Here is a 57671-nt window from a genome sequence, read left to right as displayed (position 1 = left end):
TTTGACCGGATGATCCCGGCAAATACATTCGACGCCCACCGCGTTTCCAAGTATGCAGAATATCAAGGAAAAAACCAGAAAGTTACCGAAAGATTTCTGAAAGCGGCACTTACAGAAGGTAAAAATATCGGAGACTCGGAGACAGTCTATCATCTTGCTGTAGAATCAGGACTCGCCCCGGAAGCAGTGGAACGTATATTAAGTGGAGAAGAGTACGGAGAAGAGGTGCGTGACGAAGAGAGAGAAGCTTATCAACTCGGAGTCCAGGGAGTACCTTTCTTTGTAATCAACCGCAAATACGCTATTTCCGGCGCTCAGCCGAAAGACACTTTCGAAGATGCTCTTCAGCAGGTTTGGGATGAAGAGAAAGACGATTACGCCTTCACAAGCCTGAATTCTGATAAAGGAAACACCTGTACGGAAGACGGCTGTGATTGATTGTCCTTGGCTATCCATCCACCGTTTACAAATCAACAACCGGTTTAAACAGAACCATACAGAAAAGGCGAGCGTCTCCCCCAAGACACTCGCCTGTTCTTCCCTCTTACTACAGTGTCCATATGCGCTTTCCCCTGGCACTGAGTCATTCTTTTTCCTCAACTATTTCTAAGTAAAAGCGGTAGCAATCCTTGCAAAGGATCGTACCATCGTGCACCCCATCCTGTACATAAAACATGTAATCTTCGAGTTCTTCTGTATTACAGTGATGACATGGCCTTGTAAGTGTATACCACTGTTCCTGCTCGATGAACAAGCACTCCCCCTCCTTTCACTATGTATATTACCCTGTTCCCTTTTCCCATAGCAAAACCCGATAATTACGAGGAACCTTCTCTCAGGATTCAAAAAAATAGAAAGCATGAGGGAGAAACTTCATTTATTATCGAAGAAAGATGATTGAAATTATAGAAACGAAGGTTTTCAAAAGAAAATGTATTTACGAAGAGTAAGGGAAAAGAAGATAGATTCTAATCTGGAAAGGATAATTAAAAACACGTCACTCTCTGGCGACATGGCCTCAGGAGTGGACGTGTTTTTTTCTTCAGTGATGCTGATCGATTTGTACGTTCAGGTTTTGAATCTGTGCAATCCGTTTCGTCCCGGGATTTTCCTTACCTCGATTGTTCCACCACAGGGGTAGCATACTCCTGTGTAGTTCCAAAACTGACGACGACATATACAATAAACGAAAAAACGACAGGAAGCACAACACTATGCACCCCAAGTGGCTGGGATAAGAACTGATCGATGACGATATAGGAGACGATTCCGGTCACCATGGACGCGATCGCTCCATATTTGTTCCCTTTCTGCCAATACAATCCGAGTACAACCGGCCAGATAAACGTAGCTTCGAGCCCGCCGAAGGCGAACAGATTCAGCCAGATGAGAAGGTCCGGCGGTTGCAGGGCCATCAGAAATACAAGAACACCGAGTACTCCGGTCACACCGAAACTCATCATTTTCACACGACGTTCATCGGCGTCCGGCTTCAGATAAGTGATGTAGATATCTTTCACAAATGCGGAACTTACCAGTAGCAAAAGCGAATCGACCGTCGACATGATCGCAGCCATCGGAGCAGCAAGCACCAGTCCCGCCACCCAGGCCGGCAATACTTCCAGCGCAATCAGCGGCATTACTCTGTCCCCAACTTCGATTCCAGGAAGGATCGGACGGGCGAATACACCGATCAGATGCATATTAAGCATGACGAAACCGACGACGACTGTGCCGATGATGATCGCCCGGTGCATCGATTTGGAACTTTTATAGGACATAGCCCTGAGCGTCACCTGAGGCAGACCTACGACAGCAACACCGACGAGGATCCAGAAGGAGGACACAAAAGCAGGGGTGAGCGTCAATTCCGCTCCGAACGGAGTAATGAGGTTCGGATTCTCCGCAGTCAGATCCTGCATGATCGTGTCGATACCACCTCCCGCGATGATGGTGGCGATCAGAAGGACGAGGGTACCGAGGAACATCACACTCCCCTGAACCGCATCCGTCAATGCTACCGCACGGAACCCTCCGATGACTACATAAACTAAAACGGAGACGGCGAATATGAAAAGTGCCGATGTATAAGGAATACCGGTCACCGTTTCAATAAGCCTGGCTCCTCCGACCCACTGTGCCGCCATAGCGGAAAACAGGAAAATGATGATGCTGATAGCCGCAATCAAAGCTACGGTATGACTTTCATACCTTGATCTCAAATAATCGGTCAGGGTCACAGCTTTGTATTCTCGGGCCTTGATCGCGAATTTCTTCCCGAGCACCATCAGCACGAAATAACCGGTCACCACTTGCGTCATCGCAAGCAACACCCAGCCGAGTCCTTCGGTATAGGCCACTCCCGGCCCGCCTATGAAACTGCTGGCACTTCCATATGTAGCCATCATCGTCATGGCAAGAATGAAACCGCCGAGTTGCCGTCCTCCTAAAAAATACTCCTCCATGAAATCCTTTTTAGAGAGACGGATCGACCGGTTCGCCCAGAAACCGATAAAGAAAATAAGTACGATAAATAACAATAGTGGAACTACTACCGCCCAATTCATTCGTTATCCTCATCCTTCACTTCAAGAGATACGTCGGTAAAGAAAACCTTCACTACAAAGATGACCAGTACAGACATGAGTATGAATCCTCCGACACAACTTATGAAAAACCAGGCCGGGAGTCCGAATATGTAATTGTACTCTTCCGGGGGTTTGCTTCCGAGCCCATAGGCAAAGCCGAACCACCACAAAAAGTTGATGAGCGCAAGTCCTACGCCGATCAGCGCTTCGCGGTTGGCCACTTTGAATCTTTCATCATACTTTTCCACTACTACCCCTCCCTATTTTTTTATAACAATCCCATTATGCATCATTTTTCTCTTAATGAGAAGTGAATCTAGGTTCACAGATATGCATATATAAAAAACCGCTCATTACGAGCGGCTTTCATATATGCGCCGGAACACTTCAAATTCCTCGTCGGAAAAGATAACAAACCGGACTAATTCCAACCTCTCAGATAAAGAGGAATAATTCTCAACTGTCTCCAAAGCTACCCTAATCCCCGCTTCAAGTGGATAGCCGAAGGCACCGGTCGAGATAAGAGGGAAAGCGACACTTTTCATATCGTTTTCTTCCGCCCGTTTCAATGATTCCCGGTAACAGCTGCCAAGAAGTTCTTCGGAAGGTTCGTCCACGCCGTAAACAGGCCCAAGCGTATGGATGACATATTTATTAGGCAACCCGAAGCCTTCCGTTACCACTGCTTCTCCAGGTTTCAGCGGAGCATATGGCCTTCCTGCCTCTTCAAGGTCCGACCCTGCTTTCCGGTGGATAGCTCCTGCTACCCCTCCCCCTGTACGTAGTTCTTTGTTGGCAGCATTTACGACCGCTTCGATTTCCGGCTGATTTGAAATATCTCCCTGAACAAATTCGATTCTCATGGAAAACTCCTCCCGTCAAAGTGAATTCACCTTTACAGAAATCTTCTCACATCGAGAATTACATAGCCAAATACAAGGCACCTTTCACTCCGGCTTCATCGGTCAACCCCGGGGGAACGATGTAGTCATCAATCGTTTCTTCAGTCAAAGATGGAGAACTCACGTAGCCGTTCAGCAGTTCAAGCACTTTTTTTCTGATAAGAGGAAACAACTGCTTCTGTTTCATCACGCCGCCCCCCATGACAATCCTCTCAGGAGAAACGATATAAATATAATTGACGAGTGCCTGCGCCAAATAATAGGCTTCGATTTCCCAGACTTCCTCAAGTTCCTGTAGCTCTGACGCAGCTTTCCCCCACCTTTTCTCGATGTGAGGACCAGCTGCCATCCCCTCCAGACAGTCTCCGTGATAAGGGCACCCTCCTTCGTAGTCATCCTTTTCATGACGACGAACGAGGATATGACCCATTTCGGGATGAGACAGACCTTTCAGCGTTTGTCCGCCCATGTAGGCACCTGCACCGATTCCCGTACCTACCGTAATATAAAGGCACGAATCGACATCCGAGGCATTTCCCCATTTCGCTTCGGACATAGCTGCGACATTCACATCCGTATCAAGGACGACAGGTACTCCCAACTTATCCTGGAGTTCTTTTCCTAATGGATAATCCACCCAATCCGTTTTCGGAGTTTTTTGCAGGCTTCCGTAGGTAGCACTTTCTTTGTTTATGTCAATCGGACCGAAACTCCCGACACCCAGTCTTTCTATACCTTTCCCTTCAAAGAAAGCGATCACTTTCGGCATTGTCACTTCTGGAGGGTCGGTTGGAATCACTTCCTTTTCCAGCAGTTCTCCCTGATCATTACCGACAGCCAACACAAATTTCGTCCCACCAGCTTCAATCGCTCCTAACTTCATACTTTTCCTCTCCTTTCTGTTTGCGGAGTTCCCACACCGTTACCGAAGCTTCCCCTTCTATCCGGCAATCAGTGGCGCTCGGGTCAAGAAACATACGCGAAGAAAATACCGTCTCTCCTCCATTTATGAAAATCTCAAGAGAGGATCGGTCGATGAACATCCGTATCTCTTCAAGAGGGGAATCGAGTTCAGCCGCTCTCCATTCCATCCCGGCCCCTTCAATGGAAGGCCTTCTTACTACAACTTTATCTTTCTCACATGCAATAAAAAAGTAATCATACACATTCATATTTAAAGCTTCAGATATATCACTGATTACAATTTCGACATTCCTCGAAAGGTCACCTTCCCATGAGCCACCCTTTTCTTCGATGATTTTTCGTCGGCGGAGTTCCAACAATTCTTCCGGCGGTTTCTGTACGATGATATCCCCTCGTTGTTCAAGCTCCCGTGGCAGGGTCAGCTGATGAATCCAGTGATAGTCGTGCGTAGGAAAATATTCCTCCCCACCATCAGGCATCCCCATCCAACCGATCAGGAGTCTCCGTCCTTTCTCATCCATCATCGTCTGAGGAGCGTAAAATTCAAATCCGCGGTCAAGCTCCCGGAAACGTTCCACCGGAAATCCTTCGTCAAAATCTCCAATGATATATCCGGATTGATACATGTTACGATAATCTATCTCATTTTCTTCGACGCCTTGCGGGGAAAAAAGCAGCACATCTTCCTCAAGCCGGAAAAAATCCGGACATTCCCACATATACCCCATACCTGATGCGACAATCCGTTTGAATATCCACGTTTCCAAATCCATGGACTCGTAAAGGACGATACACCCTTCATTCTCATTGGTCTGCGCACCGATTACCATGTACCATCTATTATCCATCTTCCAAACTTTCGGGTCACGGAAATGAGCTGTGAATCCTTCCGGAAGTTCAATCTGGACCCCACATTTCTCAAAGTGAACACCATCCTGAGATCTAACCTTACACTGATAAGTCTCCCGTTCTCCCTTGTCGTTTTTCACGTTCCCCGTATAAAAAAGTATAAGTTCTCCGTCCTTCTCTACAGCACTCCCTGAATAACATCCCGTTCGATCATACCACTGATCCGGAGCAAGCGCGGGACCTTCAAAATTCCAGTCTATCAGATTTTGTGACGTCAACTGTGCCCAGAATTTAGCACCGTGGCCGGTCCGAAAAGGCATCCACTGATAAAAAAGGTGATAACTACCTCGCCACTGGATAAATCCATTCGGATCGTTCAACAATCCTACCGGTGGAGCTATATGATACGAAGGATAGTATGGGTCTTTTTTTACAGTATCACCCAGTGACTCCACCTTTTGCATAGCTTTTCGCTTCAATGACAATTCGCTCATAATGGCCTCCTTGTAAGTCGGAATACTTTCTTATTATCATTTCAGAAAAAGAAGCCGGGGCGACCGGCTCCTTCTGTTACATACCCTCATCCATTTTTTCATCAAATCCGAACATGTAAGTCAGTCCGAAAGCCACACCGATCCCTACAAGGTTTACGAGGACGTACCACAGTATCTGTTCATTCAGATACAAGAGCGTTCCCGGCAGTACAGTGATAGCCATTCCTGTAGCTTTCAGATTAACGAGAGCAGCCAGGAACCCGCCGGCTCCGCCTCCTATAAGCCCCATGATGAACGGTTTCCCGTAGCGGAGATTGACACCGAAAATAGCCGGTTCTGTGATTCCGAGAAAAGCGGAAAGACTGGACGGATATGCCAGAGCTTTCATTTTGTTTTTGCTTGTTTTCACTCCGACAGCAAGCGCGGCGCCACCCTGAGCGGCGATAGCCGAAGTGACGATCGGGTTGAACGGGTTATACCCGAGATTCTCCAACAGCTGAATTTCAAGAAAGTTGAAGATATGATGCACCCCGGTAATAACGATAATCTGGTTGAAAAAGCCGATAATAAGACCACTGAGTCCATACGGTAATTCAAGCAATGCTCTCGTCCCCTCGAAAATCCAACCTTCCACAATGTGAAGAAGAGGCCCTAGAGCAAACAGGGACAACGTAATCATAATCAGAAGTACAAGGAAAGGTGTAACGATCAGATCAAGAGCTTCCGGCACCCGTTTCCGGAAAAATTTCTCTACCTTAGCTCCGACGAGTCCAGCGAAGAAGGCAGGAAGCACAGATCCCTGGTAACCGATCACAGGAATGAAACCTAAGAATTGAAGCGGTTCTGCCGTCCCTGCTGCCACTTCCCACGCGTTAGGTAAGGACGGGGACACAAGCATCAATCCGAGTACAAGACCGAGTACAGGCGTGCCGCCGAAGACCCGGAACGTGGACCAGGCAACCAGAGCCGGTAAAAATACGAAAGCCGTATCCGTAAGAACTTGTGTGAATAACAGGAAGTTTTCGGATACATCCTCCGGTGCCATACCGAAAAGAGCCAGAATCTGCTCCTGTGTGAAAAGACCACGGACCCCCATAAACAGACCAGTCGCAACCAGAACGGGGATGATCGGAACGAAAACGTCCCCGAAAGTACGGATCGCTCTCTGGAATCGATTACCTTGCTGTTTCGTTTCTTCTTTCATTTCAGATTTCGTACTACCGGTAACTCCTTGATTCGTAATCTCTTCGTAGATCCGATTGACGGTACCTGTGCCAAAGATGATTTGGTACTGTCCGGAGTTGTAAAAGGCCCCCTTCACCTTTTCTATGTTTTCAACTCCTTCTACGTCAACTTTCTCATGATCGTGCACCATGACTCTGAGACGTGTCGCACAGTGGGCGATCGACTGGATATTCTCTTCTCCACCGACAGCTTCAACCACCTGTTTCGCAATCTCTTCATTGCTGGCCATTTTAATTCCCCCCATTTTGTGTGATCGATTCCACACAAAAATAAAAAATAACGCTTTCATCTTAGTTGAAAAAAGAAGATGTGTAATCGATTACACATCGTTGATAATTGTCACTATACACTATCTCTTTTTATAAGTCTATACTTGTGCATCATTTTTTTATTGTAATTTTTTCCTTCCATCGTCGCCAGCAACATCTCACCGATCGCTTCTCCAGCTTCCTCATTATAATAATCGACCGTCGTCAGAGACGGCGTGATGTATTTCGACATGACAGCATCGCCGATACCAGCCACCGCAATATCTTCAGGGACGCGGAACCCTTGCTCCTTCAGGTATTCCATCGCTCCTGTAGCCATACGATCCGTTACACAAAAGACGGCACTCGGGATTTCTGAACGATTACTGGTGATGATCTGTTTCATCGCTTCATATCCGGACTCGATGCTGAAATCACCTTCCGCCATCCAGCTTTCGTTCACTTCTAATCCCTGTCTCTCCATTACATCTATGTATGCTTTTTGTCTGATACTACCGACCGCAGGGTCCGTTTTGGACACTCCGATAAAACCGATTTTCTTATGATCCTTTCCTACCAGCAACTGCATCATATCCGAAGAGGCATCATAGTCGGCATACGTCAGTGAAGGTATACCCGGCACCTCCTGACCAAGTGCTACAACAGGGATAGGCAGCGCCTCTATTTCTTTCTGAAGACGTTCCCCGATATTCGTCGCCAGCAGAATGATTCCGTCGGCCTGTCTACTCTTAAGTAACCTCAAATATTCGATCTCTTTATCCGGGTCCAATTCCGTATCGGTCAAAAGGATCTGCATCCCTTTCTTTTTCATCACCTTATTGATTCCCGAAACGACACGACTGGATGTTTCTGTACTGATTTTCGGAAGAATGATGCCGATGACCCCCGTCTTCTTCGTACGAAGGGACTTAGCCGACTGGCTTGGCATATATCCTGTTTCACTAATGATCTGTTCAATACGTTCCCTCGCTTCCTGGCTTACGTATCCATTACTGTTCAAAAATCTCGACACAGTCGTCCGGGATACTCCTGCCATTTGAGCGATATCATTTATAGTCGTCATCGTACTCTCTCCCACATTTCAAAATAGAACCCTTCCTTTTTGCAGAAGGGATCTCCTGAAAATAAATATTCAGGCGGACGCTTATCCAGGGGCAATGCTATTCCCGTCGGAGTCGCCGCCTTTTTCTATATCCACGCTATTAAACTCGAATCATAACAGAGCCCGGAAATTTTCATGTATCATGGTGCAAATATCTTTGCATGAACGTCTCTGTTAAAGCCGGGTTTTGATTTTAGAACGAAGGGTGGGGACGCCTGCGGGAATAGCATGAACGGAAAATCACCGGAATCGACCCCAGGGAGATTCCGGAAGTTTACGTCATGCCCGTGGCAAGCTTCCGCCCGTAGAAAAAAATCAACTAGGAACGATAACAGAGCCTTAGCAGAAGGGCTCTCTTAATCAGGAGCAGTGAACGACACTGTTTTCCTTGATGGAGCGGTGACACGCATCAATAACCCGCATGTTGTCAAGGGTGTTCTCCAACGTGTGGACCACTCCTTCATCTCCATTCAAAATGGCCTCGGATAAATGTTCCACTTCAAATCGGTACTGATCGCCATGGATAGCTTCGCTTCGTACTGTGTCGCCAACCGTAACGTGGACCAGCCCCTCTCCCCCCTGTACATCCGGGCGGAAGGCACGAGGTACGAAAACACGTCCTTCGGTACCTATGATTTCATATTCATTTCTATTCGTCATATCAAAACTGCTCTCCATAACGGCTTTCTTGCCGTCGGTGAAGGTGAAGTAACCGATGGAGGACGATTCGATTCCCCGTTTTTCATCTTCGGTCCCATGCACGAATACCGTCTCAGGTTCATCTTCAAGAACATTACGGATTACGTGAATCGCATAACAACCGAGATCGTAAATACTGCCGCCGCCTTTTTCTTTAGCCGCCCGGATATTCGTCTCCCGCTTTTCTTCCGGGAGCAAAAAGGAATGGGAGGCTCGCATGTACCGTACTTCTCCGATTTCCCCTGAAGTGACGATCTCTTTGACTCGTTCGTGCTGAGGATGAAAATAATACATGAACGCTTCCATCAGCAACACCTTCTCTTCATCGGCTGCTTTTTTCATCTCGCTGGCTTCCTCGAGAGTCAACCCGAGAGGCTTTTCGCAAAGGATATGTTTCCCTTTTCTTGCAGCTTTGATGGTCCATTCCTTGTGCAGATGGTTCGGAAGCGGGATGTACACAGCATCTACATCCGGGTCATCGAGCAAATTCTCATAACTGTCGTAAGCTTTTTCGACTTCGAAATAGTCCGCAAGCTGCCTGGCATTATCTATATCACTGCCTGTTGCGATTGCGGTCACCTCTGCATTGCGCGCTCGTATCATTGTAGGAATCAGCTGTTGTTGAGCAATCCCCGCTGTACCAATTATTCCCCAGCGAATTTTCTCCATACTCATAAATAGACTCCTTTCTTTACTGTCCACCGTCTGTTACTCTTTCTCCCCGAAAATTTCTATCAAAAACTTATATACTCCATTTTCCGTGTTCGGATGTGACGTCGTCTCCGGAAACTGGTCCTTCAACTCTTCCGGAGCGTTTTGCATAACCACCGGACGTCCGGCAAGTTCGAGCATAGGTATATCATTCCCACCGTCTCCGATAGCCATCATATCATCAGCTGCCACTCCGTAATGGTCAAGCAGAAGTTCAAGAGCGGAGGCTTTACTCACTCCTTCTTTCATCACTTCTACATTGTGCTCAGACGAAGAGGAAGTCACAAACGGTTCGTTCTTCCCGCCTAGAGCTACTTTCCAGTTTTCCAATTTCTCCTGATCCTTTGTGAAATAATAAATCTTCAGTACCTGGCTCAAGTCGATCCCGTCTACAATCGTCAAATCTTCCTGCCAGACTTTCTGCCTTGAATTCCATTCGTGATCCTTCACGGTTTCGGGTTTCGGGTCTTCGAGTTCTTCCATCAAAAACACTTCGTCTTCCTTGAATACAAGGCGTTGTCCATCTTTTGTATGTATTTCATAATATAAGCGGTGCTTACGATTTTCTTCGATGATACTGTGAATCAGCTTCTCATCCACGACCTCATCAGCCAACACTTCCTCCCGGGCGACAGCCGTCATGCCATTCGCCGCTGCGATACCGTCAGGCGTAAGTTCTGCAGGGAGCACCCCTTCTATATCCGAAATCGTTCGTCCTGTAGCAAGAAAAACGTAGTAGTTCTTTTTCTGTAAATACTGGATATAGTCGATCAGTTCGTAGGAAATGATGTGGTCATCATTCAATACCGTGCCATCCATATCAAGTGCGATCGCCTTCATTTTGCACCCCTCCCTTCATCCTATTCTAACATATTCTACTACGTCCATCCGGCTTTTCATACCGTGCAGAACGCTTCTAAAGGCAGATGTAAAAAACAAGAACGTAAACAAACTGCCTATGGAGAAGGCAGTTTGTTCTCAATCTTCGACTTCAATTTTTCCTAGAAAATAAGCATCCACTTGATCGAGCCTGCCACGCCAATATACGCCCCCTTCTTCAGGAGTGGCACTATCGGCTACATAAATTTTCGCATCTTTCAGATGGATGAAAGAATAATGGTCGTGCTCCTGATTCTTCGTTCCTTCCGCAGCTTCTTCGAATTTTTCGCTTATTTCTTGAGACACATCGTCTCCGTTTTCAAAAAGGTGGGAGGTAGAGGATAGATAGTCGTAAGCAGATGTCAGGGTACCAGTCACAAGCGCCCCTTTCATCTGTAAAGTCAGATCGATAGAAAAATCATGATGGTTCGCAGTCTTCACGTACGTTTCCAAAATGTCATCCATGTGTGTTCCCTCCTATTTGGACTCGTCCTCAGAACTCGGATGGACCGCACTTTCCTGATTTACTGTCTTTTTCTTGCTTCCTGTACTTTTCTGTACAGTATTACGTTTTTTTGATGAAGAAGATTGATTTTTCTTATCATCGGAGCGTTCTTCTTCTTTATCTTCCTTATGATTGTTTGAACTGTTCTTTCGCTGCCTCCTGTGTACCTTCTTTGGCGTCCTGTTTCGCCTCTCCCACCGCTTCTGCGGGGCTATCCGATTTCTTCATTACTTTACCGACGTCCGGAATGACCTTGCGTGCCAGGCGAAACACTTTTCCCGTAGTTTCAAACATAAGCCACACCCCAAAATATTCATATTACACTTTGAGTACCCACTCCAGAACAATGTTAAACGCTATCACGTGTTTTATAACAGTATTTTCAAACGCTTACATAAATGTGGTATACTTTTCCTAATACATGAAGGAGGTATGGGCAATGGAACTGATACTAACGGACTTTTTGGACAGAGCTGTGATGATTTATGGAAAAAAAGAAGCGATCGTCGACCAGGATGAAAACACTCATACATATCAGGAGGTAAACAGACGGGTCCAGCAACTTTCCCATGGCCTGGACAGTCTCGGTGTCCGAAAAGGGGACCGCGTCGCTTACCTTGCTCCGAATACACTCGAGATGTACGAAGGGTTTTACGGGGTTTTTCAGACGGGAGCGGTGATGGTTTCGCTGAACACTCGCCTCAAACCTGAAGACTACCGCTTCATACTGGACCATAGCGAAAGCAAAGTGCTCTTTGTCGATTACGAACTGGTGCCGTTAATCGAACCTATTGTAGAACAACTGGAAACGGTGGAACATATCGTCGTCCACGGAAGAGACAAAGAAGAAAATGGAATGGCCGGCTATAACTCCTGGCTCGCATCTTTTCCCGAGACTCCGTTCCCCCGCGCCGATGTGAAAGAGGACGATACAGCCACGCTTCTCTATACAAGCGGTACTACCGGAAATCCTAAAGGAGTCATGCTCACGCACAGAAACAATTATCTGCATGCCCTTTCCATCCAGCACCACCTGCGTGTATCAGACAGGGATACGTTGATCCATATCCTTCCGATGTTCCACGTAAACGGATGGGGCTCCCCATTCTATTACACAGCAAACGGGGCGACACAGGTGATGCAGAAAAAAGTGATACCCGAAGAAATCCTCGAGAAAGCGAAGAAATACGAAGCTACTGTCATGCACATGGCACCGACTGTATTGAACGGACTAATCAGCAAGTATCACGAGCTCAAACCTCCCATCCCGGAAACGATGCGACTCGTCATCGCGGGTTCCGCTCCGCCTAAAGCTTTCGTAAAGGAGATCGAAGAAGAGATCGGCTGGGAATTCTATCAGGTATACGGCATGACTGAATCGTCTCCGCTCAGTACAGCTTCTTATATCTCCACGGAGGAGGATGCTCTCAAAGGGGATGAGTACTACGAAGCAAAAGCGAAAGCCGGACTGGAAGTGATCAGCACCAAAGTCCGGGTCGTCGACGAAACAGGAGAAGAAGTACAAAGAGATGGAAAGGAAGTCGGAGAAGTCATTGTAAAAGGTCCAGGCGTCATGAAAGGGTACTGGAAGAACGACGAAGAAACCAACCGCACGATTCAGAACGGGTGGCTGTATACGGGAGACATGGGTACCATCGATGATCGCGGCAGAGTAGCTATCACTGACCGCAAAAAAGACATTATCATCAGCGGTGGGGAAAACATTTCCTCCATTGAAGTGGAAAGCGTGTTCTATGATCATCCGGATATTCAGGAAGCTGCCGTGATTGCCCTTCCACACGAAAAATGGGGAGAAACCCCTCACGCAATCATCGTTCAAAAAGAAGGAAGCGGATTGACGGAAGAAAAAGTCATCCAATTTTCCAAGAAGAAACTGGCGCACTTCAAGTGTCCGACCTCCGTCACTTTCATCGAGGAACTTCCGAAAACCGCAAGCGGTAAAATCCAGAAAGTGAAGCTTCGCAACCTGGTAGGTGAAGATAAATGATCAGTCGAGGAGAGGCACTCCGTTACCGCTCGTTCCAAAGAGCTATGCATCTTTCGAGCCGTTTTCTTCCCTGGCGCCGTCCAGAACTTATCGAAGGGGAAAACAGCGTTCATACTCTGGTCGGGAAGCTGAAAGAAGAGAAGTTTGAGAGGGTGCTGATTGTCACTGATAAAGGGATCAGAGCAGCAGGGCTTATGGAGTCTTTTCTCAGGAAACTGCATGAGGAGGGTATCGGATACGTCATCTACGATGAAACCGTACCGAACCCGACGCTCGAAAATATCCGTGATGCCCTCCATGAATACCGATTCCACCACTGTCAGGCCATCGTGGCTTTTGGCGGGGGATCGGCTATTGACTGCGGCAAAGGAGTAGCCGCCAAAGTGGCCCGTCCGGAGAAAACGATTGAAGAGATGAAAGGTCTGTTCCACATCCGCCGCAGAACCCCGCCACTCATAGCGATTCCGACAACTGCTGGAACCGGAAGTGAAGGAACCGCGGCCACGGTCATCTCCAATCCGGATACGCTGGAGAAATATCCGCTGATTGATCTGTCGCTCATTCCTGACAGGGCTGTGTTGGATGTAAACCTGGTTCTCGACCTCCCGTCGCATATGACAGCGATGACGGGGATGGATGCGTTGACTCATGCGATAGAAGCATACATCGGAAGAAGCAATACGAAAGAAACCGAACTTTTGAGCCGGAAAACGGTACGACTCGTTTTCGGTAATCTGTTGAAAACGTACCATGAGCCTTACGATAAAAAAGCTAGAGCTGCCATGCAGGAAGCTGCCTACTATGCGGGACTCGCTTTCACAAAAGCATATGTCGGCTATGTCCACTCCATCGCTCATACACTCGGAGGTTTCTACCGTACACCGCACGGACTCGCTAACGCTGTCATTCTCCCATATGTCCTTGATTACTACGGAGAAACTATCCATGGACGACTTGCGGACCTTGCCGACAGTGCGGGAATTACAGACCTCTCCATGAGTGATAGGGAAAAGGCAGAAACTTTCATTGAAGCGATCCGCCGGATGAACAGAGAAATGGACATACCTTCAAAACTCCCGGAAGTGAAGAAGATAGACATTCCCACTATGGTCGAACGTTCCATGCAGGAAGCGCACCCTTTATACCCTGTACCGAAGCTTATGCAGAAAAAGGAGATGGCCGATATCTACAGGAAAATAAGCAATAATTAAGCCCCGTCATCCGTGCAGGATGAGCAGGGCTATCACCGGCCGGGTCCTCCCGGCTTTTTTTATTTTAGCTCTGTTAAAGCCGGTTATTGATTTTAGAACGAAGGGTGGAGACGCCTGCGGGAGAAGCATGAACTCAAAAATCACCAGAATCGAACGTAGAGAGATTCTGGAAGTTTACGTCATGCCCGCGGCAAGCTTCCACCCGTAGGGATGAAAATCAACAATAAACGATAACAGAGACGTTTATGCAAAGATATTTGCACCATGATACATGAAAATTTTCGGGATCTGTTATGATTCGAGTTTGATAGCGTGGATAAAGAGAAAGGCGGCGACTCCGACGGGAACTCGGGTAGCTGAAGACCCCGCAGGGAAACGAGGAGGCTGAAGCATTGCCCGTGGAAAGCGTCCGCCTGAATATTTATTTTCAGGGTAGCCTTCATTTTTCCCTAGACCCGTTTTGCCACCGCCTGGATCAGGGCGTCGGAATCATCTAGGCCTGTAATCTCTTTGAGAGCACTTACAGGGCCGTGCTCTTCCCGTAATGCTTTCAGTTGCACTGCTTCTTTATCTTCTTCATTTTCGTAATACAAAGCGGATATGATAGTTGAAATAAGGTGGACCGGGGCCTCCTCAAACATCTGGAGATGGGCACGGGCCGGTCGCACGAGACGGTCCTCCAGTCCCAGTTTACGCATCGGGCCCCTTCCTACTCTCGTGACGTAATCGGAAAGATCAGGGTTCCGGAACCTTTCGATAATCGTATCGATATAATCCCGGTGCATCTCTTCATTGAAACCGTACCTCTCTATGAGAACCTTTCCGGTTTCCATGAGGGTTCGTCGTACGTGATTGACGATGTCTTCATCATCCATCGCCTGCCTGATGGTTTCATACCCTTTCTCCGCCCCTTTATACGCTGTAGCAGCATGGCCTGTATTGACCGTGAAAAGTTTCCGCTCTATATAAGGCTCCAGACGATCTACGTAAGTGAGACCATGGACCTCCGGCAGGGTTTCAGGGAAGGTCCCTCTCTCCACTACCCACTCGAAATATGGTTCCACACTGACGTCCAGAACGTTTTCGTTGTTCTGGAGCGGAACGATACGATCCACCGCCGAATCCGGGAAGCCTGCAGAGTCAAGTACGTCGTCCCCCGCGATTTTCACGACTTCTTCTTTCAGCCGGCTGCTGCCTCCGATCATATTTTCACATGCGATGACAAGGATCGGGGCTTTCTGTGCCTCTTTTCGATTTTTGAGTCCTTCTGCAATCGCTGGTGCAATGTGAGGCAGTACGTTCGGCCCTACTGCAGTAGTTACGATGTCCGCCTCCATGATCGCTTTTGTCAGTTGTTCCGGCGCACTGGAGCTGTTAACCCCGCTCACGCCTTCTACGGTAAGCTTTTCATCGCTACCTGCATAGTGGACATTGTACGACTGCTTGTCGTTCAGTTCATCTATGATTTCTGCATTGATGTCAGCAAATACGATTTCATATCCCGACTTATACAGTAATTCCCCGATAAAGCCACGACCGATATTCCCGGCACCGAAATGTACAGCTTTCATACTACTCCACCTCATTAAAAATATTGATGATCTCCTCTTTCGAAGGAGCGTTCAAAATACGATCGATATTTTCTTCTTCTGAGCAGACAATGGCGATTTTCGAGAGGATATCGAGGTGTTCATTCCCTTTACCTGCAATCCCGATAATCAGTTTCACAATATTTCCATCACCGAAGTCCACGCCTTCAGGGGCAGTGATGATCGCAATCCCCGTTTCTTTGACGGATTTTTTCGCAGCTTCTGTACCGTGCGGAATCGCTAAATAATTCCCCATGTACGTAGAGGTGATTTCTTCCCTTTCCATCATGGTGTCGATATACGCTTCTTCTACATATCCTTGAGACAGCAAAATACCACCCACTTCCCTGACAGCCTCTTCTTTCGAATTGATCGTTTCATTCAAACGTATATTCTCCGTTGTCAATACGTTACTCATTGCTATCGTCTCCTTTTATTTTAGAATTGAAGAAATGGTTCAGACGCCTGGAAAAATATTGTTTCAAACGCGCCTCTTCTTTTGACTCAAGCACCTCTCTGGACTCCTCTTCTTCCACAAAAAGAGAACTGATGAAACTGAGCGTTTCTAGACTTTCTTCAGGTGGTTCAGGTGGGGTAAGCATGAGAAGAACCGTATCTGCATCGATACTATCTCCATCCATACTATTCACAGTTACCGGATGCTCCAGAAAATGTACCGTGAATGATATACTTCCGGCGCTTTCCGTCCTTGTATGAAATAAAGCAGCAGAGGTGCCTGGAATACCGAGCCCCCCTACTTCTTCCCTGTCCAGTAATTGCTGTACAACCCGGGGATCATAAGGCAGGAGGTCCTTTTCTGCCAGTTCCCCGATAATATGGTGAAGAAACTCGTTGGAATCCCTCCCCTTGGCATCCGTCACATAAAAAGCGTCCAGGACTTCACTGAGAGCCTCGGCATAACGTTTAGCTTTTCCGATAGTTTCCCTCGTCTCTTCCCACGTCCAGGACTCTTTCTGACTTGGTGCCGTCGTCGCTCTTTCTTTTAGCCGGGAAGACACTTGCAGTTTGCGGATAGCTGCTTCTATTTTCTGAACGTCTTTTTCCTGCAAAACCGGGTTTACGAGAACATACTCGACGGTCTTATGAAGAGGCACCGTCGAAATGATAAGATCATAATCTTCGAGCGGCTTTCGATCCAGGTCGAATAAAGAACCGTGTTCGACCGACTCAATTGAGGAAAACTGTTGCGTGAGTTTCGCCGATAAAATCTTTGCCGTTCCTACTCCGCTTGAACAGACGACCAAAGTTTTCACAGCCTTCCGGTCCTCCATGTTGATAATAGCCGATGCAAAATGCATTACGAGGTAAGCGACTTCGTCTTTCGGAAAAGTAACGTCCGGAAACACTTCCTGAAGTGTTTCTTCCAAAAGAAAAAACAAGTCCGGATAATCATTTTCCAGTTGAGCCGTAAATGGATTGACGATGTCCATGTTCTGTTGCAATCGATAAATGCTCGGCTTAAGGTGCACAACGAGGTCGTTCAGGAGGCGATCCGAACTATGAAAATCATAGTCCGTTCGCTTGGTCATGACTTCTATCAGCTGCTTAGCCTTGAATGCCGTACTCAGACTAGAATCCTCCAGCCAGTACTCTTGGGTGAACCTGGCCTTGGCTCCCATCAAGTGTCCAGTGATGTAAGCTATTTCCGCTTCAGGAATGGAGAGGTTCAAATTCTCCTCCAGTTTCTTTCCGAGAAGCTCTGCCGATTCAAACTCTTTGCCTTTTTGCATGTGGAGGAAGTATTCATTATCTATTTCGATCGTCTCTTTCTGTCTTATCCGCTCCACCGCTAAAGCCAGGTGGACGACCAGCCCGACGTAGGCATCATCTGAAAAATCATAGGGGAGCGTCTCTTTCACTTCTCGGACTGCCGCTTCAATTACTGTAAGAGCTTCCACATTCACAAGGCCGAGTAATTGCTGGGCGATATCATTGATCACTGTTTTACTCGTAGCGTGAGTTCCGAGAAGAGACAGGAAGTCGATTTCGTTCATGTGGGTCATGATAAGGTTGCTCATCGCTTCCCTGATCCGTTTCTCTTCCCCGATAATTTCCACGCCATATCCACGTTTACGTACTAGTTTCAAATCGAAGTTTTCCACATGCTTCTGTACCCTGTCCAAATCGTTGCTGACGGTCGCCACCGTCACATTCAGTTCTGAGGCAAGCCCTATGAGTTTGAGCGGAACGTTCGATTCGAGCAATTTGGAAAGCAACAGGAGCTGTCTTTCATCTGCGGTGTAATCAACAAAGGGTTGACCAAACACCCGGGCTTTCACTTCCTCTTTCTCTTCTTCGTCCCCCTTCAAAAGAATAAGGAAATGATCCGTACGCTCGATCGTTATAGCCGAATCCTCGAGCATCGTTTCCAGACCTTTCAGATCTCTGTGAATGGTTCGGGTACTGACTGCCAGCTCTTCAGCGAGCCCTTTGATCGTCACGTCTTCCTCCCCGAACAACAGCTCCAGGATTTTTCGTTCACGTCCGGTAACGTACAACGGATCACCTCCCTTCTTGACTGAATCGATTACTTATCGGAATTCTTCAATTCTTCGACAAGTTCATCATATTTAGGGCTGTTCAGGAAGTTCTCTACAGAAACATGATAAGCCGATGGAACTTTCTGTTTCGCCCGTTCGGTCAAATCCTTATGAGTAATGACGATATCGACGTCATCTGGAAGATCGTTGATGGATTTATTCGTTACGTCGATGTTGATATCCTCTTTCTTGAATTTGTTCTTAAGAAGAGAAGCTCCCATAGCACTTGAACCCATCCCCGCGTCACAGGCGAAAATGATTTTGTGGATTTCACTCATATCCACGCTCGGGACACCTTCGGCAGCAGCAGGCTGTGCAGTGGCTTCCCCTGTTTCTTTTTCACCTTCATCAGCCTCAGATCCGGTTGTAATCGCAGAAGACACGCTGCTCTTCTTGCCTTTCATGCCTTCCATTTTGGCAGTCGCTTCATCCAGATCCGTCTCCCCTTTATCTTTGCTCAACTTGAGAATGAAGGATGCTACTAGAAGGGAAGCGAGTGTAGATAACGTTATACCCAACAGTACTCCCAGGTGATCCCCACGAGCTGTCAGACCGAGAACAGCAAAAACACTACCCGGGGACGGAGTCGAAGTCGCACCGACACCCATAGCTACGTATGTCGCGGTACCTGTGACACCACCAGCCATAGCCGCCAGAATCAAGCTCGGTTTTGCCAGAATATATGGGAAATATATTTCATGGATACCACCGAAGAAGTGGATAATAGCAGCCCCCGGTGCTGTCTGACGGGAGACCCCTTTACCAAAGAACATGTAAGCCAGCAGGACACCAAGCCCAGGACCCGGGTTCGTCTCTAGCAGGAACAAAATCGATTTTCCGGTTTCCTGAGCCTCGTCAACCGCAATCGGACTTAAAATACCATGGTTGATCGCATTGTTAAGAAATAGCACTTTCGCAGGTTCGATGAACAGGTTAACGAGAGGCAATACACCCCAGTTGATCATCAGTTCAACTGCTGCACCGAGCACTGTCGTCAGCCCGGCAATTACCGGACCGATCAGATACAGACCGATACCTGCGATGATAGCACCGGCGATTCCGGCGGTGAAGTTGTTTACGAGCATTTCGAAACCGGAACGTATTTTTCCTTCGAGCGCATTGTCGATCCACTTGATGATAACCCCTGCAAATGGACCGATCAGCATGGCACCCATGAACATCGGCGTCTCAGGAGCTCCGACAATGACACCCATCGTCGCTATTGCACCAAGCACTCCTCCACGCAGACCGTGTACAAGGCGTCCACCGGTGAAACCGATCAGAAGTGGCAACAGATAAGTGATCATCGGACCGACAAGAGAAGCCATGTCTTCGTTCGGCCAAAATCCGTCTTCAATAAATAATGCAGTTATAATACCCCATGCGATAAAAGCTCCGATGTTCGGCATGATCATTCCGCTAAGGAAGCTGCCAAACTTCTGTACTTTCGCGCGGATTCCTGTCTTATTCGATTCTTGTGACATCGTTTATTCCTCCTTTGTGTTGTTACTTTAATGGTAAAGCGGTTGCAGGAAGGAAACAACACAATCTAAACATGGGTTTGTCACAGAAGAGGTGACAAAAATTTAAAAGAACAACAATCAAGAATGCGTGCCACGGAATTCCTTCAGGAAACAAGGAGCATTAAGTGCTAGTATCCCCCCCCTCTACACCTCCTCAATATGACATAGGAAAGAAGACTACAGATTGGCAGTTATTCACTATACTCCCCAAAAACAGAAAAAACTGCGTTATTTTTAAAAAAATACGCAGTTTGTATGACGGAGTATTCCTTACCTCTCCAGAGGTTTTTTCATTATGAATGTAATCAGTGCGCCCGTAAGTGCAAGAAAGGATGCAAAATAAAAGGTGGCATCGAGATTCCACACATTCGCAAGCTCTCCGGAAATATATGGACCGATGAAAATACCGATGGCGTACAAGGACTGGAACATCCCCATCACTGCCATACCGTTCCCACTATTCCCGAGGGAAGCAGCTCTCCCGAGAAGCATCGGCAAGACCATGCCAAGCGTGAACCCTGCTCCTGCATGCATCAATAGAAACAGGACGAGCGAAGAGGTTGGCACGAATAATAAAAAGATGGACGCCCCTATAAAACTTCCCCACAATATCCTGAAGTGATGTTCTTCTTTCACAGGAGCATAGGCAAGACCGAGAGAGGTGAACATATGAGGGATGAAAAATGCGAAAACGAGCCAAGTAATCATTTCTTCCGAATAACCGAGCTCCACAAGGTATAACGGAGAAAAACCGAAAATCGTAACGAACAGAACAGCGTGACCGATAAGAGACAGGCTGGCAATGCCCCAGACTTCTTTCATTCTCATGGTTTGCTTGAAAATACGGAGGAACGAAGTCCTCTCTTCCTCCTTCCCGGACACGACTTCCGGAATGAATAGCAACAGTACAGCTCCTACTACACTGAAAGCAGCAGCGGTCCAGAACGGAAAGTCCCAGCCAAACCAGCTGATCAGCAAAGAACAGAGCACCATACTGACGAACTGGGTGAATACCGTCATGAATTGCATTGTACTCATAGCCTGTGTACTTTTATGCAGAGGGAAGTATTGCCCATACATAATCGTCGCCATCACCCACATAGAAGCGGTCACTCCTGCGAGAAGGCGGCCGACCAGTACAAGCGTGAACGTTTCGAACAGCGCGAGTATACTGCCACTCAGCGTAGCGAAGAGGAACCCGAACATCAGCCATTTTTTCTTTCTTCCGCTCAACCATTCCAGAAAGACTCCGAGCGGCCAGCGTAACGCTATTTGAGTGATGCCATATGCCCCCAGTATCACTCCGATCTGAGAATAGACCAAATCGATCCTTTCAAGATAAACACTGAACGTCGGTACATATATGTAGGTAGCGAACCAGAAACAGAAAATCGCGGCCAGAAACATCAGGTGCTGAACACCTGTCAATGCATTCCCCTTCAATGAAATCCCTCCTTCCTTTTTAATATATCGGTTTCACTGCAAATCGCAACTATATATGATATATGATATATGATAAAAAATAACCCCTGAATTCTCAGGAGTCATTTCCTTATTATCACACATCTACCCGAGTGCTTTCAGCGCTATCTTCTCCGTCACTCTGTAGATCTTTCCATTCTTTGAACGCCTTCAGGTCCTCATTGACTGTGCGCATCGTATACGCAAGCAGAGCAAGGTCATCTACATAACCCAGAGGAAGGAAATCAGGCCAGGCGTCAATGGGCATCACAAAATAAAGAAGCGTAGCGACTACCATGATCATCGTCTTATTCGATACGTCCCGGTATTCTTTCCGTTTATAAGCCCGGAGGAGCGACGCTAAAAGTTTGATTTTCCCGACACCTTCCTGTAGGTAACCCTCATTCTTTTCCGCTTTTTCATCAGCATTCTGGAACAATTCCTTCATTTTTTCAGGATTCGACATATATTCTCTTACCGTGCCTCTGTTCTTTTCCATAAAATTCTGATAAAGCTTTTTCGGGTCAAAGTTCCGTTTCATAATACATCCACTCCTTCTACTGCAATGTTTCCCCTATGTTATTCCGATAAACGTCCTTGCCTACCATTCATTTCCCGGGAAATAGAACAAAACGAAATTGCTATTCTTTTACGATAATTGTAAAATAAAATATAAAGATGAAAGGGGATTACTATGAAAACTCCTACTCTGTTCCAGACAGGGCTGACATTGTTCAGACTTATAGCTGTACTGTTCTCCAGTTTTGCAGCCATCATCACTACTATGCTCCCCATGTACCTTTACTACTCTTATCCTATTTCACAACTACTGCTGGTTCTCGGGCTTCTGCTTTTCGGAACACTTTTGATCCACGGTTTTTTGACCCATGTTCTCAATGATTACACGGACACTATTTCCGGGACCGATGGGAAGAGTCCCGGCATTCTTTCGGGCGGGAGCCGAGTTGTACAAAAAGGCATGATGACCACAGACCTTCTTCGTCAAATCGGCATTATTTCCATGAGCGCCATCGCAGCTTTCATTTTTGTCTTTTTTTTCCTCGGCTTTATAAAAATTGCTACGCTCCTGGCAGTCGGTCTCTGGTCCGCCGCGGCTTACTCCCTTCCATCCATCAGACTCAGCTATTATCCCTGGATCGGCGAGTGGGGCGCCACCTTTCCAGCCATATTTTCTGTAGGCTTCGGCGGCGCATGGCTTTTGACAGATCAGCCGCCTCTCTGGGCTTTCCAGAATGCTTTGATCATTTCCCTGTTTTCCATCGCCTGGGTAATGGTCCACCATATTCCTGACCGTTTTGCGGACGAACAAGCCTCCCCGCCTAAAGTCACCTGTGTGGTGTGGATGAAACAAAAGTTCGGAGATGCCTACAGCCGTTTTCCAGCAGTGTTATATTTTTTTATGGGTGGAGTCTGTTCCTTGTGGCTTTTCCCCGAAAGAACGACAGCTGCCGTCGGCATTCTCGCACTTTCGATTGTGTCTATTCTTATTGTTCTGCGGCTTGATATCAAAGACCCTATCCACGTTTCGAATGGAGAAAAAATGCTACTTATCCTCACCCTTGTGGCTGCCGTGTGGATCGGGATTTTCATATGAAGAGGTTCCGACCCTATGGGTCGGAACCTCTTTTCAATTAAAGTCTATCCTTCACTTCTTCGACAATGGACTGACGCCACTGTTTCTTCTGTTCTTGGTATTGTTCTTTTAGGACGGCGGCTTCGTCCTCTTCCCCTTCATCCAGCAATTGCTGATGAAGATTATCGAACGTTTCATCCGTATTCGATTCCAGATCTTTCGCCGCGGATTGATACTTCTGGTAGAGCTCCATGTAAGAAGCATTCCCATTCATATCCTCCATGACCTGCTCTTCCAAACTGCTGATGCGTGCCTCAGCCTGATTCATCAATTCTTCATAGTCCTCTTTGACATTCGCTGAACCTTCTGACCCTTCAAGCTGATAAGAGGATTCAGTAATTTCCGAAACTTCCTCGTCCTCGACTTCAGCCTCCGTAGTGAACCAGGAATACATCATAACTCCTCCGCCTATGACGAAGGTGACCAGAAATCCGATTATGAGATATTTAATGTTCATGGCATCTCCTTATCATTCATATACTTGAGCCACATTGCCGGTGGCCGATTTTACTTTGTATTCATTTCCATTATACACAAAATGATAAGTCGTTGTCTCGAAATTTTCACCTTCTCCGACCCAAACGTTATCGCTGGAAGTTCCGGAAAAATTAATTTGTTCTTCAGAGGTGTTCAAATGGTTACTAAGTACAGTTTTCGCTTCCTCTCGCTTCAATGACAAGTGACGTAGCTCTGAAAAAGATGACCCTCCCAAGTCATGCAATTTCCATACTTCATTTTCCTTCCTGAGTGTCAAAAGATCGAACCCTCCACTTGTTAGCATATTCTCTCTTTCAGCAGCTTCGACAATTATACGCTCCGAAGTGTTCTCAAGTGTATTCTGATGGATCTCCCATGACCAATCCGAACTCATGAACCAGGCTTCACAGCCGGTGCAGACAGAGTAATAAGCATCTTCCAAACCATTCAGCATTTCTCCTGTAGCATAAGTACTTAAGTCACTTCTTATTCTGGAGAAATCTCTAGTTTCAAACTCGCCTCTTTCGTAAGCACTTAAATCGTCATAGAAGATACGATTTATATTTTGATAATTTCTCTCCGCTTGTTGTCTGACTTCCCCCTGAGTCAACTCAGATGTTTCCTCCATTGTATGTGTATGTTCATCAAACTCATAAACGGAATGTAAAGTTTTTCCAAATGCATTATTAAATGTTGATTGCAGATATCGATTTTCTTTTTGAGATTTAAATTCTCCAAGAGTATTCAATATTGAATTCGAATCAGCCCCATCCTCGAATGAAAAGGAAATAGATTTTATATCCTCATCTGTTACGTAAAAGGCAAAGTCTTCCGTCAGTGACGAATCCGCACGTTCCGAATAGATGAATACCTGATCGTCGATTTTCCGGAACAGCGAGTCTATGTTTTCCCGTTCATTACGAAGAAACGAGATATTCTTCTCTATCGGAAAATCCATAATTTTCTTTCCTGTGGAAGTATCGAGACCCAACTTGAAAGAAGCATCATATTCATCGAACATATCACTGACATCATTCGTCAATTCAGGTGCCGGTTCGTCTGCGAGTAAATGGACGGTTGTCTCATTAGCCATATCAAATGTACGAACCGAATGCCATGAGCCAAAGGGATCCTCTTTTACCGTGAATTTTTTAGAAAAAGTATTTTCAGCTTGGATTCCCTGGACGCTTACAATTTCATCTGATATTTCCAAATTGTATGTACTCTCATATGTATATCCTTCTTCCGGAGGTTCAATAGCGACTATGGATTCCTCATCTTGATTACGGACTTTAATCGCTATTTCTTTTCCAGTCTCAGTGTTTTTCACTGAAACGGCCTGTTTGGCAGACTCCAGGGTAACCGGTGTATTGAATTCCACCTTCCACTTTTTATTACTTGATACTGCATGTTCCGTGCTTTCGGCATGTACTGCTCCTGCACTTCCTGTAAAAAGAAGAATAAAAGCAGCTAAAAAATATTTGAACATCATATCCCTCCTTACAATTATTTTACATATATTTCAGACTTATTTCAAAAAAGGAATTGGTTCAAAAGTATAGTTTTGATTGGAGTCTTTTATGTCGATAATAATAACAGAATCGAAAAGGAGGCTATTATAATGAACAGTAATTGGAAAAAGATTTTCGCAACCGTTTCGACAGCAGCATTTATTTCAGCTGCCCCTGTCACGGTCATGGCTGAGAAACCGGATCACGCAGGTAAAGGAAATAATCCCACGATGGAAATGCAGCCTGTCGATGTGAAGACAGAGCGATTTACGGAGATTGCCGAAAAACGCGCAGAAACGATTCTTGATCGTTTGGAACGAATCGAGGAAGGTAACGAACAAATAGAAGACCGTCTTGAAGATTATTTCGACCTAGAGGAGGATTCTGAGGACGACGCAGATGAGGATGATGAGGACACTTCTGATGAAGACGAGGACTCTGCCGACGAAGACGAGGACGCTTCTGATGAAGACGAGGACTCTGCCGACGAAGACGAGGACGCTTCTGATGAAGACGAGGACTCTGCCGACGAGGACGAGGACGCTTCTGATGAAGACGAGGACTCTGCCGACGAAGACGAGGACGCTTCTGATGAAGACGAGGACACTTCTGATGAGGAGGACGAAGAAGAACTGGTATCAGAAGAAGAAGAACAGGCTGAGGACGAAGAACTTGCCCGTATGGACGAAGGTATTGATAGTCTTTCCGGCAAACTGGGCGCCCAATCTAACAAATTGGATGCCATTGAAAAACAAATCAGCACCCTGAAAGACTGGATCAGTAAAAAAGTGAGCACAGAAACGGAACTCGATTTTATGCAGGAATTGGACGAAGAACTCCTCGAACATCGACAGGAAGTTCTGCAACTGGAAGAATTGTTGAATGAGAATCAAGAAGAAGTGAAGGATAAAGTCGAAGAGGAAGATAAAGAGACATTTGCTGACAAAGAATCGACTGATGAACATAAAGCATGGAGTGTTCAATTCAGCAGCAGTATGAATCAGGAAAAAGCGGACACTCTCAACTTTTTCGTGTTCGATGAAAACATGGAACTTGTGAGTGTTGATGCTGTATATGATGCTGAAAATGATGTTGTCGACGTCATTCCTGATCAACCTTATGCAAAAGGCGAACAATACACACTAGTGATTGCACAATCCTTTGACCAACAGAAGAATGTTAGCCTTAAACATGCCGTACAGATGAATTTCACTATCAATTGACATACCCATTTTTCTCCTGATTCAAAAAAAGCTGAAGACCCACAAATCACGGGTCTTCAGCTTTTTCATATTGATTCAGATCTAGTTGAAAAGAGTTCACCATTTTCTAATCAGGTTTCACTTCTTCTCCGCGTTTTCCTTTGTATCTGAGCCCCCATCCGGTCCAGGCAGCAATGAACATTACTATAAGTAAGCCCCACCCTTGATAAACAAATGGAAATACCTCCATCGGCGAGACGACGGTTACATACTCATAGTTCTCGGCAGCATTCTGTATAGTCGTCCATGCCAAAAGCACACCTGCACTCCACGGGAAAATGTACCCGAGAGCTGAAGTGACAGTATCAAGGAAGTTAGCACGACGATAGGGGTGGATATTCATTTCTTCACCGATTTTTCTTACGAAGGGTGCAGCTGCAATTTCTGCGGCTGTATTGATCGTAATGAACATATTCAGAAAAGCCACGATCCCGAACATCGTCAGCTCCGCGCGCCGGACGACATTATTGATGATACCAAGAAAGAAATCCTTGATCTTTTCCATAGTACCGGCAGCTTCCATAAGGTAAGCGGCTGCCATGATGAACAGTATGAGTATCGCCATATTGAAATACCCACTGATTCCATCAATAAGAGCTCCATCAATCACGGCATCGCCCGCATCGTTCTCATAAATGTGTACGATCGATGTCAAAGGTACGTCCATGAAAAGAATGAAGCCGATGACTGTAACAATTCCCCATGTGAGAGAAGTGATCAGATGCTGGCCGCTCAGCGCCAAATAAAGTACGAGCGCAAAAGGGATCATCATCAGCAGACCACCAGCAGTTACCTCATTTTCTAGCTCGGCGATGAGAGATGCATTTCCCACATCGCCCCCTCCTCCTGTAAAGAAGAAAAGAATGAAAGCAGGAATTGCTGCGGCTACCGAATATTTGAAACGGGAACGAACAACACCCGGAACATCAGCATCCTGCGTCGTAGCAGAAACAATCGTCGTATCAGATACCGGGGCCAGGTTATCACCGAAGACAGCTCCACTTAAAATTGCAGCGAGCAATATGACAGGGTCAGCCCCCAGTACAATCCCCGCCGGATACATCAAAATACCAAACGTAGCCACCGTTCCATAACCGGTACCTACTGCCGTGGAAAACAACGAGGCGAGCACGAAGGTGAGGGCTACGTAACCTCCCCCTTGCAGGCCTGTCTGAAAGCCGAGCCAAATAAGCCCATCAACGAGACCCCCGGCAGATAAAAGTGTCGCAAACATCCCGGCCCAAAACCAAGCGATAATCGCTACAATACCCACAGGTTGTGCCATGCCGTTAATCAGTGATTGAGCATAGTCCGCCCATTTGGATTTAACAAAAAACAACCCTATTCCGACGCCGATGACAACACCCAGAATCAGGGCACGTTCTGTCACAAGGTTCGTCAGACTAAGTGTAATCGCCCAAACAATGAAAAAAACGAGAGGAATGGTCGCGGCGAAAGCTCCGCCGCGAAAATCCAATCGTTTTATTTCTCTATCTCCTGTAGCTTCATTTATTGATCCTTCCTCACTCATAAGAAAATCCCTCACTTCCAGATTCTTCTCCACACCTGTTTCTCTGAATATTTCGGGTGCAGTCTTATCTAGTTAAAAATAATTTAGTTGCTTTCTCCTCCATAGGATTCCCGTTCGCCGCTTCCACATCTTTCTCTATGACAAGTTCATAGGCCTCCGGCATCGTCAAATCGTCTGCTGAGACAAATACCTTATCACGTTTGTCGTTGAATCTCAAACTTGTCTCATGGCGGTCGCCCTGGTTATCCAATATATAAACTGTTTCAGAAGTGAACGTTTCGGGATTCATTTCCCGGTTGAACTCTACGGTCCACTCTTTGGAAGGAGTTACAACCTGGTAATCCGTCGCTTCAGGCAATTCCACCTCGGTACTGTCATAGAGAGCTTTCAGTTCATCGAGGAAAATCACACCATGATCTTTTTCATTCTCAGAAGCTTCGGCTAGATAGATTCTGGAGAAGGTAATCGGCTGCGGCAGATCTTCAGGGAGGTCTGCTTTGACATATTTCCAACCGGTCCAATCCAAACCGTCCTCTTCGGTGAAATCGACGTTGTGTCTTTCCCCTTCTCCATCTACAATATGGGCCCGGAGCCAATGTTCGCCCCCATCTCCATGGACACGTACACCAAGCTGCTTCGGTGAGCTAGGGATAGACAGGGGTGCTTCGGACTTGGCGTAGGTGGCAGCAATACCTTTCACCCCGATATCGAAATCATACTCGAGACGTAGAGAATAGTCCCCTGCTCCGACAGGCTCAATTCCTTTCGAGCCTCTGACTTCTCCATCACTTCGCGCCGTCTGTACACTCCAGGCTTGACCGTTCTCAAAACCTGATATATCTGCAGGCTCCCGGCCGACGGCTATGTCAGCACTGACAGAGGTCGACCCTAATCGTGCCGTCACTTCTCCCGCAGCTCTGGAAGCCCCGGTGGTAAGTAATCCACTATCTGTAATAGTTCCCGCTTCTCCGGAAACGTTCCACTCAACTGAAGAAGGCTCATAGATGATATTTTCACCATTTTCATCTTTAGCTGTTATTTGGAACTGTTTTGATTCTTCCGTATCGAGTAATACTTCTTCCGGACTAATCTTCATCTCGGCAATATCGGTCGTCACTGTAATCTCACGTTCGGCGCGTGCTTCGCCGATTTCAGCTACGATTTCCCCTTCTCCCGGCTGTTCGGCTATAAAGGTCGATCCGTCCATATAACCGACGCCACCTTCTACAGACCAGGTCACATCCTTTTCAGTAACATCCGTCTGCAATGTATTATAAGCATCGAATACTCTATGCAGGTCCATGGCTACAGAAGCTCCGGGGAAAACCTTGCCGTTCTGTTCTTTATAAAAAGAAACAGAAGTCGGCGTTTCTTCTCCATTATTCACTGTAGCAAGCAATGTGTTGGCTATCGACCTTTGTCTCCCGTCAGAAGGAGTGTTCTTGATGGTAGGATAAATATAAGCATGGTTACGCGCAGCCATTTGCGTAGAGCCGCCCCCATCAAGGTTGATCGCGTTATAAACTCCCTGTTCTCTTAAATAAACGGCGAACTCTTCCATGGTCATTCCCAGGGCATTCGATTGTCGGCCGTCGACAGTTACGAGGAACACCTCGCTTCCGTCCGCATTCGTCCCCACTGCGGTACGCGGGGCGCGCTGGGTATAGCGATAGCTGCTATCCTGCATGGAGATATCCACTCTTCCGTTTTGCACAAGTTTCGGACCACTTCCCAGCATGAAGCTGGTACTTTTCCATTTGTCGGCTATATCTACGTTCAGAGATACCGTTTCCCCGACTTTCATCTCTTCATATTCCTTCGATAAAGACCACCCTCCGAAGGATAGCACATACCCCTCTTCAGGAATCGTGGCGTACTCCGAATCTCCGTAATGTCTCACCGAAGTTATTTCTCCGGTGATCGTATCTCCGAACTCCACTTCTCCACCTTCGATACTTTTATTTGTGTTCTCTATGACAACTTCCATTCCATATGTATTAGTGCGTGTATAATCGTAGCGATAGGACTGGGAATACACGACGGCTTCTCCAGCACCTCTGGCTGTATTCATCGTATCGACCGTCCGTTGTTCGTTTTTATAGGTGAATTGCATATCCAATTCGAAGTCTCCTATAACCGGTTCTCCTCCTTTATCCATACCGAAGGCGGCCGGATCATGAAAGTAATCTCCCGGGTCCGAGGATACGGCACCAAGACGATCAATCTTCGACTTATTCATTACAAAATACGCCGGCATTCCATTGCCGTAGGGATGGGAAAAATGAAAGAAAGAACCATTGACCCCGCCTACCACTCTATTTCCGGGATGACTCATTCTCTGAGCCTGTTCCGTAAGTGTCGCCAGTCCGGGACTACCGGCAGGGGTGCCTAATTTAATAGTAGTTTTTGGATCGGAAACGTTCACTTTCAACAAGTCGGACTGCTGACTCACACCTTCCTTACTGAAATAATCGACTGTAGGGGCGGGTTCGAATTCGTCCGTTACATTCCAGCTTGCATGGGCTGTAACAGGGGCCAAAAACAAAAATATCAGTACAAGGTACATTCTTCTAAGTTGCATCCTACTCCTCCTGATTTGTAAATGATATACTCGACACTCTCTAACACTTTCTACCATTTATTTATTATAATCTTCCTCGAAAAAAACATCAATGTGCTATATGTATTATGATAGGATTCAGGAAACATTCATAATTTCCTAGTGTAAGATAACCATCGTCTGTGATAATATAAATAAGAATGTTCAATATAACAAATTACAAATAATGCTTAAATTTAATGAGGAGCGTTTTCCGACATGTTGAAGCAACATAGCCTGACTTTTTACTTAACGATACTTACTATATTTCTCGTACCACTGATTCCGTTCCGAGTAGAAATCGGTCCTATCCCTTTGTCGACTGAAGTGGTACTTATTCCACTGCTCACATTGTCTTTCGTTTATGATTACTGGAAGAAGAACATCAGACTGAACGCATTTCCGATAAAGATCTTCCTGATACTTTTAGGAGCATTTGCGTTCATTTCCGTCGTCTCTCTTACCCAGGCCCAAGCTCCGCTTCCAGGGATACTGGAAATCGTACGATTCGTTTCTTATATCTTTTTATTCATAATCGTTACCAAAACGACGTTCACATATAGGGAATACGTCACGATTGCAACTACTTTCCTTATGTCTGTCCTCCTTGTCGTCACTTACGGCATTTTTTCTTTTGTCGTTGATTTCAACCTGAACAAAGCTGGTCTCTACGCATTGACTGAAGCGTGGGGACGTGTAGGGTCGACGTTTACAAACCCTAACTATTTCGCGGGACTGATCAATTTCATCCTTCCTGCATTTTTATTTCTATCTATTCTCTATTTCACCCGGACACGTACAAAGTTACTGTTTTTCGGATTTTTTGCCCTGCTTGTCATCAGTCAGATTTTCACTTACACGAGATCCGCCTGGTTCATCATGGCTTTGGCGATCATCATGGTCTTAATGACGATGCCTAAACGTTTCTGGAATGGATTCAAGAGCATCCCGATGGTTATCGCGGCACTGCTTTTGGCAATCTCTGTAGTGAACCTTCCGGATGTGCAGGAAAGAACCACTTCTGCCTTCTTCGTGATCGAATCTCTGATCCCGACAGGAATGCTTCAGTTCAACAGTGAGGAAAGTCCTGATCAAGAGCAGAGCGATGCCGCAGCTGCCAACAAGGAATCGACGGAGAGAGCTGTCGTTTCAAGAACCACTTTATGGAAGACCGGGTGGGTCATGTTCAAAGATAATCCTGTACTTGGTGTCGGCGCAGGTAATTATCTGGTTCGATACAGCGACTACACAGAGAAATACCCTGAATTATACGTCGGCCATGATGCCTATTCCGTACATAATTCATTCCTGAAAGTCGCCTCAGAAACGGGAATTTTCGGGTTACTCTCTTTTCTGTCCATCTATCTCTATCTGCTTTATTTCATCGGCAAAGAGTTCCTCAAAAACAGAAACAAAAATTTGTTGAACCAATTGCTTTTAGCGGGGCTATTCATCGGGACCGGAACGTTCCTCGGACAAAACCTGGCGAACAACCTTATCTTCATACCTCAGCTTAATGTGATCTTCTGGTTAGTGACGGGTCTGACACTGAGTTACGTGTATACGACCTACGCCCACAAGGAGAAAATCATTTCCTGACAATAAAAACACAGCAGCGCAGAGTGGTAACTCCGTGCTGCTGTGTTTTTTAGTATTTTCCTTATTTCACGCTTACTAATCAATACTCCGGATTGGTAGATAAGTCGCTTTCCGTCTTCTGTCCTTCTGTATCAAATGTTTCCTTTTGGTCCGAAAAATTCATAATTGATATTTTCTTCAGGAATCCCCCATTCATGGAGTGACCCGTTCATCGCACGCATGAATCCTTCCGGTCCACAGAAGTAGAAGTCCGCTTCTTTAGGTACCACAGTCCTCAACCAGTCCAAATCTACATAGCCAGCTTTATGAAAAGCTCCCATCGTCTTATCTTCCTCGGATGGAGTTTCATAGATGACGTATGTGCGGGAACCAGACATCTCTTCTTTCAATCCATGAACGCCTCCGTTTCTGGCAGCATGAATGAAATAGACGTCCCGTTCCTCCCGTATTTTTTTATACATACTCATCAACGGGGTGACCCCTACCCCTCCACTGAGTAATACTACCGGAAGCTTGCCGGATTCATCGAGATAGAAATCACCGGCAGGGGCACTTAGAGGCAACACGTCCCCTTCTTGCACCTGGTCGTGCAACCACGTCGATACAAGACCTGCAGGGAGCTCATCCGTGCCGCTCTCCCGTTTTACACTGATTCGTAAATACTCCTCTCCCGGAGCATCAGACAGACTATACTGTCTCAGCTGCGTATAAGGATATCCGGGAATGTCCGCTTTCAGCCCTATATATTGACCTGGACGATAGAATGGCAGGCTTCCGCCATTTTCCGGAAGTAGATAGAAAGAAGTTATTTCTTCACTTTCCTTCACTTTCTTTTCGACATTGAAATTACGATAACCGGTCCAGGCACTCTCTGCGTACTTTTTCTTTTCTATTTGGATGAATACATCAGCGATTTCACCGTACGCTTCACCCCAGGCGGTTATGATTTCGTCATTTACCGCATCTCCGAGCACTTCTTTGATCGCTTTCAGTAAGTATTCTCCTACAATCGGATAATGTTCAGGCTGAATATTCAGATTGACGTGCTTTTCTGCTATGGTCTCCGCAGCAGGGGCGATAGCACTCAAGTCATCAATGTTCTGGGCAGCTGCATAGACAGCATTAGCAAGGGCTCTCGGTTGTTTCCCCACTTTCTGGTGAGTCATGTTGAACATATTCTTCAGTTCAGGATGGTCTTCGAACATTCTTTTATAAAAATGGGTCGTTATCGCTTCGCCGTGTTCTGCAAGTACAGGGACGGTCGACTTGATAATGTCTCTCGTTCTTTCATCGAGTCTGCTTGTTACCTGTGTAGTCATATAAGTACCTCCATAAGATATATTTCCAATATATCATTAATAGTAATAGGTCCGTTTGTTTAAAGCAATATCATAAATACATCTTTTATGACTATTTTGTTAACTAAGAAGTAAGGGAGTATGATACGATAAAGAAAAAATGAGGAATAGTTTATGAGACTTAAAAAATATACGGATTACGCTCTGCGTGTCCTAATTTATACTGCGTCAAAACCGGAAAATACACTATCGAGCAAAAAAGAGATCTCAGACGTCTTTGATATATCTTTGAACCACCTTGCAAAAATTGTCCACGAGCTACAAAAAGCAGGATATATCGAAACGATCCGCGGCCGGAATGGTGGCCTCCGTCTCGCCACGGCACCTGCTTCCATCAATATCGGGGCAGTCGTTCGCCTGATGGAAGATGATTTCAACCTATTTGAATGCTTCAGTTGTGAAACGGATTATTGCGTCATTTCCCCGGTCTGTAAGCTGAAAGGAATCACCGGACAGGCACTCCGGGAATTTTTGAGAGTGTTCGATTCTTACACACTGGCCGATATCACAGAAAACAATAAGGAGCTGCAGCATATATTGGGGATCGGATATGATTCTCCCACTTCCTAAACCTATGGCTTTAATAATTGGGGCAAAATGGATAATAGAAACTTGAAGCTCGATCCTCAAATTGATGCCCCTTGGTAAACGAATATTGATGAAACATACTAAGATTAGTGGGTAAGGTCATCGACGGATGGCTTTACCCACTAATCTTAGTTTGTTTTCATTTTTATCAATCATAAGCCTGGATCCTCGAACTTTCATCTCCATCATCCATCCTGGCACGTATATTTTTGAGACGAAACACCTATTTCCCTCTATCGACTTCAAGTCGATAATAGAATGAATACTATTAAGAACAGCACTCGAAAGGAGCCGCTTATTTTGAGAATATTCTTCTTTGTCTTCACAGCTATCCTATTCTTTTCTCCGACGCTTCACGCAACGGAAACGATACATATGCCTGAGGATCCTGCCAGTACTCCTGCTGACCTGCCGGAGCATGCGGAATACTTGGAAGAGGTGAATATGTGGATAACCCCTCACCCGACTTCTTCAAAAGACGCTATATCTGAACCGAGCGTCACACGAACCAAATCAGACGTTACCCTACAGGATACTTACTCTTACCGGCAATGGCCGCTGGAGGTCCTCCCCTTTGAAGGAGCTTTCAGCTATGCTGAAAAAGCCGAGAATACAGTTACCGTGGCAGTCATCGACAGTGGCATATCAGCGGTACACCCCGATTTGAAAAGGAAAATCAGAAAGGATGGTTACAATTTCATCAACAATAACACGAACACAGCGGATTCCAATGGGCACGGTACTCAAGTAGCAGGGACCATTGCCGCTACAGCCGGAAACAACTTGGGGATTACAGGGTACACCGGCACCTACGATGTCGACATCCTTCCCATAAAGATCATGGACGAGGATGGAAAAGGGTCCAGCTCAGACATCATACGTGCTGTGAATTTCGCTTTAGAGAAAAATGTCGATGTCATCAATCTCAGCCTCGGATCCAAAACTTTTTCGAGTACAGAAGAGCGCACTATGGAAACTGCCGCTGACAAGGGAGTGATCATCATCGCTTCTGCTGGCAATGAGGGAAGCAGCTCCCGGTTCTATCCGGCTTCCCATGATTCGGTATTTTCCATCGGTTCCCATTCGGAACGCATGACTCATTCCGACTTCTCCAACTATAATTCCAACATCGATTTTTCTGCGCCAGGGGAATACATATACACCACCAAATCTGACGGGAGTTATAGCTATAAAAGTGGAACATCCTTTTCTGCGCCCGTCTTTGCGAGCATCGTCGCAATGATGAAAAGTCTGGATCCTTCCCTGCAGGGAAATGAGATAAAAAATCTGATGCAACTGGCTGCACTCGACCTCGGTTCAGCCGGCAAGGATAATTACTTTGGGTATGGCACCGTTCTTCCCGGTCCTGCTATACGCGAAGTGTTATTCGATGAATTCGGCAGTAGCAGGAACGTTTCGACCGATAAAACATGGACCGTCGAATTCAACAAAGCTATACGCCCTTCTTCCGTGGAAGGAAATGTTTATGTTACAGATGAGCGGGGAAACAAGGAAAGAGTCAATATAACATACGCAGAAGATTCCATAGAAATCCACCCACCTTTTTTCGGTTATGAACGAAACTCTTCTTATACTTTATACGTAGAAGATAACGTACTGACGGAAAATGGAGAAAAGATCAACAATTCCGTACAACAGGACTTCCTTGTACGATAGGATGCGTGACGTCTGCTTCTTTTTCTGGTTGTTACAATGGATTATGTAAAGCTGCGCAACAAAAAAAGAGGTGACTCGATGACTCGAAAAATCACAGGCTTTCTCCTATTCTTATTTCTGTTCTATCCTTTGTTCACCCATGCGGAAGACGCGTGGAACGTCACTCCGGACAAGAGCTGGTCCATTGATTTCAACAAAAATATGGGCACGGACAAAGACAGTTTTCTACAGAAAGCTTCCGATCATATCTACATTGAAGATTCTGATGGCGCTATCCATCCTGTCTCTCTCTCCTTGCCGGACTTGGATAGAGTCAAAGTCACTCCCCAGGAAAGTTATACTTCAGGTAGAACCTATACACTCGTGGTTGAGGAAGCACTAACGGACAGGCACGGACAGACGCTCGTAAAAGAAGCATCCCGCACATTCACCGTTCAACCTTATGGTAATCAGAAGAAAACATTCAGTGCAGATAAAACGCTTCCCCCCTATGTAAAAAATACGAACATAGAATCTGTTCATGATACCTCTTACTGGAAGTGGACAGAAGAGGATCAGTCTTATCTGCAGCAGGACATCTCAAAACAACAGCTTTTTATTGAAATGAAGGATTTACAGAAAGAACTTGAAGAAGTGAACAGTCACTACCTTGATATTAATGGGTTCCACTTTTATACGTCTGCCGTCCACTCCAAACTTGATGCCCTGAGGCGTGGAATGGAAGCGAGGTATAACCTTTTATATTTCAACCAGTACAATTATTCCGAAACTTCCATAACCTACAACGAAGAACGCGCTACGATGGCAGCTGATCATACGAACGAAGGTATGTTCGAAGCGGACAAAGAACTTTATAATGCGTTGATCGACTATCCTTACGCCACATCATATACGGACAATATCACTGTAGTCAGCACTCCCTACACATTTGAAGGAATCAACGGTTTCGCTAAACGGTCGGACAGTACCATTTATCTGTCGGCTACTCAGGAAGAAGCACCAAAGACTTTTTATCATGAGCTCGGCCATATGTTCGATTTCTTTTTCGAACCTTCCAGGGATACTTACTCATCCATCCGGAACTACACGGACTTCGACGAGACTTATGAAAACTCCTACACTGAAAGTTTCGCTGAAGATTTCAAAGTCGTTCGTTATCCATACGAAGATGTGATAGCTAATCTGAATAAAATCGGCACGCCGAGCGAGGAGACCATTAAAGAACTCGAGTCTTTCTTTCAGGAAACCGAAAAGAAAGCTGAACCCGAAGTCCCTTCCCTTCTTATCAACGGCAGACCTCATTACAGTGATATACAGGTGACAAGCGACAATCAGGTCACCTTTTCCGGAGACTATCTGTTCGGTAGCATCCAGGTCGAAACGCCTGATGGTAATCAGGATAGTGTGGAATTCGGGCAATCATACTCATTTGAAAAGGAAGGTGTCTATACGTTCCAGACACCGGAAGGAAAAATCCTATTTCTTTATGATAAAGATGGAATCTGGTCCCGACAGGAATCGAGTACTCTGAAACGGGTCACTATGGGGCAACTGACAGACGAAGCTTACGACTGGGCCTCTTCTCATGAATTTGAAGCAGGGGTCTTCCGATACAATAAAGACCATTCGTTTCTCATGCTCAACGCAGGATATTACAAGCCTTTTAAAATCACCGATTCTGCTATTACAAGTGAAGAGATCAGACTGAAGTTGGACGAGGGAAGAGAAGACTACTATATTTATGCCATACCCGAATCGCTGCAGTCCTTGCCGGTACTTATCGAAAACAACTTTCTCGATATACCTGACAGTTCATCGGACTAGACAACTGCACTTCATAGAGACTTTATAGCGCTCATTACTAAACCTTTGGCTACCCTGGAAATAAATATTCAAAGACTCAAAGGTCTTACAAGGGGATTTCTGAAAAAATTACAATCCCCCTACTTTTTAAACGACCCCTTCTTTCTGAAGAGGGTCGTTTTTTGAGGAAAATTCTCCCGGTAAAAAATCTGAAATATGCTGCATGGAGTAGCAATACTAAATTGTTATGATTAAAACACGAACGTTCATTGTAATTAATTGATGAATTAATCGTTTTTCACTTTGACAAATAACAAAAAATCCTTTAAATTATTCATTGTACGAATAATATCGATACTATTATTAAAATCATTCGTTTTTAGAGGTGAAAGTAGTGGAAAATGTATTTGATTATGAAGATATTCAATTGATTCCTTCCAAATGTATCGTGGAAAGTCGTTCGGAATGCGACACTTCCGTGATACTCGGAAACCATAAGTTCAAATTGCCGGTGGTCCCGGCAAATATGCAGACGATCGTCGATGAAACACTGGCCAAGAAGCTTGCCGAAAATAATTATTTTTACATCATGCATCGATTCGAACCTGCTAAACGCTTTTCTTTTATCCGTGAAATGAAGGAGAAACAGCTGATTGCTTCCATCAGTGTCGGGGTGAAGCAGGAAGAGTATGAATTTCTGAAAACCCTCAAACAAGAAGAATTGATTCCTGATTATATTACTATTGATATTGCTCACGGTCATTCGGATGCTGTGTTGGATGTGATTCGTTTTATAAAGAACGAAATTCCTGAAACGTTCGTCATTGCAGGTAATGTCGGTACCCCGGAAGCAGTTCGCGAACTCGAAAACGCTGGAGCCGATGCTACAAAAATCGGTATTGGCCCCGGAAAGGTCTGTATAACAAAAGTGAAAACCGGTTTCGGCACCGGCGGCTGGCAATTGGCAGCTGTACGCTGGTGTGCAAAAGCTGCCACTAAACCGGTCATCGCAGATGGAGGTATCCGTACTCACGGAGATATAGCAAAATCGATCCGTTTCGGTGCGACTATGGTAATGGTCGGTTCCCTGTTTGCAGGACATGAAGAATCCCCTGGAGAAACGAAAGAAATAGAAGGGGCACTTTATAAAGAATACTTCGGATCAGCTTCTGAGTTCCAAAAAGGGGAACGGAAAAATGTAGAAGGCAAAAAAATCGTCGTCGAACATAAAGGAACCATAACTGACACGCTCACTGAAATGGAACAGGACCTACAATCCGCCATTTCCTATGCCGGAGGGAAAAATCTCGAAGGCCTTAGACATGTCGACTACGTCATTGTAAAAAACTCTATCTTCAACGGAGATCAAAACTGAATTTTTTCATATAATAGCGGGGATATGGCCTGCGAGTCTCTACCGGTTCACCGTAAATGAACCGACTATGGAAAAGCTTTTACGTGTGGAACAAAGTGGCTACCTGCCTTTTCTATGGCTATTCAGCCCCAGTAGTTCCATTCATAAAGAAAGGAAGTCTCGTCTCTTCTCTTCTCTTTCTGTAAAACACGTCTGCTTTTTTCATAGCAGACGTGTTTTTTTTATAGCACCTACATAAGGAGGAATTATTTCTATGAAGAGTCTGAAGAAGAAAATCAGGGAAGAGGCGACCGTCCTCTCCCCTTCCGTAATCAAAGTGGATTCATTTTTGAATCACTGCATCGACCCTCTGTTCATGAAAGAAATCGGAGAAGTATTCCAGGAACGGTTCAGTGATGAGCGGGTCACGAAAATCATAACTCTTGAATCTTCCGGTATTGCGCCTGCCGTAATGACCGGCCTCGTGCTTGATGTGCCGGTAGTCTTCTTAAGAAAACAGAAGTCTCTCACCTTACAGGACGACCTGTTCACTGCGGATGTATATTCCTATACAAAGCAGACTGAAAATAAAATCAGCATAGCCAGAGACCACCTGGGTGATCAGGACCGTGTACTCATCATCGATGACCTTCTTGCCAATGGTCAGGCGCTCAAAGGGATGGTGGAAATCGTTCAACAATCGGGAGCGGATATCGCCGGGTGTGGCGTCGTAATCGAAAAAGGCTTCCAGGACGGGGGAGATGATTTACGAAGTGAACATATCCGTGTCGAAGCTCTCGCCTCTATCCATTCCATGTCGGAAGAAGAAATAACTTTCAAAGAAAAGGATGTGACACGATGAAGACAGCAGCACTGGGATTCCAGCATCTCTTGGCAATGTATACGGGGGCGGTGCTCATACCTCTCATCGTAGGTGGCGCCCTCGGTCTAAGTTCAGCTCAGCTGACCTACCTGGTCGCTATTGATATTCTAATGTGCGGGGTGGCGACCATCCTGCAGGTATTACGAACGAAATGGTTCGGTATCGGGCTCCCTGTCGTGCTCGGATGTACATTTACGGCAATCGGACCGATGATTGCGATTGGGGGACAATACGGGATATCAGGCATTTATGGTTCCATCCTGGCTTCCGGACTCCTCGTTGTACTGCTCGCCCGCTTTTTCGGAAAGATGGTCCGTTTCTTTCCGACGGTCGTTACAGGAACGGTCGTGACTGTCATCGGTATCACGCTCATACCGGAAGCGATCAAAAACATGGGCGGCGGTGAAGGAGCGAGCGACTTCGGTTCAGGCTTGAATCTGTTTCTCGCTTTCGGCACACTTGCTATTATTATACTATTATATCGCTTCACCTCCGGATTCACGAAAGCGATCGCTATTATGCTCGGACTTGTAGCAGGCACGATCATCGCGGCTTTTCTCGGAAAGCTGGATTTCTCCGCTGTCGGTGAAGCGGACATCTTCCATATGGTCGAACCTTTCTATTTCGGTATGCCCACTTTCCACTGGTCGGCTATTTTAACGATGACCCTCGTCGCCATGGTATCTGTCGTGGAGTCGACAGGCGTATACTTCGCTGTCAGCGATATGAGAAATGAACAGCTTGACGAAAAGGACCTTGCCCGCGGTTATCGCTCCGAAGGGCTGGCGATCGTACTTGGAGGCATCTTCAATGCATTTCCTTATACCGCATTCTCTCAGAATGTCGGCTTGATGAACATGACGGGGGTAAAGTCACGCAAAGTGATACTTACTACGGGTATCATGCTGATTGTACTCGGGTTCATACCTAAAATTGCTGCTATTACTACGATTATCCCCACACCCGTACTCGGAGGTGCGATGCTTGCGATGTTTGGTATGGTAATCGCTCAAGGTATCAAGATGCTCAGTCCGGTCATTCAAGACTCCGCAGAGAATTCGATGATCGTCGCTTGCTCCATCGGGATGGGACTAGGGGTGACAGCTGTTCCTGAACTATTCACCGCTCTCCCTTCAGGCGTGCAGATTCTTACCAGCAACGGTATAGTCGCCGGCAGCATGACAGCTATCATTCTGAATATCGTCTTTCACGCTTCTCCCTTCAAACATGAAGCAGAGAGCAATGTAGAAACGAAAAAAGCATCCTGAAACATGACAAACCTGCTCCATTTAAAAATGGGCGGGTTTTATGATTGAAAGGATCTTTCTGTCACTCGCTTGGTCTTCTTAATCTGAGTACGATAACCCATATCGTCAATAAGGTTACTGATATACCTATGAAATTCGCAATCAGATCATACAATTCGGTTCCACGAGCAAAAAAACGCTGAGCGATCTCCGTAAGTACAGCAAACCCGGAAACGATGAAAAGAGTACTCCCCAATGACCTTCTGACAAAATAGATCAGCAGCGTAAGTATGGAAAACATAAAATAATGGCCGACCACATCTCTTACTCTGATGTGACTCTCCGGGCCCAGCATCCCTATATCAGTCCAATCCGGCACTGATGTGAAATCGAATCGGACCTCCCCTTCAAAAAGAAATGCATCCAGGTTCTCTGTACACGTACCGACAAATATTAGTAAAAGCCACCCTAACAGTATGAGTTTTTTCACACTTTTACCGTCCTCCCGGTAATTCTACTTACTTTATACCACTATGGATCGCTTCAGGAAAGTTTTTGGACTCTTTTTTTTATGAATGCTTGAAAAAACAAAAGACCTAGCAAAACACCGATACTGTCAATTCCGACATCACTGATCTGTCCGCTCCTTCCTGAAATGAACGTCTGATGAAATTCATCAGTCGCAGCGTAAATGACAGATAGAAGGAAAGCGACATACCATCTACCTGAAGAAATATACAGCAACACAGCCAGTAAAAAGGATGCAAAAACATGTGCTCCTTTTCTGACAAGATAATGCAACTGCTCCTCGGGGAGAGGAAGCAGTGAAAATACTGCCGATACGAAAGAACTCAACTGACTGGATGCCTCCCCTGGCTGATGGGACAAATAAAATATGAACATCATCCAGAAGACCGCAAGCACTCCTGAAATTTTCTGAACATTTGACATGACCGAACCCGCCCTTTCCTAGTATAATGATACCTAATCACGAGAAGGGAGTCGATGATTCTATGCAACATCTGGCAAAGGACCACTTCGTCTATTCTATGGATAAGGCACACGCCCCAGCCCTCACTATCACATCCGGGGAACAGATCAAGGTCGATACATACGACTGCTTCGAAGATCAGATTCAGTCGGAAACCCACAAAATGGATTCTATGGACTGGAACAGGATCAACCCAGCGACCGGTCCGATTTATGTTGAGAATTCCGAACCGGGAGATGTCCTGAAAGTGCACATCGATGACATCATCCTTGGTGATCAAGGGGTAATGCTGACAGGTCCTGATCTTGGTGTAATGGGACATCGCATGGAGGATTTCAAAGTGAAAATACTTCCGCTCCAGGACGGGAAAGTCGTTTTTGATGAGAAGCTGGCCCTTCCTCTGAATCCGATGATCGGAGTGATCGGCGTAGCTCCGGAAGGGGAGGGAGTGAACTGCGGCACCCCCGATTCACACGGGGGCAATATGGACACGAAGCGTATCACAAAGGGTGCCACACTCTATTTCCCTGTTTTTCAAAAAGGAGCACTGCTGTCTCTCGGCGATCTGCACGCAGCGATGGGAGACGGAGAAATCAGTGTCTCCGGCGTAGAGATACCGGCTGAAGTGAAGTTGACGGTGGAAGTATTGAAAACGGAGTCCCTTCCTTATCCGATGCTTGAAGATGAAGAAGGAATAACGACAATCGTATCTAAAAAGTCGCTCGATGATGCAGTGGACAGTGCTGTGGAAATGATGATCGATCGCCTGCATCCGCACGTCGACCTCTCCCTTTCCGAGCTTACGATGCTCATGAGCGCGGCCGGCCAGGTCGAAGTGAGTCAGGTCGTGGATCCTCTGAAAACGGCCCGTTTTTTCGTACCGCGCTACGTGCTGGATGCCTATGATATTAATCTGTTTTAGATCAAAACTCTGTTAAAGCCTATTGTTTAGATTAAAAAAATCCTCACCAGGTGACTAATGTCTCCGGTGAGGATTTTTCATTCAGATGACTTCTTCTTCCACTGTCGTACCTAAAGGAGGATGGTAACGGTAATACAACGTATAGCATCTCGTATAGAACCACTGGATCCATGGTCCGAGCATAATCATCGGCGCCAGTGTCCCGAGCCCAACCGGACCTCCGATGATGAGAGCGAGAGAGGTCATGGTAACCGCTACCGCTGTCTGACCGACCTGCAAACTCAAATTGATAAAAATCTTGCTATCACTAAGCTGAAAGCAATGGAAGCGATCGAGAAATTGGTCGCAATGATTGATGCTTCCTTTTTCGTGTAATACCCCTGTTCATATTGTTGGGTGGTCAGTAGCACACCGACAGTTCCGCTCCCCATCCAGGAGGCCATCGCGTCGACGGAAGAACGTCCCGGCAGCTGAAACAACGGATTCATGACTTTACGCACCATCGCTCCGATGAAGTCCATCAGCCCGAATTCGAGCAGCAACGGCATGAAAAGACTCGCAAACAGGAACCATACCATAAGAACCGAAACGAGATCATAAAGCACGACGACTCCGGTAAGGTCGGACCAGACTACTTCAGGTCCGATGCTCCAAAGGGTCATTACCGCAAAAATAGCTCCGATGAAACGTAGAATGATCCAGAACGTTCCCACATCAAAAATAGCCATGATAGCTATACTTTTTTGGTACACACTATTTGGGAGGAGGCGTACAATTACACCACCGAGGGCAGATATCCATAATACGGCGGTCATAAACCCGGGGACCATGGGCCCGATTGCTGCCTGTAAGCCATCGGCCATCACACCGAGACCGATCGTAACCGTGTCGTTCACTGAAATGGGCACGAGAAACAGCAGGACTCCAATCAGGGAAGGGATAAGAAATTTCAATAATTACTTCGTTGTGTACTTCTGTGGTTTGTGGTCATTTAAGGTCGTTGACTGATTTGTAGCCATAACATTCACCCCTCCATTCGAATTTGATTCGGTATTGATTAATAATACATACATACGTATTTTTATTCACTAGGTTTTCACCAATTTCTCATTTGAAAATATTGGAGGGATAATCAGCTGAAATCAGAAGAAAAACACCCGGAAAAAATCCCGGGTGTTCCATCCTTTATTCGTATTGCTCGGAGGCGATGGCTTTCATTTTGATTTTTTCCAAATAGTGCTTAGGAGTGAGGAACGTTACGGTCACCACACCAGGATGACGCCCGATTTCGATAGACCCGGTGATGGTAGAGCGGTTCATCACTTCAGGAACTTCGATTTCAAAGGCTTTCGCAGCCCTTTCCATACCATTTGTCGTCGCATCATTCAAGTTCGCCCCTGTACCAATGAAAGAAATCGGCAGAGAATCCTCTATTTCTTCCATCCCCCACTCTTTGCCGAGGGCTTTCGCCTTACGCTTCTCTTTCTCTGAAAAAGGCTTAGCAAGATAAGGAAGATCTTCCTCCACCGGAAACAGAATCGGTCCTTCTACATTGACCCCCTTCAAAACTTCAACCTGAAGACTGACGATGCCGGAAACATCCGTCGTATGTCCGGCGATTTCTCCGTCCCCCTGCATCGCGTGCATATCTCCGAGATATACACCTCCCCCTTCGACTTTCACAGGACAGATCAAAACGGCACCTTCCCTTACACGGTTAATATCCATATGACCATCAGTACGTTCTTCCAGTTCCTCTTCCGTCACCCCATAAGAGTGAGGTGCACCAATCAAAAACTGACCGAAATCCCCGGCATTATGTGAATCAGGAAGTGCCCGCGATGGTGTAGTGCCGAGTTGTCCGAGAAATGGACGCAAACGCGCGATGGCACCTACAATGTCATGAGGAGCGAATGTGACAACCGGATTCTGAATCGATTCTTCCGGAGTTCCCATATAATGCTTGGCGTCAGCAGCTACTTTTCGAGCAGCCTGCTTATTCAAAGTCAGCCCCACTTCTTTATTCCGTTCAAACGCAATCGTGTAAGCATTGGTGAATACGAAAGGTGTCACGTCTTCTCCACAAACCTGACATCGAATCGCCTGCTGGCCGATGCCTTCAATGTACGTATCTGGATTTTCGGTACCACAGTTCGGGCACTTTCCATCCACAAAAGGATCTCCGGTAAAACGTCCTTCGACCGGCTTATCGTTTCCAGACGCCGTACCGATGGAAGTCACTTCTATGGATTGGATACGTATAGCTATGGCATCTCCCACCTCTGCCCCTTCCACGTAAACCGGCCTCGTAACTTCATGACCTCCTTTCAAAGCAGGTGTGATCATCGGCCCCCAGCAACCCGGAGTCGTATTGGCGACAATGTGCCCGCCATCCCTGACCTTGTACTCCATCTCTTTAGCCGGATCGAGGATACCATCCGTGAATTTATTAACGTAAACCGTCTGTTTCGCCTTCATTGCTTCCACCCCTTTCCATTAATTATCTTAATATTAAGATAATTAAAATGAAACTACAAAAATAATGACTTTTCACTGGTCATCATTCAGGGTATGCACAAGAAGAATAAAAGAAAGGAACGAACACTTATGCTTGAACTTTTACTTAGTCATATCCCATCAACGTTGTTCCACATTCTGACTGGGGTGCTCATTACAGATCTCATATTTCACGGGCCTTCATTCACTTACCGAAAAACGAGATTCACTCTTCTCGGTAGTGTCGCTTTTCTTGTGGTTCTGCCTGATATCCCGAAATTATTCGGTTTTCTTATCGGCCACTCATTGATTACGGTACCTATCCTCGCTCTGCTCTTCGCCTTTATTATGCGTAAGCTACTCAGCATGCGAGTCCCTGCCATTTGGTGGAGACTGACCCTGGTGCTTGTTATCAGCTCGCTCGGTATCGATTTTCTCGGGAACGGGGTCCATCTTCTGTATCCGGTAAATGAAAAAACGTACGCCTTATCCGTCATCCGTTATGAATTCATCTATCTTCTCCCGATCGGTCTTCTTCTATTTTTCAGACTACGTTAATATTATGTAGTATTTTAACTTTTGGCTCTGTTAAAGCCGGTTGTTGATTTTAGAACGAAGGTGTGGAGACGCCTGCGGGAGAAGCATGAACGGAAAATCACCGGAATTGACCGAAGGGAGATTCTGGAAGTTGACGTTATGCCCCGCGGCAAGCTTCCACCCGTATGGATGAAAATCAACAATAAACCATAACGGAGCCATTATTATAAAATATAGTTCGTACAGTTGAAGGAGGCTCAGATATGGAATTATCAGCTCAGTTAGGAAATGAAATTATTACTAGATTATCCTCTTACGTTGAGACATCCATCAACCTCATGGATAGTCGCGGAGTAATTATAGCAAGCACAGACCACACAAGAGTCGGAAGGTTACACGGGGGAGCAGTAAACGTCTGCGAAACCCGGGAACCTCAAATAATTCACAAAACTGACCTACATAAATTCCCTAATGCTAAAACAGGAGTCAATCTTCCTGTCTATCACAGAAAAGAATTGGCAGGGGTCGTAGGAATGACTGGAGACCCTGCATCTATAATGCAGACAGCTAAAATGACTCTCGCTTCTGTAGAAATTGTTCTGGAACAAATTTACCTTGAACGCGAAAGCTTTGATTTAGAAAGACTATGGTTGAACTGGCTGAGAAAGGTGCTTCTAAGTTCAATGGAGAATTTAGAGGACTTAAAAAAGGAAGCTGAATACACTCTTCAAATTGATGTAGAAAAGACCTGGCAAGTGATTATTTCCAGAACATTGGAAACGGACTTTGTGAAATACGAACTCAAAAACCATAACATTGATTACTTGCTCGTTCTTCCCTTCGAAAATTATACGATAGCTGTCCTGGAGCCCTCGAGTTTACACTACACCATTCCCATTGGACTTCAAAAGGGAGAAACAGCATTTGGAAATCCCGAATTTTCTTTGAAGGGGATCATTGATTCCTATAATCAAGCCAGAGAAGCTCTTGAAATTTTCCCTGCCTCCCCTTCACCCGTTTACAGCAAGCATATACCGGCAGAAAGACTTCTCTATAATATAAATGAAAACACCTACAAAAATGTCACTTCATTATACTCCAAAAAACTTTTCGAAATGGACCAGATCTACATTTCTACGCTCCAGATATTTTTACAGGAAAACATGAAAATCAATAGCACATCATCAGTCCTTCATATACACCGAAACACCCTGAATTACAGACTCGACCGTATACAGAAACAAGTATCTCTTAACCCAAGAGAATTTAGAGATGCAATTATTTATAAAACAATACTAGTTTGTGCAAATGCATAAGAATCCGCTTTCATAATTGACGATTTTCTTACTATTCGTCAATTGTGAAAGCGTTTTATTTTATATAAAGTGAAAGTATGATTTCAGGAAAGGAGGACCCTTGTGAATATACTTATTTCTCCTGACTCTTTTAAAGGTAGTCTTGATGCAGTGGAAGTCGCAGATGTTATCGGAGATGCTTTCCATACCAACTATCCTGGCGCGAGCATTATAAAAAAACCGATGGCGGATGGAGGGGAGGGGACTTTAGATGCACTTTCGACCTCCATTGAAAACGAAAAAATGTTGGTTACTGCCACTGGTCCTATCGGAGAAGAGTTAGAAACCTGGTATATGATTACAAAAGACAATGTAGCTATTATCGAATGCGCAAACATAGCCGGGCTTCCTATTGTTCCTTCAGAGAAAAAGAACCCCGACTTCACTACCACCCTGGGAATCGGCGAAGTTATTCGTCATGCACTGGACCAGGGAATAAGAAAATTCTTGATTGCTATCGGAGGTAGTTCATCGAACGAAGGTGGGTTCGGAATGCTGAAAGCTTTAGGAGCTGAATTTTTGAATGAAAAGAAACAACCGGTCGGTAACTACGGAAGAGATCTAAAAACTATAGAACATATCGACTTACAAGAGCTCGATCCCCGTATATTCGAGTCGAATATACGTATCGCCAGTGACGTCACAAATCCTCTTACAGGAGAACATGGAGCCAGCCAAGTCTATGGCCCACAAAAAGGCGCGACCCCTTCCCAAATCGCGGATTACGATTACCATTTGGAAAAATACAGCCAAAGATTAGAGGGGGTGCTAGGCAAAAAGTTAGCACACCGAGAAGGCGCAGGTGCAGCCGGAGGGTTGGGTTTTGCATTCATGTGTCTAGAATCCGTATTAGAATCAGGAGCATCGCTTATAGCAGAGGCCATCCAGCTGGAATCATTCGTTGAGAAAGCAGACCTCGTTATTACTGGAGAAGGGCAATCCGACGAGCAGACACTCCAGGGTAAAGCACCTTCTTATGTAGCTGCCCTAGCCGGAAAGCAAAAAGTTCCTGTATTCCTATTATCCGGTTCACTTAAGGGAGATTTGGATATCTTGAACACAACATTTGATGCATGCTTTTCTATCACTAAAGCTCCAGCGACATTAGAAGACTGTATATCAAATGCCGAAAGCAACCTGCATGATGAATCTTCCCAGATAGCAAGAGCTCTATATGTTTTTAATAAAAAAGGAGGCCCTCAATAATGGAAGGACTAGGACTCGTCTTCATAATTGTCTTAGGTGTGATTTTGGTCATCGTGGCAACAGCGAAATTTAACCTTCACCCATTCCTGTCACTTATCGTCACGGCATTCATTATAGGTATCTTTTCGAGTTTGACGTTAAGTGAAGTGGTCGAAGCAGTGAACAATGGTTTCGGCGGACTTATGGGCGGTATCGGTCTTGTAATCGTCTTCGGTACTATCATTGGAATTATTCTTGAAAAATCAGGCGCCGCCCTGCGGATGGCTGAGGTTGTGCTTAGGATCGTAGGTGAAAAACGTCCCCAACTCGCCATGAGCGCTATTGGCAGTATAGTAAGTATCCCTGTGTTTTGCGACTCGGGGTACGTTATATTATCCTCCTTAAAAAAAGCGCTGGCTGCTAAAACAAAAGTCTCTGTGATTTCTATGGCTATCGCTCTTTCAACCGGGTTATTCGCGACACACACTTTGGTTCCACCTACTCCAGGCCCTATAGCAGCTGCCGGTAACATAGGAGCTGAAGAATATTTAGGTACCGTTATACTTTTCGGAATCATCATAGCAATCCCTGTAATTTTCGTAGGCTACCTCTGGGCGATAAAAGTAGGATCAAAAATGCACACGGAGTCAGAAGAAGAGAATGTCTACAGTTACGACGATATCATCAAAGACTTCGGAACCATGCCTTCCGCTTCTAAGTCTTTCGCTCCAATACTTGTACCTATCCTACTTATAGGATTCAGTTCAATTATTACATTCGCAGGCTGGACAGGGATGTTTTTCGATATCTTCCTTTTCCTCGGCTCTCCTGTTGTAGCATTACTTACAGGTGTGCTTTTCGCCTTCCTTCTTCTACCTAAATTTGATGAAGAAACGCTTACGTCGTGGATCGGTGAAGGGATCAAGGAAGCTGCACCGATTCTGTTGATTACAGGAGCCGGGGGTGCGTTCGGTTCCGTCATCAATGCTACAAGCATCGCAGATATCATTACCGGAATCGCCGGTAACGATGCAGCCATTGGTGCTCTTTTCATATTCATACCTTTCATCATTGCTGCAGGTCTCAAAAGTGCTCAGGGGTCTTCTACTGCGGCCATCGTCATCACTTCCACACTGATCGCTCCTCTACTCGATCAAGTAGGAATCGAAGGCGCCGTACCTCTTTCACTTGTAGTCATGGCAGTAGGTGCCGGGGCAATGGTCGTCTCTCATGTGAACGACAGTTACTTCTGGGTCGTTAAAGAATTCAGTGGCATGTCCATTACCCAGGCTTATAAAGCACAAACGATGGCTACCCTTCTGCAAGGAGGAACGGCTATAATTATCACTTCCATTCTATGGTTCATCTTGGTCTAAAAAGAGCGTTCTATTAATGGTTCATGCATGATGATGTTTATCGATGTTCAGAAGAGAATGTCAGCAACTTCAAAACGAAAACAACAACTGATTTTTCATAGTATAGTGAGACCATGAGCGATAACTAAATAGCTCATGGTCTCAATTTTAAATGTTGAAGCTTCTAATGAAAAATGACCTTATCTTTGATGAAAAATTCACTTTCTCAAAAATAATATCACCACCTATGAACGTTAACCGAACGTCATCTTCATGTTCAAACCCGATAACCTACCGCTTTTTCCAATGTATATCCTTCATAGGTCAATTCCAGTTCGAGCACTCTGGCTATTTTCTGTTCATCCTCTACTACGAGAATTCGCGACATTCCGCCCGCCCCCCTATACCTATCATTCAGTGTTCATCTGATCTTCGGTTTCCTCCATCTGTTCCAGTACTTCCGGAAACTCCACGGTATCGAACTGTTCTCCACTCGAGGCATCCGTAACTTGAACGACCACACTGTAACTATCAGGATCGGCCCCGTCGAAAAGTTGATAATAAAGTCCGAGCAGCCCCACACCAAACACGGCGAACCCGTCAAAACTGTCTTCGTAGGCCGACCGGTCGACTTTCAGCGTGAATTCGGAGTAATCGCCATTCGCTGATAACCCTTCGATAGAGGCGTAATCGCCACTCGTACGTATATCTTCCATAGAAGTTTCGATTTCTTTTTCCATCTCCTGCATCATTTCTTTATGTTTCGACCTGGACATTTTATAAGTGATGGTTCCATCTCCGTTGTCAATGACTTCGCCGATTCCTTCTTCCTCAGCGGAAGCCTTCACTTCTTCATAGTCCCCGCCTTCCATTTCAAATAACGTTTTTGGTACGGTCACATCCACATTGAATACACCCTTATCGACGTCGACCGTGTCATCGGAGCCGCTTCCCTCCCCGGAGGTCTGCTCCGTTTCTGTTCCTTCGGTAGTATCTGCCGGCTTACTCTCCTCAGCCCCTGATCCGCAACCGACCAGCACCAGGGTCAGGATCAGAGCAAATGGCCACTTTTTCATTTTTCTCCCCTCTTTTCTCCAGATTATTATATGCGAACTTGTTTAATGAAACTTTTCTCTTTCACCTGCACAAGACCCTCTTACATCTTCCCTTTTTAAAAAGGCTCTATTATCATATGTTGTTGATATTCGTCTCTTCAGGTGGAAGCTTGCCGCAGGCGTCCCCACCTTCCGTTCCTATCATCAACCATAGGCTTGAACAGAGCTTTTCAAAAAAGTCCGGGAAGAATCCCGGACGTCCTTTCCTAGTTATCAAATTCTTCGTTCAGCCATTCCTGGAACAATTCAAAATCCTCTTTGACACGCTGGTGATAAAATTCCGCCCACACCTGCATCTCTTCGACGAAACCATCCTTGTCATCTTTCAGCACTTTTATAATAGCTTTTTCACTATGATAATCAAGCACACCGAGTTCAATGTCCGCATCGGCACGGGCGTGGATCTTGGCAGCCACCTTTGCCATTACTTGTACTGTTTCCTTCATCGACCGCTTATCTTCCAAGTGCTTTTCTTTCAGATCTTTCTCATAAGGCGAACGTTCACGGACATAATAATCACGCTCCCCATCATTAAAATAGCCGAGATAAGGATCCGACATATGGTGCATCGCCTGTTGCGTGGTAACTACACGCTCTCCCTGGTGCTCGTGCATCACCCAGAAATCCTCGTCGTAAGGGAAAAAATATGCGGGCACTGGTGTACGCGCTTCCTTCACTTCTAAAATCACATCATCCTCATCGGCATTTTCATGTTTTCCTTCAATCAGTACATAAAATCGTTTCAGTCCTGTCGAGCCTATGCCGGCTCCGCTCTTTTTCACTATATCTTTGATCTCGTAATGAGCCTCGTCCCGTCTTGTCTCTTCCCTCAAAGATGCGACATAATCCGGCCATGCCACAGATATACGTTTCCAATCGGCGTTAGAGACATTACTCAATTTCTCCTTGTCCCGATCAAACTGCCGGTTACCTTCATCATCGATAGTCGTCTGTTTCTCCAATTCATGGGTCGCTTTTCGTTTTTCCAGCTTTTTCAGTGTTTTCTTCACAGCACTGTCCGTATTATCCACGGTGAAAAACGTGTCCACCGGATCTTCGTCTCCTTTGGAGAACTTCTTCATCTGCTTCCGGTATTTTTTCGAAAACTGAGCTACGAATTCATTTTGTTCTTTTTCGGAGAAATCCATATACTCCGCATTCAGCCGTATGCTTACGACCATCCGTAGCACATCATATAAATAGGAGCCGAGAAATCCTTCATCGAAATCATCGACATCAAAGACGATGTTTCCTTCTTCGTTGCTGAAAGCACTGAAATTATCCATATGCATATCTCCGAGGATCCACGTCGGTTTCTCAAGCGGAGTATGGTATTTCAGAGGGATATTCACGGTATCGTAGTAAAACAGATAAGCACTTCCGCGAAAAAAACTGTAGGGATCCTGCTTCATTTTACGATACTTCGCACGTCGGTCCGTTTTCGTCAAATTCATGATCCGATTATCGAATTCTTCCAAAATTGTCGAGATGGTTTGTTTACGCAATATCCGTTTTGTCTGTCTCACTTCTTCTTTGATCATAATAGCAGCCACTCCTTTTCCCTTTCCTTTCCCGTTTTTTCAGGTGAACATGTCATATTTTCAGTAAATTCACATCCTCGATGGTCCTAAAGTTTTAAAGCAGTAGAAAATATACCCATTAACTGATACAATTGGTATAATTATGTTATTAAAAAAATAGGGGGTACACTTATGGATGCATCCGCATGGACCAAAGAAGATTTGATGAAAATATTTCATAATGCGGATAACGGAATTTTCCTCAGTGATCCGGCTAGAGATCGCTTCGTAGAAATAAACCGAACAGTCCTTTCGAAACTCGATTACAAGCGAGAGGAGATCCTCAACATCCCTCCTTCTGAATTTCTCGGTCCTTATTCCACAGAAAAGAAAGAGGAGATACATTTCAGGAAAGACGGTCGTGAACTACCTGCTGAAGTGACAAGCTATCCGCTGACCCTCTCCGATGGCCATACATATATGCTTACTATAGCTACGGATATCTCCAAAAATAGAGAAATGAAATATCGTCTTAAATATAAGGATCAACAGTTCAAATCTTTGTTTCTTTATAACCCGGACACCATCTTCTCCCTGGATATGAACGGCAGGTATACGAATATCAATCATGCCGGAGAAGAACTCTTCGGCTACCCCGCTGAAGAGATCAAAGGTACTCCTTATCTGCATTTCCTGCCTGAGGAAGCGGGTAAAAAAACCCTGGATCATTTCCGGGCAGTCACCGCAGGGCAGACGGTTCGTTTCGACACGATCATCATCTCCAAAGACGGGGGACATCACATCATGGATGTCACCGCAGTACCTGTCATCATCGAAAATGTCATCACCGGAGTCATCGGTATCGCCCGGGATATAACTTTAAAAGCACAGACTGAACAGCGTCTCAGTGAAAGTGAACAGCGCTACCGGTCTCTTTTCGAAAATAATATCGATGCAGTGATGACCTTTGATCTCGAAGGGCGATTCACGCATGTCAACAACAGCACGATAAGAGTGACGGGAGTGTCAGGAGAGGAGTTGATCGGGAGGTCTTTTCTCCCTCTTATTATTCCTAATATGAGGGAGAAGACGATGAGACAGTTCGCTGTTTCTCTTGAGGGTACTCCTAACGAATACGAAACAAGCATCTTCAATGTAGAGGGCGAACAATTGGATCTGTATATCTCCCTCCTCCCCATCTATGTAGACGGAGACATCACCGGAATCCACTGTATCGCCAAAAACATCACGGCTCAGAAAAAACTCGAGGAAACCATGAATCATTTCGCTTATCACGATACACTGACCGGACTACCGAACCAGCGCCATTTCCATGAAGAAATGGAAAAAACACTTTCAGAAACAAAGAACAGCGACACTCAGTTTTCTCTCTTCTTCCTTGATCTGGATCGATTCAAGTTCATCAATGACTATCTTGGACATCACATGGGCGACGAATTGCTGAAGCAGGTGGCCACGCGTCTCAAACATAAACTTGAAGAACGCGCCACTCTTTTCCGTTATGGGGGTGATGAATTCCTCATCCTTACCCGCCAGGTGACGAAGGAGGAGACGAAGGGAATTGCTGAGGATGTAATTGAAGAGATGGAGAAAAGCTTCGATTTGAGCGGGTTCGATGCAGTAGTAACCGTAAGTATCGGTGTCAGTATGTATCCAGAGCATGGAACAGAGGCCGACTCCCTCATCCGACGCGCTGATAATGCCATGTATCACGCTAAGAATCTCGGAAAGAACACCTATCAGGTATACAATACACATATCCAAAAAGAAAAAACCAATCTTAAAATAGAATCTCTCCTCTACAAAGCACTTAAGAACGGGGAGTTCTTCCTGTCTTACCAGCCACAATTCGAAACGAATGAAGAAAACATATCCGGGGTAGAGGTGTTGATACGATGGGATAATAAGGAATTAGGAATCGTATCACCAGGGGAATTCATCCCGATAGCCGAAGAAACCGGCCTTATTGTTCCTATAGGAGAATGGGTGATCAGGGAGGCATGCCGGCGGAATAAAGCATGGCTGGATGCAGGTTATCCGGCGATGAGCGTCTCCGTCAATTTGTCCATGCGTCAGTTCTACCACAAGGAACTCGTAGAGATGATTGCTGAGATTCTTTATGAAACGGGGCTCCCCCCAGAATTTCTCGAACTTGAAATTACGGAATCGATGGCCATTCATGCAGAACAGGCGTCTGTAATTTTAACAGAACTCAATAAGCTCGGTGTCAAAATATCCATAGATGATTTCGGCACAGGTTACAGCTCCCTCAGCTATTTGAAACGCTTCCCTATCGATCAGCTGAAAATCGATCAATCTTTCGTGCGGGACATTGATAGCAATAAAGAAGACAATGATATTATCCGAACGATCATTTCCCTCGCGCACAACCTTAACCTTGAAGTAATCGCCGAAGGAGTGAAAACGAAAGCTCAGCTCGAATTTCTCAAGAGAAACGGATGTTTCAAATTTCAGGGGTACTACCTGGCCAAGCCGATGAAACCGGAAGAGGTTACGGAACTCTTTTGAAAAGACGCACATTTATTTCCATGGCTACCCTGAAAATAAATATTCAGGCGGACGCTTATCCAGAGGCAATGCTTCACCCTGCGGGGTCTTCAGCTACCCGAGTTCCCGTCGGAGTCGCCGCCTTTCTCTATATCCACCCTATCAAACTCGAATCATAACAGATCTCGAAAATGTTCATGTACAATGGTGCGAATATCTTTGCATGAACGTCTCTGTTAAAGCCGGTTGTTGATTTTAGAACGAAGGGGGGAGACGCCTGCGGGAGAAGCATGAACGGAAAATTACCGGAATCGAGCGCAGCGAGATTCCGGAAGTTGACGTCATGCCCGCGGCAAGCTTCCACCCGTAGAGATGAAAATCAACAATAAATGACCACAGAACCATTTCCATAGTAAGAAAAAAAAGCCAACTCTTGGATTCGGTACATCCAACCGAATCCGGAAGCTGGCTTTTTTACTCTTTATAAAACAGGACTGTAAAATATGGGGCTCCTTTTTCATCGACATCTACCCCTATGCCGACTTCTTCATAAGCAGGGTTGAGAATATTCTCCCGGTGTCCTTTCGAGTCCATCAGACCCTCGTGCGCGTAGACAGCGTTATTTTGACCGTAAGCCAGGTTTTCCCCGATCATGCTGTAAGAAACACCTGCACTTCTCGCTCTGTCTGCCGGCCCTTCCCCGTCCGGGTTCGTGTGGGAAAAGTAGTTACGGGCATTCATATCTTCACTGTGTGCCTCCGCAACAGGGACGAGTTCTTTTTTCCATGTAAGTGGATCAAGACCTCTGGACGTACGATCCTTATTGATCAGCCCGAGCATGATCCGCGACTGATCCGCATCGCTCCAGTCCTCCGCTTCTGCATAGTACCCGGTCATCCCACTAGCTGTACTAATAGGAACGATATAAAGGGACTTGATGACATCCCCTTCGTGACGGTCATAAAACACTGTCACTTCTTTATCGTTCCTTTCGTAGATCTCGTAATGTTCAGCCGGGAAACGGACACTCGTCATTCCCCGTCGCACTGCTCCTTCCGGTTCACCCCATGTCTCCGTGACTGTCGAAGAAGGGTCTCCCACAGTGATCCCGTCGTAACTTTTCCCTTCCTTCCATAGATATTCTCCCGTACCATTTCCGTTATTGAAAGTGAGGTCCCCGCTGTTCACCCCGGCTAATTCCCAGTCTGTTCCATAAACGGTACGGACCATCTCTCCCCCACTACTCTGATTCGTAGTATCCGGCTCTGTAGGGGCTTCTGTCGTAACTGATGGAGTTTCCCCCTGTGTTTCCAAGTTTCCACCTGTTTCCCAGTCTTCTATTTCCTGAAGAAAGGTATCTATTTCTTCTTTTATCGTATCCCATTCCTCAGATAAAGTCGCACCAGTCCACGCAATTGCACCGACTAACAGTATCAGAGTCAAAAGTTTTTTCATATATTCTCCGCCCTTTTTCCGTTCGTTATTAAGAAAAAAATGACATTAAAACAAAAAAGAGGTTGAAATTCGTTCTTCATTGTTGTATATTCTTTTTAGAGAACAATCACCGACATAAGAAAGGAGGTTCACTAATGATTAGAAGAATTTTAGTCTTATCTACGTTCTTAGGTCTCGCAAATCTATTGATATTTTTAAGCCCTGTAGCCGCAGCATCCTCAGGCTCATTCGATCCATTTTTTCTTTTTTTGGAATACAATTACATCATCGCCGGATTGGTACTTGGAGTTATTATGATTTTCGCCTCCTATTTATTAATAAAGAAACAATCGGAAGAAGGATGAAATCATTTCTCTTCTCTTTTTTTAACATTACATTCGTTATTAAGAACTTATAGCATCATAAATGGAAGGGTGGATTGAATGGGAGCTCGAATTATTTCTTTGCTTATCCTTACTGTTCTTTTCTTCTCCCTTATTCCTGCTACAGCTTTAGCAGAAACGGGAGATACTAAATCAGAAGTCTTAATTGTTTTTTCGGATACGTCCGAAGAGGTCAACTTCAATCAGCGTTACCTTGATATGCTTATCACTCATTTTACCACCAATCTAACATTTGTTCATGAATCTGAATTTTCAAAAGGCATGCTTGAAGGTAAAACTCATCTTTTTTATCAAGGAATCACCGAAAGTACTATATCAACCTCCTTCAGAAATTCAGTTGAGACATTCGATGGTCCTGTCGTAGCAATAGGAAGAAATTTCGATCACCTCAGCGAACGATTTTCTTTTGTAACTCCTTTACAAGATGAACTTTCTGAAACTATATATCTGAACGATAGTCCGGAAGAAAAAATATCCGTTGATATTTCAGTGAATAGTGTTCAAACAAACTCTGAGGTTCTTGCTACAGCTGAGAATAACGGAAAAGAATTCCCACTCATTACCAGTGATCGAAACTCTTATTATGTAGGTAATAACAATCTTGAGTCTTCAATGGGGATACTTTTAGGTGAAATTCTTCACGACATTTTCCCGGATGCTCATAAAAATGAAAAAAACCGTGGATATATACGACTCGAAGATGTTCATCCGAATGTTGAACATGAAAAGTTAAAACAAGTTGCCGATTCACTTATTAAACGTGAC

51 protein-coding genes, 2 pseudogenes and 1 riboswitch (2 of these 54 cut by a window edge) are annotated in these 57671 nt (G+C 45.5%); of the genes and pseudogenes, 21 read left to right on the top strand and 32 right to left on the bottom strand.

The genetic code is table 11. The annotated features are described in order from the left end of the window. Positions 1-438, top strand: the 3' portion of a protein-coding gene (locus BW944_RS05615) for a DsbA family oxidoreductase (RefSeq protein WP_076557591.1). The gene continues 267 nt to the left of window position 1, outside the view; only the last 438 of its 705 coding nucleotides appear in the window; its start codon lies beyond the left edge, outside the window; the stop codon is at positions 436-438. 145 nt (positions 439-583) lie between these two features. On the opposite strand, the gene BW944_RS14985 is transcribed toward BW944_RS05615, so the two are convergent. The 12 genes from BW944_RS14985 to BW944_RS14980 all read right to left on the bottom strand — a co-directional run bounded on the left by BW944_RS14985 (position 584) and on the right by BW944_RS14980 (position 11461). Further along, complete coding sequence (locus tag BW944_RS14985; RefSeq protein WP_159438165.1) at positions 584-754, bottom strand: hypothetical protein; 171 nt, start codon at positions 752-754, stop codon at positions 584-586. A gap of 358 nt (positions 755-1112) precedes the next feature. Then, a complete protein-coding gene (gene panF, locus BW944_RS05610; protein WP_076557590.1) occupies positions 1113-2567 on the bottom strand; it encodes a sodium/pantothenate symporter in 1455 nt (484 codons plus the stop codon). Then, positions 2564-2836 carry a YhdT family protein gene (locus tag BW944_RS05605; protein ID WP_076557588.1) on the bottom strand — a complete coding sequence of 91 codons (273 nt, stop codon included), beginning with the start codon at positions 2834-2836 and terminating at the stop codon, positions 2564-2566. The genes panF and BW944_RS05605 overlap by 4 nt, the downstream gene beginning before the upstream one ends. A gap of 105 nt (positions 2837-2941) precedes the next feature. Beyond that, positions 2942-3451, bottom strand: a complete 510-nt coding sequence (locus BW944_RS05600; protein ID WP_076557587.1) for a macro domain-containing protein — start codon at positions 3449-3451, stop codon at positions 2942-2944. A 58-nt stretch (positions 3452-3509) separates the two neighbouring features. Further along, complete coding sequence (locus BW944_RS05595; protein WP_076557585.1) at positions 3510-4373, bottom strand: ROK family protein; 864 nt, start codon at positions 4371-4373, stop codon at positions 3510-3512. Then, the gene (locus tag BW944_RS05590; protein ID WP_076557583.1) at positions 4354-5757 is read right to left on the bottom strand and encodes a sucrose-6-phosphate hydrolase; all 1404 of its coding nucleotides are present in this window, start codon (positions 5755-5757) and stop codon (positions 4354-4356) included. Before BW944_RS05590 ends, BW944_RS05595 begins: the two co-directional genes overlap by 20 nt. Before the next feature lie 76 nt (positions 5758-5833). Continuing rightward, positions 5834-7231, bottom strand: coding sequence for a sucrose-specific PTS transporter subunit IIBC (locus tag BW944_RS05585; RefSeq protein WP_076557581.1), 1398 nt, complete (start codon positions 7229-7231; stop codon positions 5834-5836). Positions 7232-7344: 113 nt separating this feature from the next. Beyond that, entirely contained in the window at positions 7345-8334 is a 990-nt protein-coding gene (locus BW944_RS05580; RefSeq protein ID WP_076557579.1) for a LacI family DNA-binding transcriptional regulator, read from the bottom strand. A gap of 399 nt (positions 8335-8733) precedes the next feature. Then, positions 8734-9747, bottom strand: a complete 1014-nt coding sequence (locus BW944_RS05575) for a Gfo/Idh/MocA family protein (protein WP_327290843.1) — start codon at positions 9745-9747, stop codon at positions 8734-8736. Between the two features lie 33 nt (positions 9748-9780). Beyond that, positions 9781-10623, bottom strand: coding sequence for a Cof-type HAD-IIB family hydrolase (locus BW944_RS05570; RefSeq protein WP_076557577.1), 843 nt, complete (start codon positions 10621-10623; stop codon positions 9781-9783). 138 nt (positions 10624-10761) lie between these two features. Then, the gene (gene gvpU / locus BW944_RS05565; RefSeq protein ID WP_076557575.1) at positions 10762-11127 is read right to left on the bottom strand and encodes a gas vesicle accessory protein GvpU; all 366 of its coding nucleotides are present in this window, start codon (positions 11125-11127) and stop codon (positions 10762-10764) included. Between the two features lie 166 nt (positions 11128-11293). Continuing rightward, complete coding sequence (locus tag BW944_RS14980; RefSeq protein ID WP_159438163.1) at positions 11294-11461, bottom strand: hypothetical protein; 168 nt, start codon at positions 11459-11461, stop codon at positions 11294-11296. 145 nt (positions 11462-11606) lie between these two features. Between BW944_RS14980 and BW944_RS05560 the strand changes: the two genes are divergently transcribed. Then, positions 11607-13175, top strand: coding sequence for a long-chain-fatty-acid--CoA ligase (locus BW944_RS05560; protein ID WP_076557573.1), 1569 nt, complete (start codon positions 11607-11609; stop codon positions 13173-13175). Continuing rightward, the gene (locus tag BW944_RS05555) at positions 13172-14386 is read left to right on the top strand and encodes an iron-containing alcohol dehydrogenase (RefSeq protein ID WP_076557571.1); all 1215 of its coding nucleotides are present in this window, start codon (positions 13172-13174) and stop codon (positions 14384-14386) included. Before BW944_RS05560 ends, BW944_RS05555 begins: the two co-directional genes overlap by 4 nt. A gap of 449 nt (positions 14387-14835) precedes the next feature. On the opposite strand, the gene BW944_RS05550 is transcribed toward BW944_RS05555, so the two are convergent. The 6 genes from BW944_RS05550 to BW944_RS05525 all read right to left on the bottom strand — a co-directional run bounded on the left by BW944_RS05550 (position 14836) and on the right by BW944_RS05525 (position 22061). Beyond that, positions 14836-15957, bottom strand: coding sequence for a mannitol-1-phosphate 5-dehydrogenase (locus tag BW944_RS05550; RefSeq protein WP_076557569.1), 1122 nt, complete (start codon positions 15955-15957; stop codon positions 14836-14838). 1 nt (position 15958) lies between these two features. Then, positions 15959-16393 carry a PTS mannitol transporter subunit IIA gene (locus BW944_RS05545; protein ID WP_076557567.1) on the bottom strand — a complete coding sequence of 145 codons (435 nt, stop codon included), beginning with the start codon at positions 16391-16393 and terminating at the stop codon, positions 15959-15961. Then, entirely contained in the window at positions 16386-18494 is a 2109-nt protein-coding gene (locus BW944_RS05540) for a BglG family transcription antiterminator (protein ID WP_076557565.1), read from the bottom strand. Before BW944_RS05540 ends, BW944_RS05545 begins: the two co-directional genes overlap by 8 nt. A gap of 29 nt (positions 18495-18523) precedes the next feature. Then, positions 18524-20020: a PTS mannitol transporter subunit IIBC gene (locus tag BW944_RS05535; RefSeq protein ID WP_076557563.1), complete on the bottom strand. Its 1497-nt coding sequence runs from the start codon at positions 20018-20020 to the stop codon at positions 18524-18526. Between the two features lie 309 nt (positions 20021-20329). Beyond that, entirely contained in the window at positions 20330-21502 is a 1173-nt protein-coding gene (locus BW944_RS05530) for an MFS transporter (protein WP_084193642.1), read from the bottom strand. Positions 21503-21617: 115 nt separating this feature from the next. Beyond that, on the bottom strand, positions 21618-22061 hold the full coding sequence (locus BW944_RS05525) for a YkvA family protein (protein ID WP_076557561.1): 444 nt from the start codon (positions 22059-22061) through the stop codon (positions 21618-21620). 153 nt (positions 22062-22214) lie between these two features. On the opposite strand from BW944_RS05525, the gene BW944_RS05520 reads away from it, so the two are divergent. Continuing rightward, on the top strand, positions 22215-23135 hold the full coding sequence (locus BW944_RS05520) for a prenyltransferase (RefSeq protein ID WP_076557559.1): 921 nt from the start codon (positions 22215-22217) through the stop codon (positions 23133-23135). A 37-nt stretch (positions 23136-23172) separates the two neighbouring features. Here BW944_RS05520 and BW944_RS05515 read toward each other — a convergent pair whose 3' ends face one another. Both BW944_RS05515 and BW944_RS05510 read right to left on the bottom strand, forming a co-directional pair. Continuing rightward, the gene (locus BW944_RS05515) at positions 23173-23631 is read right to left on the bottom strand and encodes a hypothetical protein (RefSeq protein WP_076557557.1); all 459 of its coding nucleotides are present in this window, start codon (positions 23629-23631) and stop codon (positions 23173-23175) included. Positions 23632-23643: 12 nt separating this feature from the next. Then, positions 23644-25140 carry an Ig-like domain-containing protein gene (locus tag BW944_RS05510; protein ID WP_076557555.1) on the bottom strand — a complete coding sequence of 499 codons (1497 nt, stop codon included), beginning with the start codon at positions 25138-25140 and terminating at the stop codon, positions 23644-23646. Positions 25141-25272: 132 nt separating this feature from the next. Here BW944_RS05510 and BW944_RS14975 point away from each other — a divergent pair, with 132 nt between their 5' ends. Continuing rightward, entirely contained in the window at positions 25273-26385 is a 1113-nt protein-coding gene (locus BW944_RS14975; protein WP_076557553.1) for a hypothetical protein, read from the top strand. Positions 26386-26491: 106 nt separating this feature from the next. On the opposite strand, the gene BW944_RS05500 is transcribed toward BW944_RS14975, so the two are convergent. Further along, positions 26492-27955, bottom strand: coding sequence for a Na+/H+ antiporter NhaC family protein (locus BW944_RS05500; RefSeq protein ID WP_076558065.1), 1464 nt, complete (start codon positions 27953-27955; stop codon positions 26492-26494). A 64-nt stretch (positions 27956-28019) separates the two neighbouring features. Then, the gene (locus BW944_RS05495) at positions 28020-30536 is read right to left on the bottom strand and encodes a phosphodiester glycosidase family protein (protein WP_076557551.1); all 2517 of its coding nucleotides are present in this window, start codon (positions 30534-30536) and stop codon (positions 28020-28022) included. 237 nt (positions 30537-30773) lie between these two features. Here BW944_RS05495 and BW944_RS05490 point away from each other — a divergent pair, with 237 nt between their 5' ends. Then, a complete protein-coding gene (locus BW944_RS05490; protein ID WP_076557549.1) occupies positions 30774-32153 on the top strand; it encodes an O-antigen ligase family protein in 1380 nt (459 codons plus the stop codon). Positions 32154-32284: 131 nt separating this feature from the next. On the opposite strand, the gene hmpA is transcribed toward BW944_RS05490, so the two are convergent. Further along, positions 32285-33472: an NO-inducible flavohemoprotein gene (hmpA, locus tag BW944_RS05485; protein WP_076557547.1), complete on the bottom strand. Its 1188-nt coding sequence runs from the start codon at positions 33470-33472 to the stop codon at positions 32285-32287. A gap of 153 nt (positions 33473-33625) precedes the next feature. On the opposite strand from hmpA, the gene BW944_RS05480 reads away from it, so the two are divergent. The 6 genes from BW944_RS05480 (at position 33626) to BW944_RS05455 (ending at position 41084) form a co-directional block, all read left to right on the top strand. Then, entirely contained in the window at positions 33626-34081 is a 456-nt protein-coding gene (locus BW944_RS05480; RefSeq protein ID WP_076557545.1) for an Rrf2 family transcriptional regulator, read from the top strand. A gap of 318 nt (positions 34082-34399) precedes the next feature. After that, positions 34400-35776 (top strand): S8 family peptidase, encoded by a 1377-nt coding sequence (locus BW944_RS05475; protein WP_076557543.1) that lies wholly within the window; start codon positions 34400-34402, stop codon positions 35774-35776. Positions 35777-35854: 78 nt separating this feature from the next. Beyond that, positions 35855-37600 carry an Ig-like domain-containing protein gene (locus BW944_RS05470; RefSeq protein ID WP_076557541.1) on the top strand — a complete coding sequence of 582 codons (1746 nt, stop codon included), beginning with the start codon at positions 35855-35857 and terminating at the stop codon, positions 37598-37600. Between the two features lie 373 nt (positions 37601-37973). Continuing rightward, a complete protein-coding gene (gene guaC / locus BW944_RS05465) occupies positions 37974-38954 on the top strand; it encodes a GMP reductase (RefSeq protein WP_076557539.1) in 981 nt (326 codons plus the stop codon). After that, positions 38941-39042: riboswitch (purine riboswitch) on the top strand. Its footprint overlaps the gene before it by 14 nt. Positions 39043-39207: 165 nt before the next feature. Then, positions 39208-39795 carry a xanthine phosphoribosyltransferase gene (locus tag BW944_RS05460; protein ID WP_076557538.1) on the top strand — a complete coding sequence of 196 codons (588 nt, stop codon included), beginning with the start codon at positions 39208-39210 and terminating at the stop codon, positions 39793-39795. Further along, positions 39792-41084 (top strand): nucleobase:cation symporter-2 family protein, encoded by a 1293-nt coding sequence (locus tag BW944_RS05455; RefSeq protein ID WP_076557536.1) that lies wholly within the window; start codon positions 39792-39794, stop codon positions 41082-41084. Before BW944_RS05460 ends, BW944_RS05455 begins: the two co-directional genes overlap by 4 nt. A 61-nt stretch (positions 41085-41145) precedes the next feature. Here BW944_RS05455 and BW944_RS05450 read toward each other — a convergent pair whose 3' ends face one another. Beyond that, positions 41146-41553 carry a VanZ family protein gene (locus BW944_RS05450; protein ID WP_076557534.1) on the bottom strand — a complete coding sequence of 136 codons (408 nt, stop codon included), beginning with the start codon at positions 41551-41553 and terminating at the stop codon, positions 41146-41148. Positions 41554-41606: 53 nt separating this feature from the next. Beyond that, entirely contained in the window at positions 41607-42014 is a 408-nt protein-coding gene (locus BW944_RS05445) for a VanZ family protein (RefSeq protein WP_076557532.1), read from the bottom strand. 62 nt (positions 42015-42076) lie between these two features. Here BW944_RS05445 and BW944_RS05440 point away from each other — a divergent pair, with 62 nt between their 5' ends. Continuing rightward, positions 42077-42976, top strand: coding sequence for an acetamidase/formamidase family protein (locus BW944_RS05440; RefSeq protein WP_076557530.1), 900 nt, complete (start codon positions 42077-42079; stop codon positions 42974-42976). A gap of 81 nt (positions 42977-43057) precedes the next feature. On the opposite strand, the gene BW944_RS05435 is transcribed toward BW944_RS05440, so the two are convergent. The 3 genes and pseudogenes from BW944_RS05435 to BW944_RS05425 all read right to left on the bottom strand — a co-directional run bounded on the left by BW944_RS05435 (position 43058) and on the right by BW944_RS05425 (position 45454). Continuing rightward, positions 43058-43261, bottom strand: coding sequence for a hypothetical protein (locus tag BW944_RS05435; RefSeq protein WP_234983120.1), 204 nt, complete (start codon positions 43259-43261; stop codon positions 43058-43060). Then, positions 43261-43929: pseudogene (locus tag BW944_RS05430) on the bottom strand (YjiH family protein); the annotation flags it as partial. The pseudogene BW944_RS05430 and the gene BW944_RS05435, both read right to left, overlap by 1 nt. A 232-nt stretch (positions 43930-44161) precedes the next feature. Next, positions 44162-45454, bottom strand: a complete 1293-nt coding sequence (locus tag BW944_RS05425; RefSeq protein WP_076557528.1) for an acetamidase/formamidase family protein — start codon at positions 45452-45454, stop codon at positions 44162-44164. A 129-nt stretch (positions 45455-45583) separates the two neighbouring features. On the opposite strand from BW944_RS05425, the gene BW944_RS05420 reads away from it, so the two are divergent. The 4 genes from BW944_RS05420 to BW944_RS05405 all read left to right on the top strand — a co-directional run bounded on the left by BW944_RS05420 (position 45584) and on the right by BW944_RS05405 (position 49925). Beyond that, on the top strand, positions 45584-46030 hold the full coding sequence (locus tag BW944_RS05420) for a hypothetical protein (protein WP_076557526.1): 447 nt from the start codon (positions 45584-45586) through the stop codon (positions 46028-46030). Between the two features lie 242 nt (positions 46031-46272). Continuing rightward, positions 46273-47325: a CdaR family transcriptional regulator gene (locus tag BW944_RS05415; protein WP_076557524.1), complete on the top strand. Its 1053-nt coding sequence runs from the start codon at positions 46273-46275 to the stop codon at positions 47323-47325. Positions 47326-47427: 102 nt separating this feature from the next. Further along, positions 47428-48570 carry a glycerate kinase family protein gene (locus tag BW944_RS05410; RefSeq protein WP_076557522.1) on the top strand — a complete coding sequence of 381 codons (1143 nt, stop codon included), beginning with the start codon at positions 47428-47430 and terminating at the stop codon, positions 48568-48570. Continuing rightward, entirely contained in the window at positions 48570-49925 is a 1356-nt protein-coding gene (locus BW944_RS05405; RefSeq protein WP_076557520.1) for a GntP family permease, read from the top strand. Before BW944_RS05410 ends, BW944_RS05405 begins: the two co-directional genes overlap by 1 nt. Positions 49926-50199: 274 nt before the next feature. Here the strand turns inward: BW944_RS05405 and BW944_RS14840 are convergent. The 3 genes and pseudogenes from BW944_RS14840 to BW944_RS05395 all read right to left on the bottom strand — a co-directional run. Continuing rightward, a pseudogene (locus BW944_RS14840) lies at positions 50200-50292 on the bottom strand (DNA-binding response regulator); the annotation flags it as partial. A 22-nt stretch (positions 50293-50314) separates the two neighbouring features. Further along, positions 50315-50980: a hypothetical protein gene (locus BW944_RS05400; protein ID WP_076557518.1), complete on the bottom strand. Its 666-nt coding sequence runs from the start codon at positions 50978-50980 to the stop codon at positions 50315-50317. A 245-nt stretch (positions 50981-51225) separates the two neighbouring features. After that, on the bottom strand, positions 51226-52560 hold the full coding sequence (locus tag BW944_RS05395; protein ID WP_084193639.1) for a DUF2252 domain-containing protein: 1335 nt from the start codon (positions 52558-52560) through the stop codon (positions 51226-51228). A gap of 171 nt (positions 52561-52731) precedes the next feature. On the opposite strand from BW944_RS05395, the gene BW944_RS05390 reads away from it, so the two are divergent. After that, complete coding sequence (locus tag BW944_RS05390) at positions 52732-55089, top strand: sensor domain-containing protein (protein WP_076557514.1); 2358 nt, start codon at positions 52732-52734, stop codon at positions 55087-55089. Continuing rightward, positions 55086-55247, top strand: coding sequence for a hypothetical protein (locus BW944_RS14970; protein ID WP_159438160.1), 162 nt, complete (start codon positions 55086-55088; stop codon positions 55245-55247). Before BW944_RS05390 ends, BW944_RS14970 begins: the two co-directional genes overlap by 4 nt. Positions 55248-55542: 295 nt before the next feature. Here BW944_RS14970 and BW944_RS05385 read toward each other — a convergent pair whose 3' ends face one another. Beyond that, a complete protein-coding gene (locus tag BW944_RS05385) occupies positions 55543-56523 on the bottom strand; it encodes a CAP domain-containing protein (RefSeq protein WP_076557512.1) in 981 nt (326 codons plus the stop codon). A gap of 134 nt (positions 56524-56657) precedes the next feature. Between BW944_RS05385 and BW944_RS05380 the strand changes: the two genes are divergently transcribed. Together BW944_RS05380 and BW944_RS05375 are read left to right on the top strand one after the other, a co-directional pair. After that, entirely contained in the window at positions 56658-56867 is a 210-nt protein-coding gene (locus BW944_RS05380; protein ID WP_076557510.1) for a hypothetical protein, read from the top strand. A gap of 78 nt (positions 56868-56945) precedes the next feature. After that, a protein-coding gene (locus tag BW944_RS05375; RefSeq protein WP_076557509.1) for a polysaccharide deacetylase family protein crosses the window boundary here: on the top strand, positions 56946-57671 show its 5' end (the start). It continues 999 nt past the right edge of the window; only the first 726 of its 1725 coding nucleotides appear in the window; the start codon lies at positions 56946-56948; the stop codon falls past the right edge of the window.

It is taken from the genome of Salimicrobium flavidum (assembly GCF_900156645.1).
Lineage (GTDB): Bacteria > Bacillota > Bacilli > Bacillales > Halobacillaceae > Salimicrobium > Salimicrobium flavidum.
Note: the sequence above shows the minus strand (reverse complement) of the source record. Positions and strands in the feature narration are given on the sequence as shown.

Bases quoted from the DNA above. Each gene is read 5' to 3' on its own strand.
- BW944_RS05460 (WP_076557538.1), top strand. From the start codon at position 39,208: ATGAAGAGTCTGAAGAAGAAAATCAGGGAAGAGGCGACCGTCCTCTCC.
- BW944_RS05590 (WP_076557583.1), bottom strand. From the start codon at position 5,757: ATGAGCGAATTGTCATTGAAGCGAAAAGCTATGCAAAAGGTGGAGTCA.
- BW944_RS05560 (WP_076557573.1), top strand. From the start codon at position 11,607: ATGGAACTGATACTAACGGACTTTTTGGACAGAGCTGTGATGATTTAT.
- BW944_RS14980 (WP_159438163.1), bottom strand. From the start codon at position 11,461: ATGTTTGAAACTACGGGAAAAGTGTTTCGCCTGGCACGCAAGGTCATT.
- BW944_RS05425 (WP_076557528.1), bottom strand. From the start codon at position 45,454: ATGAAGGCGAAACAGACGGTTTACGTTAATAAATTCACGGATGGTATC.
- BW944_RS05570 (WP_076557577.1), bottom strand. From the start codon at position 10,623: ATGAAGGCGATCGCACTTGATATGGATGGCACGGTATTGAATGATGAC.
- BW944_RS05575 (WP_327290843.1), bottom strand. From the start codon at position 9,747: ATGAGTATGGAGAAAATTCGCTGGGGAATAATTGGTACAGCGGGGATT.
- BW944_RS05480 (WP_076557545.1), top strand. From the start codon at position 33,626: ATGAGACTTAAAAAATATACGGATTACGCTCTGCGTGTCCTAATTTAT.
- BW944_RS05420 (WP_076557526.1), top strand. From the start codon at position 45,584: ATGCTTGAACTTTTACTTAGTCATATCCCATCAACGTTGTTCCACATT.
- BW944_RS05525 (WP_076557561.1), bottom strand. From the start codon at position 22,061: ATGAAACGGAACTTTGACCCGAAAAAGCTTTATCAGAATTTTATGGAA.
- BW944_RS05455 (WP_076557536.1), top strand. From the start codon at position 39,792: ATGAAGACAGCAGCACTGGGATTCCAGCATCTCTTGGCAATGTATACG.
- BW944_RS05400 (WP_076557518.1), bottom strand. From the start codon at position 50,980: ATGAAAAAGTGGCCATTTGCTCTGATCCTGACCCTGGTGCTGGTCGGT.
- BW944_RS05380 (WP_076557510.1), top strand. From the start codon at position 56,658: ATGATTAGAAGAATTTTAGTCTTATCTACGTTCTTAGGTCTCGCAAAT.
- BW944_RS05595 (WP_076557585.1), bottom strand. From the start codon at position 4,373: ATGAAGTTAGGAGCGATTGAAGCTGGTGGGACGAAATTTGTGTTGGCT.
- BW944_RS05585 (WP_076557581.1), bottom strand. From the start codon at position 7,231: ATGGCCAGCAATGAAGAGATTGCGAAACAGGTGGTTGAAGCTGTCGGT.
- BW944_RS05490 (WP_076557549.1), top strand. From the start codon at position 30,774: ATGTTGAAGCAACATAGCCTGACTTTTTACTTAACGATACTTACTATA.
- BW944_RS05405 (WP_076557520.1), top strand. From the start codon at position 48,570: ATGGAAGGACTAGGACTCGTCTTCATAATTGTCTTAGGTGTGATTTTG.
- hmpA (WP_076557547.1), bottom strand. From the start codon at position 33,472: ATGACTACACAGGTAACAAGCAGACTCGATGAAAGAACGAGAGACATT.
- BW944_RS05440 (WP_076557530.1), top strand. From the start codon at position 42,077: ATGCAACATCTGGCAAAGGACCACTTCGTCTATTCTATGGATAAGGCA.
- BW944_RS14975 (WP_076557553.1), top strand. From the start codon at position 25,273: ATGAACAGTAATTGGAAAAAGATTTTCGCAACCGTTTCGACAGCAGCA.
- BW944_RS05535 (WP_076557563.1), bottom strand. From the start codon at position 20,020: ATGTCACAAGAATCGAATAAGACAGGAATCCGCGCGAAAGTACAGAAG.
- panF (WP_076557590.1), bottom strand. From the start codon at position 2,567: ATGAATTGGGCGGTAGTAGTTCCACTATTGTTATTTATCGTACTTATT.
- BW944_RS05495 (WP_076557551.1), bottom strand. From the start codon at position 30,536: ATGCAACTTAGAAGAATGTACCTTGTACTGATATTTTTGTTTTTGGCC.
- BW944_RS05395 (WP_084193639.1), bottom strand. From the start codon at position 52,560: ATGATCAAAGAAGAAGTGAGACAGACAAAACGGATATTGCGTAAACAA.
- BW944_RS05580 (WP_076557579.1), bottom strand. From the start codon at position 8,334: ATGACGACTATAAATGATATCGCTCAAATGGCAGGAGTATCCCGGACG.
- BW944_RS05390 (WP_076557514.1), top strand. From the start codon at position 52,732: ATGGATGCATCCGCATGGACCAAAGAAGATTTGATGAAAATATTTCAT.
- BW944_RS05415 (WP_076557524.1), top strand. From the start codon at position 46,273: ATGGAATTATCAGCTCAGTTAGGAAATGAAATTATTACTAGATTATCC.
- BW944_RS05515 (WP_076557557.1), bottom strand. From the start codon at position 23,631: ATGAACATTAAATATCTCATAATCGGATTTCTGGTCACCTTCGTCATA.
- BW944_RS05550 (WP_076557569.1), bottom strand. From the start codon at position 15,957: ATGAAAGCTGTACATTTCGGTGCCGGGAATATCGGTCGTGGCTTTATC.
- BW944_RS05470 (WP_076557541.1), top strand. From the start codon at position 35,855: ATGACTCGAAAAATCACAGGCTTTCTCCTATTCTTATTTCTGTTCTAT.
- BW944_RS05600 (WP_076557587.1), bottom strand. From the start codon at position 3,451: ATGAGAATCGAATTTGTTCAGGGAGATATTTCAAATCAGCCGGAAATC.
- BW944_RS05510 (WP_076557555.1), bottom strand. From the start codon at position 25,140: ATGTTCAAATATTTTTTAGCTGCTTTTATTCTTCTTTTTACAGGAAGT.
- BW944_RS05555 (WP_076557571.1), top strand. From the start codon at position 13,172: ATGATCAGTCGAGGAGAGGCACTCCGTTACCGCTCGTTCCAAAGAGCT.
- BW944_RS05545 (WP_076557567.1), bottom strand. From the start codon at position 16,393: ATGAGTAACGTATTGACAACGGAGAATATACGTTTGAATGAAACGATC.
- BW944_RS05385 (WP_076557512.1), bottom strand. From the start codon at position 56,523: ATGAAAAAACTTTTGACTCTGATACTGTTAGTCGGTGCAATTGCGTGG.
- BW944_RS05520 (WP_076557559.1), top strand. From the start codon at position 22,215: ATGAAAACTCCTACTCTGTTCCAGACAGGGCTGACATTGTTCAGACTT.
- BW944_RS05500 (WP_076558065.1), bottom strand. From the start codon at position 27,955: ATGAGTGAGGAAGGATCAATAAATGAAGCTACAGGAGATAGAGAAATA.
- BW944_RS05445 (WP_076557532.1), bottom strand. From the start codon at position 42,014: ATGTCAAATGTTCAGAAAATTTCAGGAGTGCTTGCGGTCTTCTGGATG.
- gvpU (WP_076557575.1), bottom strand. From the start codon at position 11,127: ATGGATGACATTTTGGAAACGTACGTGAAGACTGCGAACCATCATGAT.